We start from the raw sequence: 57,671 nt of genomic DNA on the forward strand, positions 1-57,671 counted from the left end.
ACCTCCCCAACCCCCGCGCATCAAATCCGTCCATGGCTGCTTGGGACAGCGTAATGTGCCTACGGGACGCGGAATCCACCCGGGCTAAGTCCACGGTTCGGTCGGACGCCTGGATGCCACTTTGCGACGCCGATCCGAGTGTCGGCGCGTCCAGGGCTACGTGTGACGGAGGACGGTGAAACGGGGGGCCGCGGAACGTGGGACGTGGGACCAGGGGACCGTGGGACCGCGGACCGTGGGACGGTGGGACCAGGGGACCGTGGGACCGTGGGACGGTGGGACCAGGGGACCGTGGGACCAGGGGACCGTGGGACCAGGGGACCGTGGGACCGCGGACCGTGGAACCGCGGACCGTGGGACCGTGGACGGGGGACCGTGGACCGTGGGAATGTGGGGCGTGGGACCGTGGACGGGGGACCGTGGATCGTGGGAATGTGGGATGGATGGATGGAAAGCCGAGGCGCCAGCGGGTCTTCGGGCGATGCCATGGCTAGAGCGGCCAATCCGATCAGAGGCTGGGACGGGGTGCGGTTGCAACCCTTCGCCGACCTCAGGCATCTCAATCAGTGTAAGGAAGGAATGAGCAAGAGGTGAAAGTGGCGTGGTGCAGGAAGTGAACGGTGCGGCGGTCCACATCGGGGCCGCGACCGTCTTCGACCGCGGGGCATTGGAGCGGAATGACGGAAGCGCAACTCGTCGCCGCGGCGCGCGCCGGAAACCGCGACGCGATCCGGCAGCTCTACGACCGCTACTCTCCGCGCGTCTTCGCGGTTGTCCGGCGCATAGCCGGCGATCCCGAGTTGGCGTGCGACTTCGCTCAGGAAGCATGGCTTCGCGCGATTCGCGCACTTCCCTCTTTTCGTGGGGACGCACGTTTTTCGACCTGGCTACATCGGATCGCGGTGAACGCCGCACTCGAAGCGGCGAGGAAGGCGGATGTGAGGGAAAAACGTGAAGTGACGGGTTCGGAACCACTCGGCATCGACGGGCCGTCCGGTGACCCGCTCCTGGCCCGCCGCCTGGAGGCCGCTTTGGCTCGCCTCCCGAGCGGAATGCGCGAGGTCCTCGTCCTCCACGACGTCGAACAGTACACACACGAGGAGATCGCCGACGTTCTCCACATCAACGCCGGGACGTCCAAGTCTCAGCTCTTCAAGGCGCGAGCGAAAATGCGAGAAGTCCTCGGAAACGGCATTCGGAGCGAGGGCATCCAGGACGCCGGCGTCGCCCGGGGTCCCCGCACGAGGGATGCAGATCGGCGGGGCCGCAACGAGGAGTCTCTGGGCCGCAACGAGGAGTCTCGGGCCCGCAACGATGAGCCTCGGGGCCAAAACGGGAAGTCTCTAAGCCAGAACGGCGAATTTTCGGGACGCGACGGGAAGCCTCTGGCACCCGACGGGGAACGATCGGACATGACTAAAGCGAAATCACGGGGCTTCGGACGGCCCAGCGACTGGAAACGCGAAGGAGCGGAAGCATGACGCACCTGACCACGGAGACGCTCGCGCGTCTCGTCGATGAAGCACCCTCTTTCGAGGAGGCCGGACACCTCGAGTCGTGCGCGACCTGCACGGCGGAGCTCGAGGCTCTCCGCGCCCAGACGGAAGCCCTTCTGGGTCTCCCGTCTCTCTCCCCGCCGGGCGGTTCCTGGTCCGCCCTCGAGGAGAAGCTTTGCGAGGAAGGGCTGATGCGCCGCGATGCGAGATATGCGCCGCGACCCGCCCTTCCCTGGATGCGCATGGCGGCGGCGCTCGTCCTCTTTCTCGGGGGCGCGGGTCTCGGGGCGGCGGCGGCGAGTTGGCGCGGCGGCACCGGGAACGCAGAAACCGCGGTCCCGACGGCAGTTTCGCTCGACCAGCTGACGCTCGAGGAACTAGACCAGCTCACGCTCGAGGAAGCGGAGGCGTTCGTGAGCCGGGCACAGGCCCGGCAGGTCGCCGCCCTTCTCGTCTATGCGGATGTCCTCGGCAGGACGGGAGGAACCGAAGCCTACGTGGATCCGTTCACGCGCCTCGTGCTTCTGGACATCATCGCGGCCGCCGCCGAAGCCGCGATCCACGAGGCACCGGCGGATCCATTCCTCAACGGCGTCTTCGTCAATACCGTGGCCGAACGCCAGCTCGCTCTCGACGGGCTGTCACTGGCCGCCGCCGACCTGCGGTAGAGACCGACACCTGGAGAGAACCGAAATCATGAGAAAGAGAATCCTGAGAAAGAGAATGAATTCCGGCGCCCGCGGCCCGAGTGTGAGACCGACCCTTCCGGGGGCCATGCGCCTCTTCGCGACGGCTCTGCTTTCCGCGCTTCTCCTGACCGCACCCGCACCCGCGGGTGCCCGTGCCCAGACGCCGCCGCAAGCCCCACCGCAGGTTCGGGCTCCTGCTGCGCCCCAGCTCGACTCGCTTCGTGCCCGCCTGTACACGCTGAACCGGGAGCAGATGGAAGAGGTCCAGCAAGTCTTACAGGCACGCCAGTCTGAATTCGAGGCGATCCGGGAAGCGATGCAGGAGGAGCTCGAACGGAACGCACAGCGCCTCGCGGAAGCGCGCCGCGAGTACGAGGAGGTCCGGCAGCAAAACGCGCAGGTTCGCCAGCAGGCGGAAGCGGCGCTTCAGGAAGCGCTCCGGGAGCGCCAGCGCATCGTGCGGGAACAGCTCGGCCAGGGCTTCCCCGCGCCGATGCTCGGCGACCCCGGGCTTCCCTTCACCACCGGGGGCGCGCAGGCGTATTTCTGGGCCGACTCGGCTCTCCGGGTCCTGAGGGGGGACTCGCTGAGCTACCGGCGGGACGAGGTGCCATGGACGGCCCAGGACGTGCCATGGGCGGTGGTTCCGGAGATTCTCGAACGCTTTAGTCAACAGAATGCACTAAGGCCGCCGGTCACCGTGGGAATCCCGGCCGTGACGGGCCAGCGCTTCGTGGCGGGCGTCGAACTCACCAACCTGAATCCTTCCCTGGCCCGTTACTTCGGAGTCGAGGCCGGAGTCCTCGTGACCGCGGTTACGGACCGGAGCCCCGGGGCCGCAGCCGGGATTCTCGCGGGAGACGTCATCGTGGAGGTCGGGGGTGAGGCGGTCACGACGGTCCAGGAAGTGCGCCAGGCGATGAACCGCCGAAGCGCGGCTCGCATCCTCGAGCCCGGCAGATTCGATCTCGAACTGCGCTCTCCCGCACCGATCACCCTCCGCGTGATCCGGGAAGGCGAGACGCTCGACCTCGAGATTCCGCGTTAGGGAAGGCCCCAAAGCGCATCAGGGAAGACCCGAAACCTGGATCTCCGCGACGGCGTGCGCCCCGTCATCGTCCGTCGTCACGCCGACCACGCGCGAGCCGCCGATCCACATGGGGACGAAGCGCCGGGGAAACTCCGCTTGCCCCTCCGGCCTCCCCTCGGACGAGAGGACGATCCAGCGGCTCCCATCCGCGTCGCCCCCGAGGCTTTCCATGGGAACTCCGACCTGGTGTGGGGGCTCGGCCCCGAGCCCTCCTTCCGCGGCCGTCGGCGTCATGCGAATCCAGATCCTTCCCTCCTGCGAAACGACCAACGCCTGATAAGGCCGGCGCACGGCCGGCACGTGCAGTGCCTCGCGGAATAGGGTGAGGATCTCTCCCTCCGGCTCCCTTCGGACCTCTGCCCAACCCGCGCCAAGGGCCTCCACCGCACGGGTGATCTCGCCCTCCGTGAGGGGATCCGGATCGAAGGCGATGTGCGTCGCGAAGGCGACCGATCCGTCCATCCCCCGGCGCTCCACGACGATGACCGGCTGGGGGTCGAGCTCGTGCCGGACCTCGACCAGCGTCGAATCAGACCAGACGAAGGCGCGGACCGGGCTTTCGGTGAAGGGCTGAGGAACGGGCGCAGTCCCGCCTCCCGCGGGCCAGAGGATTTCGAGCTCGTTCATCCCCGCCGCCTCCGTCCAGAGGGTGTCGAGGACCGGACCCCCGGGTTCCGCACGTACGACCGGATAAGAGAGGGTGGCACGCCCTCCCTCGACCCATTGAGGAATCAGGGGAAGCGCGATCGCCTTCCTTCCCGGGGTGACCCCGACCGCGATGAAGGGGAATTCCCAACCGGGCAGGTCGAAGCTGCCGAAGGTCACACTCTCCACGAGGCGGGCTTCGTCGAAGAAGTGCAGCTGATAGCGGGCGCGGTCGTAGACCCAGAGGAGATCTCCCTCCCACCCGATGTCCTGGGGCAGGCTCATCTGGAGGACACCATCCTCCCGCTCTCCGATCCGGCCGAGCACTTCTCCGGACCAGTCGAGGACCCGCACGGTTCGCTGGCCTTCCTCCACCAGATAGATCCGACTTTCGGCATCGAGGGTGAGATGCAGCACCGCGTCGCTCCCCAAGGCGACGACTCGGATCGCGGGCCGCACGTCCAGGACCGGGAGACTCTCGATGGCGGGCATGGTCCCCGCTTCGGCCCCGCATGCGGCTGCGAAGAAGGTCACCGCGACCCGGACGGCGCGCGACGCGCGCAGGCGATGGGCCTTGTAGGATGCCACGATCTCGACTCCCCGGGCGGAGGGCGAACGCATGAAAGAGGTCCGAACACCGATTCGGGACAATCTCGCCACGTTGCGGGTCCCCGAACCAGGGGGTGACGCCCAAAAGAGGAGTGAGTAGAGGGGATGGCGCGCGATCGGGGGGTCGGCCGGGGCGGACCCACGGGCCCGCCGGGCGGCCAGAAGCCAACGTGGCGTCTCTTCTGCCCCGTGCCTACCTTGGGCCCCGTCCTCGATGTGTCCCATCCCCATCCGCCGAGGCGGTCATGCGAACATCGTTCGACGAGTCCACGACCGGAAAACGAGCCCCCCTGCGGGCCTCGGCGAAGGTCGCGGTCCTCTTCCTCGCCGGAGCGCTCCTGTGGACCGGGTGCGTCGCGAACGTCGCGAGCGAAGGAGGAAGAATCACGGGTGTCGTGGACGGCCGGGACGGCCCCGAAGCGGGGGTCTGGGTCATCGCGGAAACGGACGACCTCGGGACCCGCTTCACGAAAATCGTCGTGACGGACGATCAGGGACGGTTCGTCCTCCCCGAGCTTCCCGCAGCGGCATACGAAGTGTGGGTCCGCGGATACGGGCTGCGCGATACCGAACCCGTTCCCGCACGACCGGGACACGAACTCGTACTCGCGGCCGCCTACCCCGACACCCCGCAGGAGGCCGCCCAGGTCTATCCCGCGAGTTATTGGTATTCCCTCATCGAGGTCCCGGCGCGAAGCGAGTTCCCCGGCGCCGGCCCGGAGGGGAACGGAATCCCCGCCGGGATGGCCACGCAGGAGGATTGGATCGACCAGATGAAGCAGGGGTGCCAGCTCTGCCATCAGCTCGGAAACGAGGTGACGCGCAGCGTGGCCCACATCGCGAACCGCTTCGAGACGACCGAAGACGCGTGGCGTGCCAGAGTCACCTTCGGCCAGCGCGCCGGGAGAATGAACGCGGCGATGAGCCAGTTCGGTCCGCGCGGCGTCGAGATGTTCGCGGACTGGACCGACCGGATCGCCGCCGGGGAGGTCCCGCCGGCCCCACCGCGCCCCGAAGGAGTCGAACGCAACATCGTCCTCACGATGTGGGATTGGGGGTTCCCCAATTCTTACGTCCACGACGAGGTCGCGACCGATAAGCGGAATCCAGCCGTGAATTCGAACGGGCCCGTATACGGGGTCTCCATGACGGATGACCGCCTCCTGATCGTGGATCCCATCACGCACGAGGCGCGCGACTTGAAGATCCCCGTCCGCGACGCCGACACGCCCTCGTACTTCCCCCTCGTTCCCGGGCCGGAGCCGTCTCCCTTCTGGGGCGACGAGTTGGTCATGAACGGACCCGCGAACGTCCACAATCCAATGATGGATCACCGGGGTCGAGTCTGGCTTACCTCGAACGTCCGAGCCCCCGCGACCACTCCGAACTGGTGCGCGGCGGGGTCCGGGAATCCCTATGCGGAGTACTTCCCGCTCGGTGGAGGCAACCGCCAGGCCTCGGTCTATGACCCCGCGACCGACAGCTTCGTGCTCGTGGACACCTGTTTTTCCACTCACCATCTCCAGTTCGCGGAGGACGAGGACCACACCCTCTACTTCAGCGGGGACGGGAGTGTCATCGGATGGCTGAACACGCGGCGATTCGACGAGACGGGGGACGCCGGCGCCTCGCAGGGGTGGTGTCCGACCGTGATAGACTCGAACGGGGACGGGCGAATCACTCGCCCCTGGAATCAGGGCCCGGGACCTCGCGACCCCGCGCTCGACACGCGGCTCGCCGGCTTCGCTTACGGAGTCATCGTGAACCCCGTGGACGGCTCGATCTGGATCGCGCGTACCGGGGGTGTCCCGGGAACCATCATCCGGCTCGATCCCGGCGACAGCCCACCCGAGTCCTGCCTTTCCGAGGCCTACGAGCCGCCCTTCGACAATCCGGAAGTGCCCCCGGGTGAATGGGGATACGCGCCGCGCGGCATGGACGTAACCCGCGACGGCGTCATCTGGACCGCTCTCTCTGGGAGCAGCCACCTCGCGAGCTTCGACCGGAGCAAGTGCCCGGTGCTGAGCGGTCCGGACGCGACCGGGCAGCACTGCGCCGAAGGGTGGACGCTGTACCCCGCGCCGGGCCCGCAGATGAAAAACGCAGGCCAGCCCGGCGGATCGGATTTCCACTACTACAACTGGGTGGACCAGTTCAACACGCTCGGTCTCGGCGAAAACATTCCGATCGCGAACGGAACGACCTCGGACGCCCTCCTCGCGCTCGATCCGGATTCGGGAGAGTGGGTCGTGATGCGCGTCCCTTACCCTCTCGGCTTCTATTCGCGGGGACTCGACGGGCGCATCGACGATCCCGATGCGGGGTGGAAGGGGCGCGCCGTGTGGGCCGACTTCGGCACCAACACGCCCTGGCACATCGAAGGGGGGAAAGGCGCCCTCTCCCGGATCGTGAAGTTCCAGATCCGCCCGGACCCGCTGGCGTACTGAGGGGGGCCCCCGCCTCGCGGATCCCTCCGCCTATTGAGAAGTGAGGCGGCCGGGTCCGTCCTGTTTTTTTAGCTCGAGCTTCGCCACGGACTCGAGGTGAACCTCATCCGGCCCGTCGGCGAGGCGCAGGGTGCGGATCGCGGCCCACGCGGCGGCGAGCCCGACATCGTCGCTCACTCCCGCCCCTCCGAATGCCTGGATCGCCCTGTCGAGGACGCGGAGCGCCATGCTCGGAGCCACGACCTTGATCATCGCGATCTCTGCGCGCGCCTCCTTGTTCCCTACCCGGTCCATCCGGTCCGCGGCGTGCAGGGTCAGGAGGCGTGCCTGGTCTATCTCGATCCGGGAGCGCGCGATGTCCTGACGGATGCTCCCCATCTCCGCGAGCTTCTTCCCGAAGGCTTCCCGCTCCGACACGCGCCGGCACATCGCCTCGAGCGCCCGCTCCGCGGCCCCGATCGTTCTCATGCAGTGATGGACACGCCCAGGTCCGAGCCGACCCTGCGCGATCTCGAATCCCCTTCCCTCCCCGAGAAGGAGGTTCGACGCCGGAACACGCACGTCCTCGAAGTCGATCTCAGCGTGTCCGTGAGGCGCATGGTCGTAACCAAAGACAGGGAGAGTCCGCAGAACTCTCACGCCCGGCGTGTCCATGGGCACGAGGATCATGGACTGCTGGAGGTGCCGGGCCGCCGCCGGATCGGTTTTCCCCATGAAGATGAGGATCTTGCAACGGGAGTCCCCCGCCCCGCTCGACCACCACTTGCGGCCGCGGATCACGTACTCGTCCCCATCGCGACGGATGCTCGCGCGGATGTTCGTGGCGTCGGAGGATGCGACGTCCGGCTCGGTCATGCAGAAGGCGGAGCGAATCTCGCCCGCGAGGAGCGGCTCGAGCCACCGGGCCTTTTGCTCCTCCGTCCCATATCGGACCAGGACTTCCATGTTTCCCGTGTCGGGCGCGCTGCAGTTGAAGGCTTCGGGTGCGAAGTGGACGCGCCCCATGACTTCGCAGAGCGCTCCGTACTCCAGATTCGAAAGCCCCGCGCCGTGCTCGCTCTCCGGAAGGAAGAGGTTCCAAAGCCCCGCCGCCTTCGCCTTCTCCTTCAGCTCCTCCATGAGGGGAACGACTCCCCACCGGTTCCCGTCCGCCACCTGGCGCCCGTACTCCGCCTCATTCGGATAGACGTGGTCCGACATGAAGCGCTCCAGACGGGACTTGAGATCCTGCGCCTTCGGAGACAGCTCGAACATCCCTCCTCCTCGGAGAAGCGGTCGGGTAGGCCGGTGTGGCTTTGCAGTCTATCACGCCGACGGGCTACAGGAAAACGTCTCGCGATCGAGGCGAAGGACTGGAGCCCTGGCGCAGTTGTTCCCGCCTCGGGACGGGCCTAACTTGCACCCTCGCCGTTGCGCCGCCGCGGCCCGAAATCCGCTCCAATGCGAGGAAGGCCCGCGATGTGGCGCCGAACCCTGATTCTCATGAAGGCGACCGCGGGGCTCCTCTGGCTTTCCGGATGCAGCGGCGACCCGACGACGCCGGCGCAGCAATGCCTGGGAGATACCGTTGTGGAGGCCGGATCCGTGATCGAAGGAATGCTGGAACCGGGAGACTTCACGGATTTCGAGGGCGACTTTGTTGACAGTTACGTCCTTCAGGTCCCCTCGCTCAGCACATGGCGCTTCACGATGCGTTCGACGGAGCTCGATTCGGTTCTCTGGCTCTATTCGGCCTTCACTACCCTCGACGCGGACGACAACGACGGCGGCGGCGTGAACGGACTCGATGCGGCGATCGCCAGGGTCCTCCCGGGCGGCTGCTACACCATCGAGGCGACCACCGAGGCGGTCGGCGCGGAAGGGGCTTACACGCTGACCGTGGAGCGCTTCTGAGACGCTGTGAGATGACGATGGGTCGCTCGACATGGCCAGATCCCGTAAGAGTGGCCCGCCGATGACGCCGACCGATGCGAGACGGGTTTCCCGCTCGGCGTTCGTCCTCGTGGGGCTGGCGATGGGCGTGGTCGGGTGCGCGGCCGGCGCGGTCCAGCCGCCCGGTTCCCCCGTGGTCCGCCCGGGCGCTCCGGGCCAGGAAACGAGGGTTCTGGATGGCACGCCCGTCACGGCGATCCTTCCCCACACGGCGGCGGACGTCGCCTTCATGCAAGGGATGATCCAGCACCACGCGCAGGCACTCGAGATGAGCGCGCTCATTCCCGGGCGTACGACGCGACGTGAGATCGTGCTTCTGGGCCAAAGGATCGTCATTTCCCAACGGGACGAGATCGCCCTGATGAGCCGCTGGCTGGAGGGCCGGGGACTCCCCCTTCCGGAGATGGCCGCGCATCACATGATGCCCGGCATGCTCTCCCCGATACAGATGGAAACTCTGCGGGGATCGAGCGACACCGACTTCGACCGCTTCTTCCTGGCCGGGATGATCCAACATCACGAGGGCGCGCTCGTCATGGTGGCGGAGCTCTTCGCGAGCCCGGGCGCCGCTCAGGAGGAGGAAGTCTTTCAGTTCGCCTCTCACGTGGAGGCGGATCAGCGCATCGAGATCGCTCGGATGGAGCGGTTGCTTCGCGAGCTCTTGACCGACGGAAACTGAACGACCTCTTTTTTCGAGGGAGATCCCCATGAACAAGGTGCTCTTCGCGCTTCTCGCGGCAGCGATGTTGGCCGTCCTACCGTCGGCTTCCTCCGCCCAGGCCGTGACCTCCGACTCCGCGGCGGCCCAGGGAAACTCCGCCGACGCCGAGCTTCCCCTCTGGGAGTGGGATCCAACGGATCCGAGAATCGGGCTCGCGCCCGGCCTCCACGACGGGGGGATGGCCGCCGGAAGCATGGAGCTGATCGCGAACCTTCCCCGCCCCGAGGGCTTTTCCACGAACTCGGACTTCGCCTTCTCGGGAAATTACGCCTTCATGGGGAACTACAACGGCTTCAACATCTACGACATCTCGGACCCGGCGAATCCGGCGCTCCACCTCTCCGTGCTCTGCCCGGGAAATCAGGGAGACCTCTCGGTTTATGGAAATCTCCTCTTCCACTCGGTGCAGGCCGCGAGCGGTCGTCTCGACTGCGGCGACCAGGGAATCGAGGACGAGGTGAGCTCGGAACGTTTCCGGGGCGTTCGGATCTTCGACCTCTCCGACATTGATAATCCGGTACAGGTCGCCGCGGTGCAGACCTGCCGTGGGTCGCACACGCACAGCCTCTCGAGCCGTCCCGGGGACGACGAAAACGTCTACATCTACGTGTCGGGGACGAGCGCGCCCCGGCCCGCGGAAGAGCTGGGTGGGTGCTCGGGTCCCGATTCTCAGGATGAACCCAATACGTCTTACTTCCAGATCGAAGTGATCCAGGTCCCGCTCGCGCGCCCGCAGGACGCGCGCATCGTGAACCAGCCTCGCGTATTCGCGGATCCGGTTACGGGGGACCTCGCGGGGCTCTGGCCGGGGGGAGATCACGGAGCCGGCACGCAGAGAACGTCCAGCACCTCCGCCTGTCACGACATCACGACCTATCCGGAAATCGGACTCGGCGGGGGGGCCTGCCAGGGGAACGGTATCCTGTACGACATCACCGACCCGACGAACCCGGTCCGGATCCACGACGTGGTGGATCCGAACTTCGCATATTGGCACTCGGCCACCTTCAACAACGACGGGACCAAGGTCGTCTTCACCGACGAGTGGGGCGGCGGCGGCTCACCGCGCTGCCGCGCGACGGATCCTCCCACCTGGGGCGCGGACGCCCTCTTCGACATCGTGGACGGCGAGCTCAGGCTCGCGGGGTACTACAAGCTCCCGGTCCCCCAGACCGAGTTCGAGAACTGCGTGGCGCACAACGGCTCGCTCGTTCCCGTCCCGGGGCGAGACATCAAGGTTCAGGCCTGGTATCAGGGCGGGATCTCGGTCTTCGACTTCACCGACACTGGGAAGCCCTTCGAGATCGCCTATTTCGACCGGGGCCCGGTGAGCGTGGAGGGGCGCGGGGGTGGCGGACAGTGGTCCGCATACTGGTACAACGGGTTCGTCTACGGATCCGAGATGGCGCGGGGACTCGACGTCTTGCGACTCCTCCCGAGCCAGCACCTTTCCCAGAACGAGATCGCCGCCGCTCTATCCGTGCGCTACGAGCAATTCAATGCGCAGCATCAGCCGAAGATCGTCTGGCCGGTGAGCTTCGCGGTTACACGGTCGTACCTGGATCAACTCGTGCGGGCGGACGCACTCGCCCCGGAGATGGTTGCGCGGCTCGCCACGGCGCTGGCGGCGGCGGAGGGACTTCCGGCGGGGAACGACCGGAGAGCCGCAGCCGACCGGCTCGTGGCGACCGCGGCCGAGCTCGACGCCGAGGCGCTCGCGGCGCTCACCGCCGGGCAGACGGGGAATCCCACGCGCGTGCGCGCCCTCCTCGCGGCGTCGCTGAGGGATCTGGCGGAGACGCTGCGGTAGGGGGGCCGGCGCGAGGGGGCGACCGGGGTCCGGCGCGCCCATCTGAAACTTCGCCCTGGTCGAACCGTACAGGTGAAAGAGCGCTCCCCTCCCTTCAGCCCGGACTCCCCTCATGCGCCCAGACGACCCGACTTCCGGCGAAACTCCTTCCGGCGGTCCTTCTTCCGGCGGCGCGAATGGCGATGGAACTCGTGCACGCCGCGTCCTCACTGGAATCTCTCCACGCGCATGGGAGCATCCGGCGGACCGGGCGGCGCTCCAAGCGTTACGCAGGATTCCCGTCTTCGACGACGTCCTCCGCAAGCTCTTCGGGTTCTTTGGCGAAAAGCCGATCCGACTCGCCTTCCAGGCCAACTCGGTGCGCGTCTCCGGGAACCAGTTCCCCCGCGTCCACAAGCTGTACCTCGAAGTTCTGAAGACGATGGACGCACCTTACGAATATCCTCTCTATATCTCCCAGACGCCCGTCGTGAACGCGGGCGCCTATGGGATGGACCAGCCTTTCGTCATCCTGAATTCGGGGATGATCCACCTCCTGGACGACGATGAGCTGCAATACGTGATGGCGCACGAGGTCGGTCACATCCTGAGCGGCCACGTCCTCTACCACACGATGCTCGTCATCCTCGTCCAGCTCGCGGAACGCGGGTTTCCCATCGTGGGGCTCGCCGCGCGGGCGATCCTCGTCGGGCTCCTCGAGTGGTACCGGAAGAGCGAGCTCTCCTCCGACCGCGCCGGGCTCCTCGGGGTGCAGGACCCCCGGATCGTGTACCGCGCCATGCTGGCGATGGCGGGCGGCGGCGGGACGCTTTATCACGCCATGCTCGCGTCCGGTCGCCCCGGGGCTCCGGAGGTCACAAGCGTCCCCGCGTTCCTGGAACAGGCGGAAGACTACCAGGAGAGCCAGGATGTGATGGAGGCGGTCTTCAAGGTCCTGAACCTCCTCGGCACGACCCACCCGTTTTACGTCCTGCGGGTGTCCGAGCTGAGGGCCTGGATCGAGACCGGGGCGTACGACGAAATCCTCAGGGGGAACTACGCGAGGCGCGGGGAGCCCGAGCCCGAATACATAAGCGACCTCTCGGCCGCCGCGTCCTCATACCGCGAGGGGGCCAAGGACTTCGTGGACGACCTGGCCACCTCGGCGAAGAAGATGCGCGACTCCCTCTTCGACACGCTGAGAGGGGCGGGGCGGCAGTAAAGCCTGCTCAGTTGTGGTCTTCGACCGCCCCTGTCGCCTGGATCTGGCGACGGCGGCGGTCTTCGGCCTCACGAGCGGCGGTCTCGATGTCCTCCGGGAGGGGATCGCCCACCACGATCCCACGCGGCGTGGCCGACGCGTAATAGATCCGGGCGTTGGCCATCTCGTTGAAGGTCTCGATCCCGTAACTCACGTCCACCGTGGGGTCCGGGTTGAACTCGTTTTCAGGCGAGTTATCGAACCACCAGGTCGCGTGGAGCGTCGAGCCCGCCGGGATGAAGCGCGGCTCATTGAACTGGTAGAGGAGCTGCCAGTTGAAGTCGTAGTCGGGAATCCAGAGGAGGACTTCCCGGTCACCATTCGGGTACTCGAGCTCGTACTGGAAGGACTTCCCGCGGTAATGCGCGTGAGGCCCCATCGAGAGGAGATACGTGTCCTCCTCGAAGGTGCGTCCCCACGTCACTTCGAAATTGGGATCCCCCGCCGGAATCAGGAGATCCCGGCCCGAGCTGTTGATGTCCGTCTCGACCACATGATCGATCACCGTTCCCGGCTCATAGAAGACGAACCCCCCCTGGGTTTCGTCCTCGACGGCGGTCCCCGGTCCTGGATCTTTGTAGTAGTGCATGTTGAATGTCACGACCGGATCCACCGGGAGGAGGACGCCCCACCCCTCCGGATAGACGAAGGGCCCGCGCCCCGGCGTGCCGACGCCGAGGTGGCTCGACACGATGTGGTGAACGTAAGCGCCGCCCGCCTTCAACTCCGACGCCTGGATCCACTGCGGTGCAGGATGGGCTTCCCTCGACACCGGGACGACGACCGTCGGCTGCCAGTCGGCCACCTCGTCCCCCACGAGGACCGGCTCCGGGAATTCGACGACGAGATCGGGCTGTCCGAGCCACCATCCGGTCTCCGTCGCCCCCGCCGCCACCGCGACGGCCGCCGGCGCCTGGGACGGATCCCCTTCCGGAGCCCCCTGCTCCGCCCAGGCGATCAGTGTCTCGCGATCCTCTTCCGACAGGTACCGCTCGCCGACAAAGGTGCCCCTGTGGCGCTCGTCCGCGCCCCAGGGAGGCATCCGGCGCTCGCGTACCGCCTCGGCGATCAGGGGTGCCCAGGGCCGCGCCTGCTCGTAGGTCTCGAGCGCCATGGGAGCCAGCATCCCCCCCGCGCTGAGCGCGGCCTCGCGATGGCACGCCTGGCAGTTCTCCCGGAGAATCGGGAGGACGTCGGCGTAGAAGGTCGGCTCGTCGTCAGAGGCGCGAATGGGGGCCGCCCACGGAAGCACCGCGAGGGCGGCCGTGGGAAGCACGAGGGCGAATCGGTGAAGGAACGACGGGAAGTGCGGAAGCACGGCTCACTCCGTCCGGGGGTGGGGACCGCCTTACGACCGCTCGGTGGAGTTTACGCGCGGAAGTGACCCCCTGTCAACGAGCACCTCCGTCCAGTCAGTTCAGTTCCGCGAGCTCCATGCTGAGCGTCCTGAGCTGCATTCGGGCGTCCCGGTCGTAGGCCTGGGCGTTCGCCTGGGCGGGGCGCAGCTGATTGAAGTACTGGCCGCTCTGGAGCCCCGGAGCGGTGATGAGGTTCCAAACGGCGTCCGCACCCTCGTCCACCGTGCTGAGGGGCGTCCTTCCCGAAGCCCGGACCATCTGGGTGTCCATGTACGTCGCCGGATGGAGCGCGTTCACGATCACCCCTCGGCCGTCGAGCTCCTCCGCGAGGTCGAAGGTGAAGTGGATCTGCGCGAGCTTGCTCTGCCCATAGGCGCGCGCTCCCGTGTACCCCCGTTCCATCATCACGTCGGCGAAGTCGATCGGATTTTGCGCGGCCGAGGCGACGTTCACGATCCGGGCCGGGGCGCTCTCCATGAGGAGGGGGAGGAGCATCCGGGTGAGGAGAAAGCCGGAGAGGTAGTTGACCTGGAAACGAAGCTCGTGACCGTCCTGGCTGAGCTCCCGCTCGGGGGAGGACGAGCCGATCCCGGCGTTGTTCACGAGAAGGTCGAGGCGGTCGTACTCCTCGAGGATTTCACTAGCCAGCCCCCGCACCTGCTCGAGCGAGGCGAAGTCGGCCTGGAAGAAGCGCGCGCTTCCCTGCCCCCCGCGCTCGATCTCCGCCACGACCTCCGCGCCTCGTTCAGCGTTTCGGCCATGGACGATCACATGCGCGCCCATCGCACCGAGGCGGAGGGCGACCTCCCGTCCCAATCCATCCGTCGAGCCGGTCACGAGGACCACCTGTTGACCCTCCCGTGCCTCGGGGATCTGGGCGGCGGCTTGAATCGCGGCGATCTGGATTCCCATCGCCGCACCGGCAGCCGCGAGCATACCGATTCTCACCTTCATGATACCCTCCCCTACAGGCTCTCCTACTGGGGCCGCAACCTGGAACTCGCTCGTCGCACTCTAGCGGGTTCGACGGCGAAGGGCCACGCCGAAGACCGCTGTGGGGCTCGATGGGGCCCCTTCGCCGGCCGGCTGGAGGCTTCGTCAGGAGGTCCAGGCTTGGAAGAGGTCGTGTGGACGTCGCCCGAGGACATCCAGGAATGAGATCTCGTGAGGCGGGATCCCGGCGTCGGGGCGGTCCGCGAGCGAGATGCAGGTCACCGCTGTGAACACCGGAATCCAACCGGCGTCCAGCTCCAGCCGCCTAGCTTACTCGCGAAGCACTTTCCGGCCGGTTTCCGCCAGGCTTCCCGGCTCGGGGGCGGCGAAGCCGCGTCCCAACTTCTCCACCACGAGCTCGCCCCGCTCCAGGGACTACCGGTTCACATCGGTGATCTCGAGCCCCCACCTCGCTCCATCTTCGAGGAGCCATTCGAAACTGGGCCGGTCCCAAGGCGTGGTGATCAACAGGAAACGCCGAGTGCCAGCCAGCATGAGGGTCGTGCACGGGCAGTAGATCATCGGAGCATCCCCAGCCGCTCGCCCCGATACGCGCCACTACGAATCGGACCCCACCAGTCCTCACGCGAGACGTACCATGCCACGGTCGTGCGGAGGTGCTCTTCAAAGGTCCCCTCGGGAGACCAGCCCAGCTCTTCCCGCGTGTCGGTTGCGTCGATCGCGTAGCGCTCATCGTGGCCCGGCCGATCCGCCACGAACCTGATCCGTTCCCGATGACCGCGGCCGTCTGGAGCGGGGGACATCCCATCCAGCAACTCACAGATCGCCCGAACCACGTCGAGATTCCGTCTCTGGGCGTCGCCTCCGAAGAGGTAGGCCATCCCCGGGCGGCCCGCTTCGAGGGCGCGAACAAGCCCGCGCACGTGATCCTCGACGAAAATCCAATCGCGGACGTTCGCTCCTTTGCCGTAGACGGGGAGATCGCGCCCCTCGATCGCACACAGGATCATGTGGGGAATGAGTTTCTCCGGGAACTGATAGGGACCGAAGTTATTCGAGCAGTTGGTGACGATGACAGGGAACCCATACGTGTGATACCAAGCGCGGGCGAGGTGGTCGGCCCCGGCCTTGGAGGCGGCATACGGAGAGTTCGGCCGGTAGGGGCTGTCGGCTGTGAAGGCGCCGGTCTCGCCCAGGCTGCCGAACACTTCATCGGTGGAAACGTGAATGAACCGGAAGGGATGTGCGGCGTTTTTATTCTGGAGCCGAGCATGTCCGGCGTCGGCCGACCAAGCTTCGCGGGCGGCCTGGAGAAGATTGAACGTTCCGACCAGGTTCGTGTCCACGAAGGCAGCCGGACCATCGATCGACCGGTCCACATGGGATTCGGCCGCAAGGTGGAAGACCGCATTCGGGCCATGTCGGTCGAACACGTCCTTGAGGGCTGGCCGGTCCCGGATGTCCACGCGTTCCCACACGTATCGTGGTGAATCCACCACGTCAGCCAGGGACCCGAGAGTGCCGGCGTATGTTAAGCTGTCTACATTCACTACACGGGCAGACGTGTGGCGGATGAGGTGGCGCACGAGCGCCGAACCGATGAAGCCCGCGCCGCCAGTGACCAAAATGGTACGGTTCATGCGCCGACCGTCACTCAACTCTCGATGAATGGAAGCCCGCGAACCCGTGAAGTGACGACAATGGCAGGTATCACGCCAATAGAGAAGGTGGGGTGCCCCGATGGAGGTGACGGTGGCAGAAGGCAACCCCGGGCAAGCAACCGCCCCACATCGGATGTGATTACGCTCGTTCGAGCCTCATCCAGTTGGGGGCTGCCCAACCTCCGAGAGCTATGGGATCACCGAGAGCTGCTCGAGGTCGGTCTGGAAGAAGCGCGTGCTTCCCTGCCCCCCGCGCTCGATCTCGTCGCCCCGTGCGGCGTTTCGGTCGTGGACGATCACGTGCGCCCCCATCGCGCCGAGGCGGAGCGTGACTTCCCGACCGAGCCCGTCCGTCGATCCGGTGACCAGGACGACCTGCTGCCCCTCGTTCGCTTTGGGGGATCTGCGCCGCGGCTTCGCTCGTCGCGATCTGGGTTCCGAAGGGGGTGGCCGCCACCGTGCCCGTTCTCCATTTCGATTTCATGATGCCTCGCCTCCTTCGCGGAGGCCTGGGGAGAGGTTCGCCGTTCAGACTAGAGGATCAGGCGAATCGGAGCCAACCGAGGAAAAGAAGGCCGACGGCCCAGCAGTACCAGGCGAAGGCCGGGAACGATCGATCCCGAAGCATCCGGACGAAGACCCGGATGGCCAGGACGCCGACGACGGATGCCGCCAGGAAGCCGAGGAGGAGCGGCCCGGCCGGGATCGCGGCACCACCCTCCGCGAGGTCGGGAAGCTGGAGGACGGCCGCGCCGCCGATGGCCGGGATCGACATCAGGAAGGAAAAGGCCGCCGCCTCCACCGGAGGCACGCCGAGCCAGAGCGCCGCGACGACCGTCGAACCCGACCGTGACACCCCCGGCACGAGCGCCACACACTGCGCGAGCCCGATCAGGACGGCCATCACGAACGTGATCTCCTTCGAGGACTTTCGCGCGAGCGCCCATCGGGACGAATAGAGCATCGCCCCCGTGAAGAGGAGCGCCACGGCGACGATCGCCGGGCTCTCGAAGGCGGCCTCGACGGCGTCGCCGAAGAGCACTCCGACGACCGCGGCCGGCGCGGTCGCGAGTGCCAGAAGGAGGACGTAACGCCAGGACTCGGGATCGCGGAGGACGAGGGCCCCGCGGGCCAGATCCATCAGCCGCGCCCGGTACACGACCGTCACGGAGAGGAGGGTCGCCACGTGCACGACCACCTCGAAGGTGATTCCCGGAAGGGAGACCCCCATCACCTTCTGGGCCAGGGCCAGGTGCCCCGACGAGGAGACCGGAAGGAACTCCGTGGCCCCCTGGACGATGCCGAGGACGAGGGCTTCGAGAACGGTCATGGACCGGAAGATAGCGAAAGGGCTCGGCCGCCACGTGGGCCCCGCCACGTTTCCGTGCCCGCTCCACGGCGGTCAGCGATCGGGGACCCCCGATGGTCGTCAACCGGACGATCGGTTTCGCCGACGGGTGTGTCGGTGCAGAGCCGGGCCGGCGCCGGTCTCGCGAACCGCGCCCGCAGAGCCATCCGTCCCGCGCATGCGACGGTTCTCGGCGACATAGAGCCTGCGAGGACTCCCCTTCTCATCCCGCGCGAGAACAGGGAATCGAAGCATGGCGCGAGCGAGCGCCTTGGCCACCCGGGGCGAGCGCCGCTCCTGGAAGCGGCCGTACCGGATGATCCGTACGTCCGCGAATGCGTCCCGAAGCCTTTGTTCGATCTCCACGAAGTAGGGGAGGCTGTAATGACCCACGTTGAAGATCAGACGCCCGTGGACGCGCGTCGCGTCGATCAGCTTGTCGACGCAAACCAGCGTATTGGCGGTCTCGAAACCCTGATTGATCCCGATACACTGGAGGCAGAGGACCAGGTCGCCGTCCACTTCCGGATCCAGGTCCTCGATTCGCGAGCAGATCCCAACGGCGCGGGGATTGTCCCTGAGGCCCCGTTCCACTAGCTCCGGGCTCGCGTCCACGCCGATGTATCGGTGGCTCGGAATCGAGGGCGCGAGCGCCATCCGGCCGCAAGCGAGGTCCACGACCGTATCGTACCTGGCCACGCGGCCGATCTCCCGCTCGACCACACGATACATGAACTCCTTCTCGGCACGGATTCCCTGCGGCAGCTGAGGATTGGGCGCGTTCATCGGGTCTCGGGGAGGCGTTTCGACATGGGTCGCTCGCGCCCCACGCCACCTCCACCATGGGCGCACGGGCCGAAAGCGACCAGTTCCGGACCGGGATTGAGGAAGCGAAACAGGGGAAAAGCAAGGTGGGAGTGGGGAGATCCTGGCATCACGGCGTAGCGCGGAAACCACGGTTTCGTTGCGGCGGTGCCCCAGTCGCCGCACTTCCGCGCTACGATCGAACCCAGGGGCATACGGCGACCCATTTCGTAATGCGGCGCAACGGGAAACATCCGTGGCATCGGCACCACAGACGAGGATCGGCTCGTCGTGTCAGAATTTGGAGGATCCGCAGGCGCGGCGGCGGCGAGAGATTGCCGGTGGGTCACAAGGATCCCATATCGTGGAGAGTCGCGGACCGCAATATCGCCTCGACCCGGGCCACGTCCTCGGGGTAGTCCACCCCGATCGAACCGGGAGGGATCGGGCCGCAGGCGATCGGATCCCCGTACTCGAGGAACCTGAGCAACTCGATGCTCTCCGCCGCCTCCACGGGTCCACGCGCACGGCCAGCGAACCGGGCGAGCGCCGCGCGTCCGAACGCGTAGAGCCCCACGTGGACCGCCCTACGATAGGGCGCCTTGAACGCGGACGGAATCGGAAGACGCGAGAGCGCCATGACCCGCCCATCGATCGTGGGGACGAGCTGAACGGAGGCGGAACTGCGCTCCTGCTCCTCGCTCGCTCCCTCCACGTAGACGGTCGCCACGTCGATGCCGCGGCCGAGTCCGCCCATCAGGCAGTCCACGCAGATATCGATCGCGTCCGGATCGATGAGCGGCTCGTCTCCTTGCACGTTGACGTAGAAGTCCCCGAGGCCCCGCTCGGCTACCTCCGCGATGCGGTCAGTGCCTGTGGCGTGCGCGTCCGAGGTCATCTCCACGTCGATGCCCAGGCTTCGGCAGAGCTCGCCGATACGCGGATCGTCCGTCGCCACCACCACGCGGTCGAGACGCCGGGCTCGGGTCGCCCGCTCCCAGACGTGCTGGACCATGGGCTTCCCCGCGATCACCGCGAGCGGCTTGCCCGGGAATCGCGTCGACGCGTAGCGCGCCGGAATGACCCCGACGACGGTCATGCTCCGAGGAGCGCCCTCACGGCGGGGTGGAGGTGGAGAAGTCCCGTGAGCACGCCCTTCTCGTCCACGACCGGAAGATCCCAGACGCCGCGCTCCTCCATCGTTTCCACGGCTTCACGCAGCGAAGCGTCGGCACGGGTCGTGACGGGGCGAAGAACGGCATGCGCGATGACGTCGTCCGCGAAGAGCGCCGCGAGGGGCTTCTGGAACCGGAGGAGCATGCGCCTCATGTCACCGTCCGTGAAGATCCCGACGAGCCGTCCCCCGTCGCCGACGATGCAGGCCACACCGAGCCCACGCTCCGTCATCGCCTCGATCGCCTCCTTGAGGAGAGTCCGTGGCGAGACGATCGGTAGCTCGTCGATCGGCAACATCACGTCGCCGACGTGAATCTCAGTCGTCGATGTGGACACGGTCTTCGCCCCACTCGTCGAGAAGCTCGAGGCGGAGCTCGTGCGCCGCCTTGGCCTGCGCCAGGACACGTTCCAGATACCGAAGATCCAGGACCGTGTTCGAATCGGACAGGGCCCGTGCCGGATCGTCGTGGACCTCCATGAAGAGGGCGTTGATGCCGCAGGTGCTCGCGGCCCGCACCAGATAGGGGATAAACTCCCTCTGCCCCCCGGACACGTTCCCCATCGACGTCGGCAGCTGCATGGAATGCGTCGCGTCGAAGCACACGGGGTACCCGGTCTCCATCATGATCGGGAAATTTCGGAAGTCGTTCACCAGCATGTTGTAGCCGAAGAACGTCCCCCGGTCGCTCAGGAGGATGTTCTCGTTTCCCGTGGCCTCAACCTTGCGGACGGAGTTCTTCATGTTCCAGGGACTCATGAATTGCCCCTTCTTCAGATGAACGGGCTTGCCCGTGGCTCCGGCGGCACGAAGGATGGTCGTCTGTCGGCAGAGGTATGCCGGAACTTGGACGAGATCGACGACTTCGCCGGTCGCGGGCGCCCAAGAGGCCTCCGAAAAATCCGACGTCACCGGAACGCCCTTCGCGTCGCGCACGTCGGCGAGGATCTCGAGCCCCTCGTCGATTCCGACGCCGTGAAAGGACTGGGGCGAGGACCGACAATCCTTGTCGTACGAGGACTTGTACACCCACGGAATGTCCAGCCTCGAGCAGACGTCGTCGATGCCCTCGCAGACGGACAGTGCATGGTCCCGCGACTCGATGGCGCAGGGCCCGCCGATGAAGGCGAGAGGCTCCGTGCCGCCGATCCGCACGGTGCGGACCGAGTCGTCCCCGATGTCGATCGTCTTCGGAATCATCTCACGGTGCGAACCCGGAGGTGGCGTGTGGGATCCCTTGCCCCGTACCTGGAAACTCGCATCCCTTCAAGGGCCATGCCAATGACGTGGGACGAGCCCAGATGAAGGATTCCGAGCGCTACGACCCGCAGGAACTCGCGTCGCTGTCGCCGACGGTCCGCTACGATCGCCTGCTGGAGGCCGTATTTCCACACCTGAACGCCGTCCACGGCATCGACCGCAGTCGCCGGTACTGGGCCATCGTGCTCCACCGGTACCTGCGCAAGTGTCTCATGGCGGGCGACGTGGGCCTGGACCCCGAGCGCCCTGCGCTTCCACCGACGCACGACAACGACATCCTCGGCGCATACGTCGGAGGCGGCGGAAAGCAGACGAACCTGGCATCCCGGCCTTCCATGCTGCGTCGCGTGAAGAAGCGTCTCCCGGCGATCCACCCCTCTCCCGCGGGCGTCCGGACCTGGCTTCGGCTGCGTCAGCTGCGTACCACGTTGGTCGATCGGAGCCCGTCGATCCTTTTCGGATTCCATTACTTCCACGTCGTCGCCGACCTCGTCGAGCAGCCTTCGGCCATGCTGCAGCTTCCGCGGCAGGCGATTCCGGCCAGTCCTGCCTGGGATGCCAGGCGCGAGGCGCTGGCGGACGCGGAGTCGGACGTCGTATGGCCGCTCGCCCGCCTCGCCCTGCGCTGGCTTCCGACGTGGTACGTCGAGGAGTTCGACGCGAGGGATGCCTCCGTCCCGGTCCGAGACCCCACCGAACGAGAGTTCCACGCCTCGTTCCTCTGGAGTCCCGAGGGTCGGTTCTTCATCGCGCGACATGTGGAGGAGGGCTCCGCGCTCACGATGTACCAACACGCCGGGACGTACGGAGAGCTCGCAGAAGACGTGGCCCATCACAGCGAGGCGGTCATCTCCGACCGGTTCCGGACCTGGGGATGGGAGCTGCTCCCGGGTGACTCGCCCCTCCTGGCCCTTCGTCTCCTCAAGCCGCCCGGCCAGACCATCCGGCGGCTGCGCCCCGTCCCCCGTTGGCTCTACATCCACATCCGGGACCCCTATCCCTGGTTCATCGGAGAGACCGTCGAAACCCAGGACCGGTTCTTCGCCGAGCTTCAGGTGGCGAAGGCCGCCAAGGTGTTGCTTCGGCCACGGGCGGTGCCCGGGGGCTCGTCGGACCCACAGATCGGACCGCGCGCCCGGAGCGTCGTCGCCGGAATCGACGGGGGCACGCTTTCGTGGGCGAAGGTCGGGAACCGGTCCGAGATCGTCATCCTCGACGCGTTCCCGACGACGCTCTTTCTCGAGTGCCTCCACGCGGGAATCCCCGTCGTGGCGATCGTCCCGGAGACGGTGTGTTTCACGGAAGTCGCCGCTCCGTTCTATGAAGAGTTCGCGCGGGCCGGCATCCTGCACGCGAATCCGGAGTCGGCCGCCCGTTTTCTGAATTCGCTCGATATTCCGCGATGGTGGTCGGAGGTCGAGAGCAGCACCTGGTTTCAGGAGTACATGCGGACCTTCTGCCGAACCGAACTGTGATCCGAAGTTGAGGGCCTTGTGAGCGGGACGTGCCGTGTCCCAGCGGATGGATTCGCAGGGGCGGCGCGCCCCCCATCTCCGTCGACCATGGGCCGCCAGGAATGCGGCGGCTCCAGGACCCCATCGCAGTGAACCGGCGTGCGTCAGACCCGGGCCATCGCGCGAAAGGTCGGTGACGTCTCGACGAGATCGTGGTACGTTCCCGTGGCCACGACGCGGCCCTCCTCCATCAGGTGGATGACGTCGCACTCCTCGACCGTCGTCAGTCGATGTGCGATCAGCAGGATCGTTCGGTGGCGCGACAGGTCCCGAATCGCCTGCATGACCACGTCTTCCGTGACATTGTCCAGAGCGCTGGTCGCCTCGTCCATCACGAGAAGCGCGGGATCGTGATAGAGGGCCCTCGCGATGCCGATGCGCTGGCGCTGTCCGCCGCCTATAGATGTCGGCATAAGTAATGCAACAGAGGGCTCAAAAAAGGGGGAGCTCTGTGCGGTGGATGCATGAGCGGAGCCTCGACGAGGAGTGGCCGAGCTGCTGCAGTGTGTCGTCCAGATGAGCGTCGAGCTCGTCGATGCTGTCGGGCCGGCCGTTGGCGAGGGTCGCCTTGGCAAGGCTCCAGACGCCTTCGTCGGCATTGAGCTCGGGGGCGTAGGGAGGCAGCGCGACCAAGTGCAGGCGACGGTAGCGTCTGCACAGCTCTCGCACGGGGGCTCCTCGATGGATGGAGGCGTTGTCCCAGATGACGATGACGTGGCCGCGCAGGTGACGGAGCAGGTGACGCAGGAAATCGCACACGCCGTGGCCGTCGATGTTGTGGCGATGGAAGCGGTAGTAGAGTCCCACAGGCGCCGCACCGGGCTGATCGAGAGCCCGGAGATCACCGAGATGCGGTCGCGCCGGTAGCGATGCCTCACCACCGGTGTGTGCCCCCTCGGCGCCCAGGTCTTGAGCAGCGAGGGGTTCAGCTGGAAGCCGCTTTCGTCCGCGAAGACGATGTGGGCACCCAGCCGCCCGGCGTTTTTTTTACCTCCGGCCAGCTCTCGCGCTTCCAGCGCTCGAGCGCGCGCCGCTCCGGCTTCTGGCAGCTCCAGCCGAGTCGCCTCATCAGGCGACCCACATGATCGCGATGATACCGCACTCCGAACTGGGCCTCGATGACCTCGGCGATCCTCTGCGTCGTCCACAGCTCCGTGCGGTAGCCTTGCGCCACCGCCCCCTCCAACAACCGCTCTCGGAGCCGCCCCGCCTGCGCCTCGCTCAGCTTCGGCGGTCGCCCCGATGCTTTGCGCACCTTGAGTCCTTGGGCGCCCTCTCGCTCACGCGCGTCGCGCCACCGCATCACAGAGCTCGCATGACAGCCCACCAACTCGGCGACCTCGCCCAGCGAGCGACCTTGGTCCAGCAGTCGCATCGCCCGGTGCCGTCGTCGCTCCAGCTGCTTCGCAGAACCTTCCGGTCGTGCCATGGCCGGTCGCCTCCTCATCAAGGGGTACCAGCCAATATATTGCATTAGTTATACAGATGTCCATAAGCGAATCCCTCTCTCCCCGACGACCGTCTCGTACCCCTCGTCCAGCGTCGAGACGAACGCGTGGAGATGGGCGGCCCGCGCCGCACGTACCACCGCCGCCGAGTCCACCCGATCTGGAGGAATGCCGAACGCGATGTTCTCGGCGATTGACGCGTCGCACAGGAAGTTGGATTGCGGCACGTAGCCCACCGTATTTTGCCAGGCCGGAAGGAGGTCGTCGTCGAGGACCCGGTCCCCCGCGAGAATCCTCCCCTCCGTCGGCTCGAACAAACCCAGCAGGAGATCGACCAGGGTCGTCTTCCCCGACCCCGTGGCTCCGACCAGCGCCGAAGTCCGATTGATGGGAAGATCGAGATCGATCCCCTTGAGGGCGTCCTGCTTCGCGAACGGATAGCGGAACCACAAGCCTTCTACCCGAATGGACTCGCCCTCGTGGAGCGCGAGTTTCTCTGTCGTCAGTGAGCGATCCGACGCGCGCACGCTTCGCGTTGACAACACTCCCTCCATAGTCCTGCCCGTAACGTCCGCGTGGAGCTCGTCCACGGTCGCCATCTGGAGTCGCATGACGGTCATGGCGTTGAAGATCTCCTGGACCCCCGGAATCAGCTGGTTGGCTCCAAAGGCGTAGACCGCGAGCAGCGGAAAGATCTGATCCAGGCTCTCGCGGGTCTGAAGGAGATAGAGAATCACAACCACGATCCCGCCGTACGCGAAGGTCTCCAACACGAATCGTGGAAGCAGCCCGACGAAAGCATTGGCCTTGTTCGCGTGGGCATACCGGATCGAAGGCTTCAGGAAGCGACTCAGAAAGTGCCCCTTCCTTCCGAGCACCTTCATCTCCTTGATCCCTCCGAAAGCCTCGTTCGCGACCTGGTAGCGCTCGGTGTTCGCCTGGAGGACGGTGGCCCCCAGCTCTCCCTGTTTCTTTCGGACGAGGACATACACACCGGTATAGAAGCCGCCGATCGTGAGCGATACGACGCCGGCCAAAAGGGGATCGACCGCAACGAGCAACGCCACGATGAAGAGGGATGAGATCCCGCGGGAGAGGATGGTCGACGCCGGAATGATGAGACCCCGGGTGACCTGCGTGACCTGGTTGAGGAGAGAAGCCCCGAGACGCGCGGAATTCTGATTCAGGTGATATGCGAAGGACGCATGAAGGTAGACATCGAGGAGGCGGTGGGAGAGTCTTTCGTGCGTTCGCCATTGAAACCGCAGGACCAACCAGGCCGTGAGCGTGTTGAAGCCGTTCGCCAAGACCATCAGCACTATGAAGAGGATGCCGAGAGCGATCAGATAGGCGTTCCCACTCGAGAATTCCAAGGTCTGGAAGCCCCACGCGAGATACTCGTTCTCCTCGATCGCCGCCGGATTCGACACGATGGCCAGGAAGGGCATGATCGAGGCGATGCCAACGGTTTGAAAGAGCCCGGTGACGACCATGGCCCCCAGGAGCCCCGCGAGCCGCCAGTGCTCACTGGGTTCGAAAAGGTCCAGGATCTTCCTCGCGACGTCGCGCATGCCCCCTGGTTGTCCGCTCGGCTGGGTTCTGTTTGCATCAGGATTACCGGCTGACGGCAATTTTCAAGAACCGGGCCCTGCGGGAAACCTCACGAGGTAGCTTCAAAGGGTGTGGAAACGAACAGAAGGCGGTGACACCTTTCGGGTGAGCGATCACCCACGGGCCTCGTGCCCGCAACGAAAGGAGCCACCGCCGTGCCGAAAGAAACCCCGCGCTCGCGGAGATCTGGCCCGAGTGCGACGAGCAGCGCTGCTGGAATCACAAGATGATGAATGTCCTGGACCAAGTCCCGCGCAAGAAGTAGGCGGCCGTTCGAGAGCACCTCAGGGCCATGATGTACGCCGAGACCAAGGCCGAGTGTGAGCGGGCCCGAGACCAGTTCGCAAAGCAGTTCGAGCGGCTCTATCCGAAAGCTGTGGCCGCGCTCACTCGAGACTGGGAACGGATGGTCACCTTTTTCAACTACCCGAAGGAGCACTGGACCCACCTGCGCACGACGAACATCGTCGAGTCGCCCTTCGCGTCCGTGCGGCTCCGCACCAGCGCCGGAAAGCGCTACAAGCGAGTCGAGAACGCGACCGCCCTGATCTGGAAGTTGCTGCGCGTAGCCGAAAAAACGTGCCGCAAACTCAACGCTTCGCATTTGCTCGCGGCGGTCGCGGCCGGAGCAAGGTACGTGGACGGAGTCGCGGTTACACCTCGCTCCGAGAGGATCGCCGCCTGATGCCGTTTACACACCTATTGACGTGACCTCAACCTCACCGTCGCCGCATCATCCTCCCTTGACCCGGAAACTGGAGCCGCCTGGGATGGTCTGCGATTCACGCTTACGGGAGGAAGACCGTCCGGGAGGGGCCGACGCGTCCATCACGGAGAGTGGTCTGCGTGGTCGACACTTCTCGAGCGGGCGGCGGGCCCGCCTGTTCTCACTCAACGACGGGCTCATTATGCCAAATGTTGGTCCGCTCTTCGATCCCTTCTCGCAGAGTCAGACTCGGGGGACGCGCCGATTCGAGCCTATCGGGATCGAAACGCATTTTCTCGCAGCAGGGCAGACGGTTCGGGCACGATCCGCGGGAAGGTCACTCACGTCTGGTAGACGCCGCCGCCCTTGCTTCACCGGGCGAGCCTTTCTAGCGTCCGTGCGATCTCGCGCCCGGCATTCGCGCACCCATCGCACCCACAGGACGCCGTCGCGGCCATCGCCCTTGAGCCCGATCCAGAGGCCCGCTTCCGTCCCGGATCCGAAGGACGTCTCGCCCTCCCGCCCCACGGTTTCGGCCGTCGCCTTCAACTTTAACGGCGACGAGCGCATCCTCTCCACGGTGGCCGCGCTCCGGAGGCAGAGTCATCCTATCGAGGCCATCGTCGTCGTGGACAACGCCTCGACCGACGGCTCGCCCGAAGCGATCCGGGAGCGGTTCCCCGACGTGCAGGTCGTGGACCTCGGGGAGAATCTGGGGATTTCCACGGCTCGGAATCGAGGCCTTGCGACCGTCTCGAGCGACCTGGCATTCATGGTCGACGGCGATGTCTATGCGGACGACGACTGCCTGGCCGAGATGGTCCAGGCCTGGCTTCGGAACGGGAAACCCGCCGTCATCTGTCCTCGGGTCGTGTTGATTCCAGAGGAGGACACGGTGCAGGCGGACGGCGCGGGCATCCACTTCACCGGGGCGATGATCCTGCGGCATGCCTACCAGCCGGTGGCCTCCGTGTCCCACGAGGAGACGGTGGTAGGGGGGTGTATCGGCGCCTGCTACCTCATGGACCGGCGGGTCGCGATCAACGCCGGCGGATTCGACGAGACCTTCTTCCACTACCACGAGGACCTTGAGTTCTGCGTCCGGATGCGTGCGTATGGGCACACCTTTCTCTTCACGCCGGCGATCGTCCGGCACGACCGCGGCGAAGGCACCGTGGGGCTGTCGTTCCGCGGCCACGAGGGCGCGTATCCGAGGCGGCGCGCGTACTACTCGATCCGGCACCACGCGCTCCTCCTTCTGATCCACTACCGCTTTCGCACCCTGTTCCTCCTGTCTCCCGTGCTCCTGCTCTACGAAGCCGCGTCCCTGGGCGCCGGACTCTTCGGCGGCTTCGGCCGTGAGTGGTTCCGCGCCTGGTGGTGGATTGTGACAAACCCGGCCACGATTCGGGAGAAGCGGGGGCGCATCCAGGCTCGCCGCGTGGCCCGGGACCGTGACCTCCTCGAGGGAGGGCCGATCCCCCTGGCACCCGGCTTTCTGCGAAGCGGCCTCGCCTCACTGGCCGCGGCGACCGTCTCCGGCGCCTCCCGGCTGTGGTGGTCCCTTGTTCGGCCCCTGATCGGATGACCGTCTCCGGCGAAGCGGCGTCCTCGCCCAATGCGAAGATCACGGCGATCATCCCCTGCAAGGGCAGCGCCGAGCCGCTCAGGGCCTGCCTCGAGGGCCTCGCGGTCCAGGACCTCCATGAGCCCTATCAGGTGATCGTGATCGACGGCTGGATGGATCAGGAGGTCGCCGACGTCGCCGGAGCCTTCCCCTTCGTGACGTGTGTCCGCAGCGCGGATAACCTGGTGCAGTCGCGGGCGAGGAACATCGGCGCTCGCGTCGCGGCGAGCGAGTACCTCGCGTTCATCGACGCGGATTGCATCCCGGACGCCGGTTGGTTGAGAGGAGCCGTCTCGGCTCTCGACGCCGGTGTGCGCCTCGTGGGTGGGCCCGTTCTCGACGCCCTCCCCGACAATCCCTTCGCGGTCGTCGACAACTTCCTCCAGTTCGCGGAGATGCCCGCGGGACGCCCTGAGGGCCCGCAGCCGTTCTTTCCGGCGTGCAATCTGGCCGTGCGCAGGGACGAGTTTCTCGAGCTGGGGGGCTTTCCCCACACCGAGGTTCCGGCGGGAGAGGATACGCTCTTCTGCGTGGCTCTGGCACGTCGCCACCCACCGGAGGCGTCGCGCTTCCGACCGGATGTGATCGTGCGCCACCGCGGCCGCGAGACGCGCGCGGCGCTCTATGCGCACCAGCGCTTCTTCGGATGGGTCCGCGCGTCCTTCGCGATCAACCTCGATCCCTGGAAGTACCGCATGGGACGCTGGAGCTTCATGATGCCAATCGTCATGGCCGCGCGGCTCGGCTACATGGTCGCCTGCACGATCCGGTGGTCTCCCGAGCGGCTTGGGATGGTCGTCCGCAACCTCCCCCTGATCACGGTGGCGTTGAGTCACTGGGCCGTCGGGTTCCGGGACGGGTGTCGGGAGAGCCGGGAGGCGACCACGGACGTCCTGACCGAACCGACCCCGTGAGTGACGACCCGACCATCAGCGTGCTCGTCGCGACCCGAAACCGGGCCGCGTCGCTGGTCGGCCTCTTGGAGGCCATCGAGTCCCAGGCGGATGCGCCGACCTTCGAGGTGATCGTCTGCGACAATGGAAGCACCGACGAGACGCCCCGCCTGTTGGAGACGTGGGCAGCCCGCATTTCCTTGCACAGCCTCCGGGTCGACGCGACCGGGAAGGGGCGCGCGCTCAACGCCGGAATCGGCGCCGCACGAGGGGAGCTCCTCGTTTTCACCGACGACGACGCGCGTCCCCGTGCGGACTGGCTGCGTGAGATCGAGGCCGGGGCGCGCCGTCACCCCGACGTCTCGATCTTCGGCGGGACAATCGAGGTGGATCCCGACTCCGTGCCTCGGTGGATACGCGAATCCTCCAGCCTGATGGGGCTGCTCACCTCGGAACATGACTGGACGCAGGAAGATGCGCCCTATCCGTTCGGCGCCTATCCGTTCGGGCCCAACATGGCGGTGCGGCGGACGCTGATCGCGTCGGCGGCCGATCCCTACCCGACGGACATGGGCCCGGGCACCTCCCTTCCCGTGGGGGACGAGAGCGCCTTCCTCCGCAGATTCAGCGACCCGGTGGCGCGGGACCGCTTCTGCCTGCCCCGTGCGCGTGTACGGCACGACGTCGAAGCGGAGAACGTCACGCTCGGATCGGCGCTCCGACGATCCTTCCAGGCCGGTCGCGCGAATCGATGGAACCGGATTCCGATGTACGAAGTGGGATCCGGTACCGGACCCCGCCTCACCCTCTGGGGCCGCGTCCGGCGTCGGATCTCCGCGTCGCGGAGCGTGCGCGAATTCGCGTGCCTCTGCGCCCGCTACTTGGGATATCTGACGGGGTCCTCCGATCGATCCGGGTGACCCGCCCCCGGACGCGGAAGGGCTACCAGTGGTAGAGCTCGAGCGGACAGTTGTTGCGGAGGTTGAGGAGGGCGTCGAACGGGTTCAGGCTCCAGCGTTCCGAGGCGCGGCTGAGGGATACGTACGGAACCAGTTGGCCCCGCGATCCGACGGCCAGGAGCCACCCCAGGACGCTGAACTCGGAGTTGAAGGCTCCGATGAACGCGTGGCACTCCCGGAAGAAGGCGAGATCCAGGATCGCGGACTCGGCGAGCGGACGGGCCCGCTCGGGGTGGTCCAGGACGAGGTCTTCGATGAATTGGCTCGATTTCGAGATGTTCGGAAAGAGCGACCGGTCGTAGTCCATCCAGAGAAAGCGGTACTGGGGGCGCATCTCGCGGGCGCGCTCGATTTCGGAGGGGGACTCCGTCGCCAGAAAGATGTGTCGGATCCCGTAGCGCTTGCAGATTCGGTCCGCCGTCTCTAGGTAGGTGGCCAGCGGGAAGGACTTCCGGGTCGCGAGCTTCGGACCCTCCGCGTTCGCGTCGGTCGAGGCCGCGTCGCCTCGGCGCACGTGAATGCCCAGCACCGCCTCGGACTCCGGCCAATCGGCAGCCCGCTTCATCGCTTCGATCCGTTCACCGATAGATTCCACGGGCGTGAAGATGTATCGGGTCGAAACGGCGAGCTCGAGCACGGTCCTCAGGAACCGCGGCTCGAAGTTCGGGATCCCGGAAGGTACAGGTGGGAGTTCCGGCAGGGGACGACAGGCATCTCCGGCGGCGTACGCGGTGGGATTTCGGAAGAGAAGATTCCATGCGTGCGCCGCGTCCCGAGGCGCTGCTTCGTCGTGCATGCCGTCGCGGATCCAGACCCATGGGTCCCACGCGTAGCCCCGGCGGGCGAGATTCCGAACTTCCGATGGAGTGCCCCCGGGGTCGATCGCCACTCTGCGTCCGCGGCGGACGTCGTCCCGGATCGCGGTGCCGACGAGGCGCAGGTTCTTCCCGAGCGGCCGGTAGGTGAGATGGACTCGTTCTGCCGGCACAGCCGATGCCTGGACGGCCTCGATTCGAGCTCCGAAGGCCTCGCAGAAGGCCTGCTGCATGGACGCAGAGGAGTCTGGATTCGCGGAGTCGGGCGACTCCAACGGAAGGTGCTCACCCGGGATGTCGCGATTACGGAAGTACGCCCGATAGTGCTTGAGGAGGAGGAAGCGACGGTGCCGGTCCCACTCGGAACCCCAGATGTCCCGAAGCCAGAACTTGGCCACCTTGGCTGCGCTTCGTAATGGATTGTGCGACATACGGATCAGCGCGCTTCCCTGAGGAATTGAATCAGTGCGGTGACATCTCCCGGATCCGTGAGCCCAGTCGACGGCATGGGGGTCCCGGACGCGACCTCGTTCGGATTTCGGAGGAAGCGGCTGAGCCGTTCCTCCGTCCAAGCGCCACTCACCTGTCGCAGGGCATTCGAATACTCGAAGCCCTCGGCCGATGCGATGGGCCGTCCGACGATGCCGAACAGGTCGGGACCGGCTCGATGTTCGAGCCCGCTGCCGATAAGGTGGCATTCCCCACACCGCTCGAAAACGATCTCCCCGCGCGCCAGACCCGAGGCCTGCGGATCCGGCTCGGACGGAAGGATGCGATCGAGCCATCCGACCCCACCGTCATCCAAGAGCATGAAAATCCGACCGTCCGGTCCCTCGGTGAGGTCTCGGATGCGACTACGGACCGGAATCGGTTCCACGTACTCAACGGCATCGCCGTCCAGGCGGATCCGGTACAGGGTGTTCGCCCAGAGGGACGCGACGAGAAGATCACCCTTCCAGAGCGCGAATCGGTCGGCTTCCACCCGGATCAGATTGGACACGCCGATCGAAGGAATCCAGGCGAACACTGGATCCTCGAAGCCCGCCTGACGGCCCGGCGACGGGCTTCCCGGCCACTCGTAACTTCCGTAGGCCGTACCGAAGCTGACGACCGGCCACCCGTAGTTCGCGCCGGATCGAATCAGATTGAGCTCGTCGCCACCCTGCGGCCCGTGCTCGGTCTCCCAGATCCGCCCGAGTGCGTCTCGGAGAAGGCCTTGAGGATTGCGGTGCCCGGAGGTATGCATCCCCCCCTCGCCGGTGCGCAGATCGATGCGAAGCGTCTTGCCGTAGTCAGAGGTGGGGCTCTGGACATCCTCGACCGCCCACATGCGCTGATCGCCCACGGCCAGAAGCAACGTATCGTCGGAGAGGAAGGCCATGCGCCCGCCGGCCTGCTCGAAGTTCGTGGACTCATCCAGCGAGAGGCAGGGCTGCGTTTCGTAGAGGGTCGTCCACTCTAGTTCGGCGAGGAGATCTCGAGAGAGCTCCGTCACGGACACCCTCACCGTAAAGCAGCGTGCCTCTTCGTTCCAATGATGGTGCGAGACGTAGATGCGCCAGCTCTCAGTCCGCTCGGCCGCCGCCACGTCCATCGCACGAAAGTTGCGAAGCTCCTGCTCCTCCAACGCGCCCGAGGAGAGGATCCCGAGGTCGATCCGCATCAAGACCTCTGCGACGTATCCTTCGGTGTTCATCGGAACCCGGCCCGGCAGGACGGTCGCACGGAGAACGCCGCCCGGGACCTCTTCCACGGCCCGCAGGAGAGCCCCGTCACCGGAGAGAATGAGCAGTCCGTCGGAGACCGGCTCGAGCCCGCCCCCGGACGCTCTCGAGGGCACCAACGCGTATTGCACCGTGACGCGAACAGGGTAATAGGCTGTGGCGGCGATTCGGACCCCGACGCTGTCGTCCTGCGGGTCGAGTGCGGGATAGAGCTCGGACATGGCGGCCGCGATGCGTTCGTCCCTGACGGAGGAGCCGCGGCCGGACACCATGGGGCCCAAAAGCACGAAGGCGATGACGATCGCACTGGCACCGGCGGTCGGCATGGCGCCACGCCGCGCGATCGCTCGACGCGGGATGGAGAGCACGACCGCCGAGGCGACTCCGCCAAGCACGAGCAGCGGACCTGAATAGTACGGCCACTCGAGGAGGAGGATACCTCCGGCGACGCCCCCGAAGCACAGGGCTGATCTCAGCACCGCCCGTGACACGCGCCCAAGGGAGCCATCGGTATCGCGGGAGAATGCGGTCCACCCTACCGCCCCCAGGTGCGCCGCCGCGATCCCCAGCAGGAAGACTCCCCGCTCCATCGGAAGTGCCCAGACCCTCGATCCCAGCCAGAGCTCGCCCGCGCCGACCACGAGCGCACAAGCGAAGAGGACATGAAACGCCCACCAGCTCCACGGAGGCATGGGGGTACGGTTGGAGGTCGGCCCCGCCTCCCGACTCTCGAGCAGACACATGGAACGCCTCCCCTAGATGTATGCCCACCGGATCCAGGCTTCGGTCCGGGTCATCCCCTCGGTGAAATCCACGGACGGAGCGTACCCAAGAAGGCGCCTGGCTTTTTCGACGGAGAAGGTCACGTGCTCGAAGACCGACAGGGTCTCCACCTCCCCGGGGCTCAGGTGGCGTGCCGGAGCATCTCCTCGCTCCGGAGCCGGAGCCCCGGCGCCCTTCGCCTCTGCGATGGCCGCGCGGACGCGGGCGCTCGCCCTGGCCGGGAGTCGCTTCAACGCAGCCTCGGCGGCGCCCGAGGCCCACCGCATTCCGGGCACCGAATAGAACCCCTGCTTGAACGCGGGATCCCGAAGGAGTCGGATGGGATTGCCGGCCGTGGTCGTGAAAAGGCGCCGGAGAGCTGCGCGACGGAGGCGCCGCCATTCGCTCCTCAGCTCTTCCCGGGACATGGCCGGCAGGGACGCGAAGTCCGGGCCCAGGGCCCATGCATGGCGCTCGAGGTACTCCCTCCACGTGACGGGCCTCCCGTCCGAGATCGTGAAGATCTGGCCGACGGCCTCCTCGCGAACGGCAGCGAGAAGGACGGCCTGTACGAGATTGTCCACGTACAGACAGTTGCAGACGCCCTCTCCGCCATCGATCAGGACCAGCCGCCGCTCTCTCGCCAGGCTTGCCGGCATCCGGCTGTAGGACCCGAACGGACCGTAGACGACCGTGGGCCGAAGGATCGTGATCGGCAGGCCGTGTCTGCGTCCGAACTCGAGAGCGACCCGCTCCGCCGCGATCTTGCCGTCCGAATAAGCCTGACCGGTGCGGCGGACCGAAGCCTCCTCGGAGATCTGGGCATCGGGTCGGGGGCTCAGGCCGAAGACGGCGGCGCTGCTGAGGTGGACCACGCGCGAGACGCCGGCCCCTAGCGCGGCCTCGAGGACGTTCTTCGTGCCCCCCACGCTCGACCGCTCGTGCGCTCGTCCCGAAGCCCGGAAGTCGACAGCACAATGCAGGACGGTGTCGCACCCCTCGAAGGCGGCTCGAAGCGACGCCGGATCGCGGACGTCACCGCCCACCATTCGCACCGGAAGCCGGGCGAGCCGCGACGCGCCCCCCCATCGACGCACGACGCAGACGACCTGCGCACCCCTCTCCACCAGGACCTCCGCGAGCCGACCGCCGATGAACCCGGTCGCCCCCGTCAGCGCGACCTTCCTCACGCCCCGACCTCTGCGGCGTCCGGCATCCCCACGGGCCGATCCCAGGGCTCTTCGAGGCGGCCACGACAGCGGTAGCAGCGCTCGATCAGCTCGAGGCTCGGGAGGACGCTCTCCCCAGGCACGAGAGACGGCGGGCCGGTCCCGACCGCGTCCACGAAGGACTCGAGCTGTCGGACGAAGAGGTCCTCGAAGGTCTGCCCATCGTGCTCGGTCCATGAGAACCGGGGCGGCGCGCCGTCCTTCCAATCTGTCGGCAAGATCCGCACAGCGTCGGCCGTCATATGATCCCATTCGACGGTGAGCCGCTCGCCTCGGATGCGAACCACGTTCGACAGCGTGCGAAGCCGGCTGAATCGGACCTCTCCAGGAACGGTCCCGACGTCCCCCCGCATCGTCAGCTCCAGCTCGCAGTCTGCCTCGACGCCTCCGCGGTTGTCGTCGGCGTAGCGCACGACGCTCGGGAACCCGAGCCACCAGCAGAGCAGGTCGAGGAGATGGCTTCCGAAGTCCACGAGGACGCCCCCTCCCGCCTCGTCGGGGCTCATGCTCGACCCGGACGCGAGCGGCCAGCCGAAGTCCTCCCCCCACTCCACCGTGAAGTCTGTAAGCGTCCCGAGCCGCCCGGCGTCCAGGAGATCCTTCACCAGCCGAGCACCGTGCGCGAAGCGCTTCATCTGGGCGACCTGGAGAACGGCGTTCCCCTCGCCGGCCGCCTCCACCATCGCGCGCCCCTCGGCGGACGAGAGGGCCATCGGCTTCTCCACCAGGACTGCCACGCCCCTCCGGAGGAAGTCGATGGACACGGGCGCGTGCAGACGATTGGGGAGCGCCACGAGAACGGCGTCCACGCGGGTGTCGCCGAGCTCGAGACCCGTCCGCGCATCGGGAACGCGGTAGCGCTCCGCGACGCGGCGCGCCCGGACCAGGTCCCGATCGACGAGCGAGACCACCTCGAGCCCGGGGACGCGCGCGGCGGCCGGAAGGTGTAGGAGCTCGGTCACCGCTCCGCACCCGAGGACGGCCAATCGCACGACCCCCTGCCCAGAACGTCCCGCCATGGCTTCGCTCGTTTCAGGCCCTCAGGAACCGGTCGGCTGCGTCGCGGACTTCCCGATGCGGTGGGTGAGGAGGGCCTGTTCGTCGGCCACGAGGCGCCGTACGTCGTCCGGATCCTTCGTCGCCACGTACCAGTCGTACGTGCGCTTCAGACCCTCTTCGAAGGAGACCTGCGGAATCCGGCCGAGGAGGTTCGCGGCGAGCGAGGTGTCGGCGGCTCGGTTGAGAACGCCGGACGGCATGTCCAGCAGGCGCTCGATCTCGGCGTCGTAGCCGGCCAGGCGGATGACCTGCTCAGCGCAGTCGAGAACCCGGATGCGCTCGTCCGTGCCCAGGTTTACGGCCGCCCCGTCCTCGATTTTCTCGGCGGCCAGGATGAAGCCCTGGACGATGTCGTCCACGAAGGTCCAGTTCCGGACCTGCTCGCCGTTGCCCCACACGACGAAGGGATTCTGCCGCGCGAACGCGCGCGCGATCATGGCCATCACCGCGTGACTCTCGCCGCAACGGGGTCCGTAGACCGTGAAGAACCGGCAGCTCGCCGTCTTCATTCCGTACTGCGTGTGGTAGGCCTTGAGCGTCATCTCGGCCATCAGCTTCGCCCACCCGTAGATGTCGTCGGCTTCGTAAGGCGGGCCGACCATGTCCTCCGAGAGGTAGATCTCCTCGGTGGGATCCATCTGGCGAGAAGTTGGATAGACGCACCCAGACGAAGCGAAGACCACGTGCTCGACGCCCTCCTGGTGACAGGCGCGGAAGACGGTCCCGTCCAGGATCAGGTTCGTGGAGCACTCCACGGGGTGAGTCGCGATGTACCCACGGCCCCCGTGATCCGCGGCCAGGTGGAAGCAGACCTCCCTCCCCCGCACGGCCGTCCTCGCGACCTTCGGGTCGAGGAGATCGGCCTCGATGAATTCGATGTGCCCCGCGTCGAGATGCCCCTGGATGTTCTCCAGGAGCCCCGTGCTGAGGTTGTCGACGACGCGCACGTTGGCACCCCACTCCACGAGCGCGTCCACGAGGTGCGATCCGATGAAGGAGGCTCCTCCGGTGACGAGGACCTCTCGTCCGCTCCAGCTCTTGTGCACGCCGTTCTCCAGTGCTCGATTCGAAATGATGGGTGCGTCGGTGCGAAGCGCACCCCCCCTCGTCAGGCCGCTTCCTCCGACCGGTCCTGGGTGGCTCTCGCCCGGTGGTGGTCACGGAAGAGCTGCGGCCATTCCGTCAACGCGTGCCCTCGCACCAGATCGCGATAGCTCGTGACGGGCTCCTTGAGCCCGGGCGCCAACCTCAGGAGGAGCCGCACCGGTGCGGCCGCCACGCGAAGGAGGGCGAGCCCGATCCGGTCGAGGGTCCAAGGTAGCGCGAAGGCCGCGATCCGGTACAGCAGCTCGAACGGATGGGCGCCATACACGCTCGCGGCGGCCCGCTCAGCCTCTCCCGCCGCAGGAGTGCATGGAATGAGCTCCAGCGCCTCGTTCGCGAGGCCCCAGTCCGAGGAGTTCGGAAAGGTCTCCTCCGGCGGATGGTCGTGGTCCCGATACGGATTCTCCTTCCGAACGCGTCCCTTGGCACCCCAGTAGTGGAAGGGGTGCACGTGGTCCAGATGATAGATGTCGTGGTCGATGAGCCGGCCGAGATTCACGAAGGGATACTTCGGCTCGAGCCGGAGGATCATGTCCACCTCCATCCAGTTGATGTAGATGAAGGACTCGTCGTAGCCGCCGATCTCGAACCATAGGTCTCGGTGGACCAACCAGATCCCGACGTAGCTCTGGTAGTAGAGGTGATCGGGAAGCGGCTTTGCCTGCGGAAGCGTCGACCCGAACGCCCGCACGAACCGGTCGATCACCCAGGGAGACGGACAGGCATCCGCCACCCGGAACGGCACGCCTCGGCGGTTGGACAGGAGCTGGCACTTGTCGAGGGGGGCGCCGACGGACGCGTCTCCTCGATGGAACTCGAAGAAGCGCCGAAAAAAGTCGCGCCCGAGGATCGTGTCCTGGTCGATCCGACCGATGTACGCGCCCCGAGTCCTGCGGGCGGCCGCGTTCAGCGCGTGCACCTCGGAGAACGGGGCATCCCGTTGGTAGCGCTCCGCGATCGGTCGAGGGACTTCGAGGATTCGCAGGAGAGACGCAGCATCCCGGGTGAGGGTCAGCGCCTTCCGGATCGGCTCGCGACTTCCCCAGTCCGTGAGGACGATCTCGACCGAATCCTGGAGGCCGAGCTCGAAGACGTTCTTCGCGGTGAGGTTGAGCCCCGTCTGGAGCCGCCACATCGCGTTTCCCTGGAAGTTGTCGTTTCGCGAGCAACAGATGAGGGAAAGAACCGGGGCGGCCTCTTCCTGCTCGCCTCCTCCCATTGTTGCTCTGATTCTTGGGCCCGCTTCCTTCATCGCCCCCGCCAGCCTTATCCCATGTTCATCGTCGAGCCCTGATCGACCGCCTCGAAGACTGTCTTCCTGTGCAAGTTTCGGTCCTGCCCTGTGGCCGCCCAGGACCCGCGACCCGGAGGGCGGCTCGGACGGCTCCTCGGTTCTCCCAGCCGAACGATTGCACGCCGGCGGCCGTGGGCTCGCCCCCTCCAACAGAGCCGTGCGACGCCGGCCAATCGTCGCGCAACCGCCACAGCCATGGGATCTCCACGACAGCGAAGGGCGTCGACCCTCTCACCCCGCCCCAAGCCGCCGCACGCGTTCCCCTACCGCGACGAGCGTGGCGCCGACGACGTAGGGGACCATCCTGAGCGCTCCCACGCGATCGTACGCTTCCAGAATCCGCCAAAGCCTCGTGCCAGGATTCACCCGCACGCGGGCGGGAAGTCCCGCGAGGAGTTCCTCTCCCAGCCGATCCAACTCCTCCTCCGTTCCGGGAAGGGGCCCCTTCTCAACCAGTTCCAGGTCTTCGAGCGCGCGAGCCGCCCGCTCGGCATGCAGAAGCGCATCGATCCGTGTCCGACCGTCGCCGGCGAATCCGTCCAGGTAGCCTCGCATGCATACTGCGAAATCGGGATCGTTTTCCGCAGCCGCCCTCCAGGCGGGAAGCTTCTCTGTGAGCCACAGCGGAAACTTCCGGCCTTGGACAAACGACTTTCGGTAGATATCCCGAAGGTACTGCTCGTGGTCGTGCACGCCGAACACGACGTGGGAAGTTTTGGAAGGATGGCCGACCTCCGCGAGCCGAGCCAAGGCCATGCTCTCCGGTCGGATCTCGGTTCCGGGCAAAGCCAGTGCCTCGGCCACCCTCGGCAGCAGGTTGGTGCGGTAGACCCGGTTGCCGGCGTACCGAAAGGTCCCCGCGAGCTTGTCCAGGACCAGACCCTCGACCTGGACGAACGAGTCGGGCATTCTCGTGGCCTCCTCCACGAGGTCGCGCAGCCCCCCGGGGCGCACGAGAATGTCTGCGTCGACCGTCACCATCCAGGGGACTCCGCTCTCGGACCCAATCCGATAGCAATGCCGCAGGGCGCCCTCGAACGGCCTCTCTTCCACGACGCGGATCTCAGCGCCCTCGGCCTCGCGGGCAAGGAGGGTGGCGCATGCGTCACGCGTACGTTCCCCGGCCGCTCTCACGACTACGACGAAGGCCGGAGGGGCGGTCATTAGAAGGGCAGCGCGTCGAGCGGATACCAGCCCGACCCCTGAGCAAACGGATGACGGTTCGGACTCTCGGACCGCTGGAATGAGAGCGCGTGAAGCATTCGATCCTCTTCGCGAAGCGCCTGGAAGACCTGGGACGCATCGCCGGACAAGCCGGCCCGGGCGAACACGTCCTGGAGCGCCTCGACGAACCGAGCGCGATGCTCAGCCATCCGCTTCAGGCACTCGTCCCGAATCCGCCGACCATCGATCGCTCCGCCGCTTCTACGTTCTTTCCAGACCTCGACAGCCCTCGCTACGGCCTCGGGCGTGGAATCGCACACGATAGCATTGTCCTCCGTGAACCAGATGTCGCGACCCCCGATTGAGGGCGTCGAGACGACCGGAAGGCCGCTCAGGAGATATTCGACCGTCGCGTTGTTCTGTCCCTCGCAGCTAGAGAGCGTCAATCCGCATCCGGACTGCGCGAAGATCTCGCTCCGTTCCCATTCGTCCAGGTAGTGGTCGTTCATGTAGGCGGGTTGAAACGACTCCTCGGGCCAGAGGAGCCGGCCCTCCTCGTCACGCGAATAGGTGATGTAGGCGAGCGACTTCACGTCGCGGGCCAGGTAGTGCCGCTTCCACCGCCCCGCGTTCGCGCAGAGGACCGCGTCGTATCGAGGCTCCCCGTTCGACAGGACGAGCCCGAGCCGCAACTCGTTGATGAAGCAGTTCGCGTTGACGAACGTGCTTCGACATTTCTGGCCGGCGGCCGCCCTCACCTCGGCCGGCGAGTTTCCGAGCCAAGTCGCCCGGTCGACACGATCCCACGGATCCTCGAGCACCCGTACCACCCGATGCCAGAGAAACGAAACGCTGAACTTGGCCCAGGATGCGCTCACGAGAAAGTGTACGTGGCGGCCAGCCGTCAGATAAAGATGGGGGAATTGGAGGCACTTCGTATGCACGATCGTGGCGTCCTCGTCCTTCCACAGGACGCCGACGACGACCAGGGGAATGCTGGACTTCACCATGCGCGGAAGGACGGTGCGGCGGGTCTCGAGCAGGGCCTCCCGGAATCGCGCGCGATCACGCACCGCCAGGCGGGCGATCCCGCGCAGGATCGTCGCGGCCACCAGGCAGAGGTACGCCGCGGCGAGCTCCCCGCCAGACTCCTTCGTCCGGTGCCGGTGCTGCTCGGAGAGCTGGGCCACGATGAGCGAGAAGAGCACCGTCGTCCGGAGGAGGGTCCCCTCGACGGGCCCTCCCCCGTACGAACGGGACGCCTCCCGCACCATGCGGCGCAATGCCATCACACGGCGCATTTTTGCGGCGAGCGAAGAAGCCATGTCTTTTCATCCTCCGTCGGGGACCGTGCGGCAGAGCGCCGCCTCCGTGCGCTCGCCAGAGACGAGAGGGGTCACGAGCCAGGCATCCGGTCCCGAGACGCTTACACGATAACGTGCGCGGCCGGAAGGATCGATCGGGCGAGGAACGTTCCAGAGGGCTCGCGACACGAAAGGGTTCCGTCCGGCCACTCCGAAGGCTGCGATCGCCGAAACGGAAGCGGCGTGGTTTCGGCGTCGTAATGTTTTCCATCGGGCGCACTTCTTGCAATTCCCAGGTCAGAATTTCTCGCCACGCCGACTGGACCGCTTATGACCGGACGACAGAGATGATCGAGCTAAATCGAGACCTTCCCACGGTTCTGCTATCGATCGAGACGGCAAGCCGCGAGCTCGACAGCAAGCTCTTGCTCGGGACCGCTCTCGCAGGTCGGGGCCTTCGGGCGATCGTCGGCCATAAGGAGGCCGTCAAGGACATCGCCTGTGCTTCCCGGCGCGTCGTGTGGCTGGGAAAATCCATTCTGAACGTTGAAGACTCGGGGACGTCCGTCGCCCAGGATCTGGCACGAAACGAATCGCTCGTGATCTGGCACCACGACGAAGGGGGAATCTATCCCGAGCAGGTGTGGGAAACGTACTTCCTCCGCTCCCACCCGCCCCACCTGATCGCCCGACAGAATTGCGTTCGTGTGTGCGTCTGGGGCGAGCGTCAGAAGCGCGTTCTCGAGCGGGAGGCCCCCGAGTTGAACGGCTCGGTCGTCGCCACTGGGAGCCCGCGGTTCGATCTCTGCGCTCCAGCTTTTGAGTGGGTCGAGGCCACCGCCGGTGTCGAAGATCGCGTCGAGCGCACGCCCTACATCCTCGTCAACACGCGGTTCGTGATGGCCGCCCCGTACCAGGGACAGGATTGGCTGTTTCGGGAGCCTCCTCGGATGGAGGACTGGCCCGAGGGAACCACCCCAGAGCGGGTCCGGGACCTTACCTTCTCCAACTGGCGGCAAGTGGTGCACGACTTCGCCGAGTTCGTCTCCCTAGTCAAGGAGCTGGCACTCGCGCACGGCGACCATACGCTCGTGCTGCGGCCCCACCCAAGCGAGAACCTGAACTTCTATCGAGAAGTGTTTCGACCGTTCCCGAACGTGCATGTCACTCGAGATCACAACGTCACGTATTGGATCCGTGGCGCCCGCATGGTCGTGCACTGCAAGTGCACAACCGGCATCGAAGCCGCCCTGGCAGGTCGACCCGTGCTGCACTTCTGGCCGAATCCCGAGAACGACCTGAATGGGGGGGAAGAGGTCGCTCGGGAAGCGGGGTGGCTCGCGACGTCCATCCCCGACGCCCTCCAGAGGTCCTCTCGGATTCTCGACGGACACGTCGAAACCCAGAAATGGTCCCCTTCCGCACGGGAACTTCTCCAGAACCTGAGCGGTCCCGCGATTCCCAGGATCGTCGACGAGACTATCGCCGTCCTCGACGCACACGGAATCAACGGGTCGGACGTCGTCTTTCCCCCTGGCGAGCGGCGCAAGCCTCTTGCCAATCTTCGAAGACGCTTCGGCCGGAGCCGGCTCGACTATGTGACCTCGAAGCGTGGACGCCTGGAACCAACGCAGGTGGAGCGAATCGTCGCGGGGTGTGGCGAGCATGGCTTCGGGCGTGTGGAGATTCGCCGGATCACCCGAAGGTTCGTGGTTCTCGAACCATCTGAGCATGCCGGTTGATCGACATCCCGCGCTCCGGGGGCCGGGAGGGACCCGACCGATGAAGGTTCGAGCCGTGACGTTTTCTCCGCAACGCCACTGGTTCGTGGGCGAGATCGCTCACGTGCGCGACGGAAGCTTCTTCCCGGCGTACGCGATGATCGACGCCATCGACGAAGCCGGCGCGGACGCGGCGAAACTCAAGGTTCATATCGCGGCCGTAGCGAGCACGCGGGAAGAGCCGTGGAACGTTTCGTTCGCGAGGCAGCACGCGATACGGTGCAACGATTTGCGACGGAGGGAGTTTGGTCGGGAGCCGTGGCAAGGGCTCCGGGACCATGCGGAGAAGAGAGACCTCAACTTCGTAGCGGACCGAAGGATCGGCTCTCGCGACATCGCTCGACTCGACGCGGAACACGATTTCGCATACTTCGGGGGCCATCCGAGGAGAATTCCGTTCTCCTACGGCACGCACTGGGAGGCCCGCCGGATTCCCGAAGAGCTCTTCGGGTTGCGAAGGCGCGCGGAAGAGGCGCGCGATCGCCTTCCGGCCGCTTCCCGCAAAGGTCCCCGGATGCCCACCCCGGATATACACGGGGTCCTGCGGTTTCTCCCCTTTCTGGACTGGGGCGACGAAGGGCTGCGTCCTTGACCCGCAGACCACTCTTCAGGGTCCTCGTTCCGACGTACGGCCGCGCCAAGTTGCTGAACCGCGCTTTGGCGTCGATCCGGATGCAGACCGTCGAGGATTGGGAGTGCATCGTCGCCGTGGACGGAGGCGACGCGCCGCTGGTGCCCTCGGATCCGAGGATCCGGGCTTTCACGAATACGTTCCCGGGGGCCCGTTCGGCAACTTCCGCAATGCGATCGGTCCCCGTTTCATGGGAATCCTCCGTCGTCGTCACGGAGCGCAACACGGCGGGGGCGAGAACGTTGGAGGCGAAGAGAGCGGCAAGGGGTTTCTCATCGCGAGTGAGCATCCGTCTCGTTTCGCCGTCAGCGAAGATTCCGAGAAGGCGGCAGCATGCGCGTGGACCGTCGATCGTCATTCGGGGTCCTAGATCCACTTGAATTCCAAGACGACTCCGTTTCGAGGGCCATGCCAAACCGGGAAGAAGGCGCCGCGATGACGAAGTCGGACCATTCTGGCAATCCCGACGCGCTCCCTCCCACCGCGAGGTTCGATCGTCTCCTGGACGAGATCTATCCCCGCCTGAACGCCCTCCACGGGATCGATCGATCCCGCCGATTTTGGGCCATCCTAATCCACCGTTACTTGCGGAAGTGCCTAATGGCGGGCGAGGTCGGCCTCGATCCCGATCGCCCGCTTCCTCCTGCGACGCACGATAACGCAGTGCTTGGGCCCTTCGTGGGCGCGGGGGAGACGGCGCCGGTCCCCGAAGCCGGAGTCGTTTCATCGGCCCGCGCCCGACTCCGGGGGCGTTGGGATTCGTTTCCCCGCACGCCCAGGACCGCCCAGGCCTGGCTCCGCCTGAGGCGTCTCAACCGCACTCCGATGGACGGGAGTCGCTCGGTGCTCTTCGGATTTCACTATTTTCACGTCATCGCCGGCCTCGTGGATCCCCCTGCCGCGCCGCTGAATCTACCCTCCGTCGGCGCCACCACTTCAGCAGACCCCTCGAAGCGGAACGCTTTCAGGGAGCTCGAAGCGTCGGCAGACTGGCGGCTGGTCCGATTGGCGCTCCGCTGGCTTCCGACTTGGTACGTTGAAGAGTTCGAGCACCGAGATGACGCGGTTCGCCTTCAGAGGCCAATCGAGCAGGCGTTTCACGCCTCCTTTCTTCCCACGCCCGAAGGTCGATTCCATATCGCACGCCACGTGGAGGAAGGGGCGGCGTTCACGATGTACCAGCACGCGGGCACCTACGGTGAAATGAAGGAGGACGTCGCACACCACATCGAGGCATGGTTCGCGGATCGTTACCGGACATGGGGATGGGAGCTCCTCCCCAAGGACTCGCCCTTCTTAGCGCTTCGCCTGCTCAAGCCTCCGGGAGAGGAAGTAGTGCGGCGAACGCCCCTCCCCCGGTGGCTCTACATCAATATCCGGGACCCGTATCCGTGGTTCATCCCGGAAACGATCGACACGCAGGAGAGATTTTTTTTCGCGACTCGACTCCCGCTGGGCCCGGCAGGTTCTTCTTCGCCCACGCATGATGAAGGGAGGCGCGTCGGCTCCACAGATCAGCGCCCGCGCCCGCGTCTCCGCGCAGGGGATCGACCAGTGTCTCGTCCCTTGGTCGCAGTTAGGAGGCCGCGCCGAAATCGTGATCCTGGATTCCTTTCCCACCACCTTGCTCCTCGAATGCGTTCAGGGGCGGATCCCCGTGATGGCCATCGTTCCCGACGGAGTCGAGTTTTCGGAGGCTGCCCGGCCCTACTACGACGAATTCGTTCGGTCGGGCATCCTTCATCGGACGCCCGAAGCCGCCGCAGAATTCCTAAACGACCTAAACATTTCAGCGTGGTGGAGTGAGATTCAGGGACATCCATGGTTCGAATCGTATCTCACCACATTCTGCCGTACGGAGGTCGCGATCGAACGATCGGGCGGGTAGTCGTCGGTGCCTAGTACCATGTAACTCTTGATGATTCGTATTGGACAACGCATGATCATGGCAGACCCTTACGGAGGGAGCTGCCATGAAGCCACGGTATCGGGTGACGTTGAGTCCGGAAGAGCGGAGTGACCTGGAGGCGGTGACTCGGGACGGCAAGACCAGAGCGAAGCGGTTCCTCTATGCACGGGCATTGCTCCTGTGCGATGCGGGGCCAGAGGGGCCGGCATGGACGGTGGCCGCCGCGGCGGAGGCGCTGGGCGTGACGCCCCGAACGATCGAACACCTGAAGAAGCGATTCGTCGAGGAGGGACTCGAAGCGGCGCTGACTCGCAAGCGGGCGGAGAAGCCGCCACGAGAGGTGATTTTCGGGGGTGAGTTCGAGGCACACCTGATCGCGCTGGCCTGTTCCGATCCGCCCGAGGGGCGAGAGCGCTGGACGGTGCGGTTGCTGGCGGAAAAGGCGGTGGAACTGGATCTGGCGCCGAGCGTGTCGCACATGACCGTCCAGAGGGCTCTAAAAAAAACGAACTTCGCCCTCACCGCCGGGCGTATTGGAAGATCCCGCCCAAGGAGAACGCGGCGTTCGTAGCGGCGATGGAGGATGTGCTCGCGGTGTATGCGTTGCCGTACGATCCCCTCTACCCGGTGGTCTGCATGGACGAATCGTCCAGGCAGCTCATCGGCGAGGTTCACGATCCGATCCCGGCGGCGCCGGGCCGCCCCGTGCGCATGGACCACGAATACATGCGCAACGGCGTGGCTCAGCTCTTCCTCGAGGTCGAGCCACTGGCGGGCCGGAGGCATGTGAACGTCACCGAGCGCAGAACCGCGCAGGATTGGGCCCTATGGATCAAGGGCATGCTGGACGACCGCTATCCGGACGCCATCAAGGTGCGACTCGTGCTCGACAACCTGAACACGCATACGACGGCGTCCCTCTATCAGACGTTCGCACCTCAGGAAGCGCGGCGGCTTGTCGAACGCCTCGAGTTCCACCACACACCCAAGCACGGCAGTTGGTTGAACGTGGCGGAGATCGAACTCAGCGTGCTTCAGCAGCAGTGTCTCGACCGACGTATCCCGGACCGGGATATCATGCGGTCCGAGATCCTCGCGTGGGAGGGCGACCGCAACAACCGACCGTCGAAGATCGATTGGCAGTTCCGGACTTCCGACGCCCGCATCAAGCTGAAGCACCTTTACCCGAAACTTTAGGTGTTACTAGGTACTAGGTGCGTTGTGGACGTGCAGCATGGTCCGACTCGGCCGAGTGGAATAGCTTGCTTTCGGCCAACCGTCTCATGCACTTACTTGCCGAGGAACCACTTGCTTTGGACCCCGTGCCCCTCTTCAGCGTCGTCATCCCCACCTATGGGCGCGCAACCTTTCTCAACGCCGCGCTGGAATCGGTGCTGGCGCAAACGATCAACGATTGGGAATGCCTGGTCGCCGTGGATGGAGGTGAGGTTCCGTCGACACCCTCGGATCCGCGCATCAAGGTCATCAGGCGAGTTGAGAACGGCGGGCCTGCCGCAGCCCGCAACTCCGCTCTCGATCACGCCATCGGCAAGTACATCGCATTCCTCGACGACGATGACACGTGGCTTCCCGACCGACTCGAGATCGCCGCTTCCGGCCTGATTCGGGCTCCAGTCGCGACGTGTTTCGGCATTAGCCACGGAAGACTTTCGTGGCAGGGAGAGTGGGAGGGTGACGTGTCAGATACGTTGCTCGAAGGAAAGGTCCCGTCCCTAAACTGCGTCGCTGTTCGCCGGGAGGTTGCCGTAAGGTTCGATGAGCGATTTCGAGGTGGCGAAGACGTCGACTGGCTATTTCGAGTGGCGCAGATCGCAGAGTTCACAACGGTGCCGCGGCCCGGCTTCGTGCTCGGAAACGCCGGCACCTATCGTGCGGACGCCCCTCAGCGATTAGAGGGATTGCTGCTCTTCATGGAGGTACATGCGGAGTACCTGGCATCACACCCACGTGCCGCTGCCCGCCGATGGTCATTGTACGGAAACGCTGCTTTCCGCGGGGGACGCAGGTGGGACGGCCGGCGCGCACATTTCCAGGCGCTTCGACATGATCCATGCTGGAAAAACCTCCAGGCATGGCTGTGCGCCTGCTTGCGCTGAAGACTCAACCGCGCGGATGCGCCCTCGCTGCAGCGACTGACCCTGCGCATCATCCTCGCGGTGTGGCACCTTCTGAGTTGGGCATCCGGCGCAACCGGCGCATCACTGGGAGTTCGCTGGCATAGATCGACTTCTTACCATCGCCGAGTGCCCTCTCCACGACTCGAATGTATTTCACCAGCCGAGCAAATCCCTCCGGCTCGACAGACGCTGCATGGTCACTTCCCCACATGCTGCGATCCAAGGTGATGTGGCGCTCGACAAAGGACGCCCCGAGCACAACGGCGGCGGCGGTCGTGACCAGACCAACTTCGTGCCCCGAGTATCCGATGGGGCAGGAGAACCGATCACGCAACGTAGAGATCATGCGAAGGTTCAATTCCGCCGGGTCACACGGGTAGGTGCTGGTGCTGTGGGTCAACACCAATCGGACCAAGTCGAATGTGTCCACCGCGGCATCGATCTGCTCCAGGGTGGACATCCCTGTGGACAAGACGACGGGTCGCTCCTTCGCCCGTGTATGCTCGAGGAGGTCGCGATCCGTAAGCGTTGCGGAGGCCACTTTGTAAGCAGGTGGAACGAACTGTTCCATGAAGTCCACCGATTCCGTGTCCCAACAGGAGGCAAACCAGGTGATGCCTTTGGCCTTACAGTGCTTGTCGATGGCGAGGTATTCGTCGAAGCCGAACTCCACCCTCTCTCGGTACTCCATGTAGGTGATGTAACCCCAAGGGGTCTCCCGCATGAGTTTGCGCTGTGCTTCGGGAACGCAGAGCTCGGGCGTCCGCTTCTGAAACTTGACCGCATCGCATCCCGCAGCGACGGCGGCATCGATTAGCGCCTTGGCGATCTCGACATCGCCGTTGTGGTTGATGCCGATTTCGGCCACCACATAAACGGGATGTCGATCTCCCAGCCAACGATTTCCGATCTGAATCGCCCTATCCATCGTCGGGGTTCCCGGGGTTGGACTTTGCGAGGAGCATCTCAGCGAGCTCTCTTATTGCTCCGCGGCCACCGTTTCTTTCAAGCACGATCCGTGCCACCGCTTTGGCGCTGGGATGGGCATCACCCACGGCCACGCCACATCCTGCCAGGCTGAGGCACTCCACGTCGTTGATGTCATTGCCGACGAACACCACGTCGGCCAGAGAGATACCCAGGCTGCTCACGAGCTCCCCGAGGAAGGCGGACTTGTCGTCGATCCCTTGATGACAAGGCAGTTGGAGCTTCTCGCATCGACGTGCGACGACCGGATTCTTCTCTTTGGAGAGGACCACCACGCGATAACCCGCCGCCTTCAGTTTCTCGAGCCCTAGTCCGTCGCGGCGGCTGCAAACCACCGACTCAATGCCATCTTGATCGATCCAGACGCGGTCATCCGTGAAGACCCCATCAAAATCCAGCGCGATCAGGGCCACTTCACGTGGGAGCGGGCTCCACACCATGCTCGCCGGCGGCCTGACGACGTCGATCCGACCGTCGCGCAAGAGCCACGATGCGAGATCCAGATCGTGCTGCGAGTCGATGTCCACGCAATATGCACTGTCGAACAGGAGAGGCAGGACGTGTTCCCCGGTCAGGGATCCTTTCTCCAGGATCGAACTCGTCCGAACGGCGTCTACGTGACCGGTTTGCCAGTACGTAGCGGGAAGGGCCTGCCTCGGCATGTTGTACGGTTCCGGAAACTCAGTGGCCAGAAGCGGCGTCAGGAATCCATCAACCCCCGCCTTCCACATCTTGAACGGATTTTGCATCGAGGGAGTGACGCCGCGGACGCAATCCGCCCCCGAAGACGCCAGGAGCATTCTTACGGCTTCCTCCACCTTCCTTCGCGGGCGAAGAGGTGAAGTGGGGCGCAATTGGACGACGATGTCGGGCCGATAGCCTTCGGAGTCTTCGAGCCACTGGAGAGCATGCTGAAAGACGGGCAAATCCGGAGTCGAGTCCTCCGCAAGCTTCGCAGGTCTCAAGAAAGGCACCTCCGCTCCGTATCGACGTCCGACGTCCGCGATCTCCTCGTCATCGGTCGATACGATCAGGCGAGAGATCGTGGGAGCCTCTGTTGCCGCAGCGATGGCATACGCGATGAGCGGATGACCGTCGAGGAGGCGGAGGTTTTTGCGGGGAAGGGACTTGGATCCCCCACGCGCGGGCACGACCGCGAGCACCTCTGGACTCCCCCCCACTACCACGAGGTCCACCCTCCATCCACGACGAGGTTCGCTCCCGTCATGTAAGAGGACGCGTCCGACGCCAGGAACAACAGAGCCTCCCCGTACTCACCTCGATCCGCCATTCGGCCGAGCGGTACGCGCGCACTGTAGCGCGCGGTGAACTCAGGATCGTGGTCGTTGAAGACGCCGCCCAGTGTGAACGAATTCACGCGAATGTTCCTGCCGGCCCAGTAGGCAGCCAAGTATCGGGTAAGCCCCAGGAGGGCGCTCTTTGACACGGAATAGTCGACCGGCTTGAAGGTGCGCTCATCTTGTGATTCTTTCTCATAGATGCGCTGGTCGGGCCCTACCATTCCGTAGATGGAGGACACGTTGATGATCACGCCTCGGCCTTGATCCAGCATGGGAAGGGCGACTGCCTGAGCACACAGAAACGCACCCGCAACATTCACCGCTAGACTTCGATTGAAGAGCTCGAGCGGGTAGTCCTCGAAGGCCGTCACATGACGCCCCTCGTTCCCCGGATCGAACTTGGGATCGATGGCGGCATTGTTCACAAGAACGTCGAGGCGACCGTACTCCGTAAGCACTTCTCCAACCATCCGCTGCACAGATTCCTTCTCGGACACGTCGACCTGGACACCTTTGGCGCGAACCCCGGTCTCCCGGGAGACCGACATGGCAAGTCGCGCGGCCGCTTCACCATCGACGTCGGCCACGACCGGATGCGCACCCGCCTTACCTAGGACGCGGCAGTACTCGGTGCCGAGCATACCGGCGCCTCCCGTGACGACGACAACCCGTTCCTTCATAGGTTCCTCTTGTGAGGCCGTCGAGATTCAGACTTCCGATATCCTGACGGCTTGATTCGTTCGTGCGGACTCCTTGAGGGCGAGAGCAATGCCCAGCGCTCGGCTTCCGTCTGCCAGGGTAACTTCGGGTTCCTCCATTCCCTCCATGCACGCGAGGAAATGCCTCATTTCATCGAGGAACATGGTGTTGCGTTCGAAGCCAGCGGGAACGGGAATCACGTCCCAAGTTGTTGAGTCCTCACGCCAGATGCGAACGGCACCGTCCGAGTTGTCCCAGGTGAGGGTGCCATCTGATCCCACGACCTTCAAGTCGTGACATGGTGGCCGCTGAACGTAGTCGAGATGTACGGTACCCGTGACGCCCGAATCAAAAGTCAGCAGTGCATGAGCCGTATCCTCGACGCCGAGGTCGAACCCGCGGGAACCCACGATGCACATGACAGTCTGCACGGGACCCAACAGCCAGGTAAGGTAGTCGAAGGGGTGACACAGGGTCAGAAGGACACCCCCGCCGAGGTCGGACCGCGCGCTGTACCCGCGTCTGAAGTCTTCCCCCGGATGCCAGTTCGGGAGGTACTCCCCCCAACGGACGTGGGCGGACACGACCCGGCCGATCGCACTCGCATCGAGAAGACGTTTGACATCCTTCAGGCCGGGATGGAATCGAAATTGGAATCCGACCAGGACCTTCAGGCCGTTCTCTTTTGCAACGCGCTCTAGTTCCACCAGCCCGTCGGGCGTGTGCGAGACGGGCTTCTCCAAAAAGAGATGGCAGCCCGCCTCGGCGGCGGGTCCGGCCACTTCCAGCCGGAGAGCCGTTGGATTGGAAACGATCGCGGCCACGGGACGGCGACTGAGCGCCGCGGCAAGGTCCGTCTCGGCGGGCATGTCGTCGAACTCCGGGCTCGAGGACGGTCCCTTCCCGCTGCGTACCAAAACGAAACGGGTCCAACCAAGGGTTCGTAGGTTTCGTACATGACGACGGCCAACCGAGCCGAGGCCGGCGACCAGAATCTCCCGATCTCCGGATGCTTCGAGGTCAGGCGGGTTCGACAATGGCGTATCTGTCCGTAACGGCTTTCAGCCGAGCACCTCGATAGAATTCCTGGCACCCTCGCACGACGCCCGCGATCCGCGTTGGATCCATGCGGCCACGCTTGGACTCCACGTAACTGGGCTGGCGCGGCCGAAGCTTCCGTCGCAGGAATCCCATGGGACGAAACCGCCTGGGCCTCGGAGGAACTCGCACGTCCGAGGAATCGATCGCCCGCTCATTCATCACGTTCAGGGTTTCTTCGACCAGGAGTGGGGTCGCAGGACGTACGAGATTGTTAAGCATCTCGAGAGCCGGCGGTGACCAGGTTTGGGGATGGAGGACTCCGTTCAAGAGCCCCGCCGCCTTCTCGAGCGCTTCCCCGATCGTGCCAACTGTGACGCCAGCTTCCCGTGCAACCGTTTCGCCGCGTCCGGTGTCTCGCTCCCGATCCGGCCAGAAGTGCAGGACAGGACGACCCGCGATGGCCGCCTCAACTCCCGTTGTGCACTTGCAATGCACCACGAGCGACGCGCTTCGTATCCAGGATACGACGCTTCCATCCTGAATGACGACCACATTCTCCAAGGGCCCAAGTGCGACCTCATAAAACTCGACGCTCTCGCTCGGATGGGGACGCACGACGATCGTGAATTTCGGATTCGCGACGGCCAGTTCCTTGATGAGAACCAAAAAGCTGGCGAGGTCGCGGGCGTCTTGACTCCACTTCGAGTACCAGAGATCGCGGACTTCGTGGGGCGACATCCAACTCGGCCACGCGACAGGCAACATTTCGTGAAGGAAACCGAAAGTTGGACCCTCGGCATGCATGACAGCGGGAAAACGCGTGTTGACCAAAATGTAGGGGAGATACCGACTCCGCGACTGGGACTCATAGGTCGAGTCGATCCAGGCAAACTTGGGAGCGCACACGTCGAATCGGGGACTTCCCGTGACTGTGAACGTCCCGTTCAATGTCGGGACTCGCGCGGACAGCAGGGCGGCCTGCTTCTTTCCCCACGTGCAAACCTTGGCGTACGACCCCTGGGCAAAGAGCTCAGGTGGATGTGAGCGAAGAACGCAGGTTTCCCAGATTTTTTCCGGGTAGATCCCACCCTCGTCGTGGTGGTAGATCAGTGGCGATTCGTTGCGGATGAGATCGAGAACCAGAGAAGTGCGTTCGTGCTTACGGTTGAAGACGGATTTGCCGAGCCATATGACACGACGTGAATGACGCGCGATCTCGTGAGCGGACTCCTTGTGCGCGACGATTGCTCGGCAGCCGCGGTCGGCGAGTGCCGCGGCGAGCACGAGCTTGCTGTCGAGCTCCCGGGTCGCCGTCTCGATGGACATGAGAACGGTCGGAAGGTCACGCTCCAGGCGCTTCATCCCTATCCCACCTCCCCGACGGCCATGAAGGAGCGTCCTCGGTCGTCAAATGCGAGCCATGGCTCGAAAGGCCGACGAAGACTCGACAAGCTCGTCGTACCTGCCCGAGGCAATGACGTGCCCCTCTTCCATGACGTGAATCACATCGCACTCCGCTACGGTCGTCAGCCGGTGGGCAATCAAGAGGATCGTACGCTGCCTGGAGAGGTCTCGGATCGCCTGCATGACCACGTCCTCGGTGACGTTGTCGAGAGCGCTCGTGGCCTCATCCATGACGAGGACCGCTGGATCATGATAGAGGGCCCGCGCGATTCCGATCCGTTGCCGCTGACCGCCGCTGAGGCGAATCCCCCGCTCACCCACGATCGTGGCGTATCCGCCGTCGAGGGTGGCCACGAAGTCGTGAAGATGCGCAGCGATGGAGGCGCGCCGTACGGCCTCCAAATCGACCTTTTCAGGCGGAATTCCGAACGCGATGTTCTCGCCGATCGAGGCGTCGCAGAGGAAGATGGACTGTGGAACGTACCCCACGGCTTGCTGCCACGCCGGGAGAAGTTGATCGTCCAGGACCCGGTCGCCCACGAGGATCCTTCCTTCCATTGGTTCGAATAAGCCGAGAAGGAGGTCGATCAGCGTCGTCTTTCCTGAGCCGGTCGCGCCCACGATCCCGGAGGTGTAGTTGAACGGAAACTCCAGGCTGACGTGATCGAGGGCCGGTCGGTTCGCACCCGGGTACCTGAAAGTGACGGCGTCGAAGCGGATCGACTCGCCGGCACGAGGTGATACGGGCGCCGGCTCCTCCTGAATCCCTTTCTCCGGCTGGGAAGACCAGCTGCGTGCGCTGCTCGCTTTCCACCCCTCGCGGTAAAGGTCGGCGTGGAGCTCCTCCACCGCCGGTGCCTGGAACCTGATCTTCGTGAAAGCGGCGAAGAGTTCCTGCACAGCGGGAATCAACCGATTCGCACCGAACGCGTAGACGGCGAGGAGGGGAAAGATCTGATCCAGAGATTCGCGCGTTTGGAGGAGGTAGAGTGTGACCACGACGATCCCCCCGTAAGCCAGCGTCTCGAGCGCGAAGCGCGGCAGCAATCCCACCAGGTTATGCGAAGCGATCGCTCGCGCGTACCGAATCGAAGGACCGCGGAACCGCTCGAGAAAGTGCTCCTCCCTTCCAAGGACTTTCAACTCCTTGATTCCGCCAAACGCCTCGTTCACGACCTGGAAACGCTCCGTCTGCGCGGCGACGCCTACGGCGCCGAGTCGACCCTGCTTTTTTCGTACGAGGCCGTACACAGCGGCATAAAATCCCCCGATGGTCAGGGAGACGAGCACGGCCAGCAGCGGATCGACGGCAACCAGAAGAACGACGATAAAGAGCGAGGAAATTCCTCGTGAGACAATGTTTGCGGCCGAAACGAAAAGTCCGCCGGTGACCTGAGAAACCTGGTTGAGCAGTGTGCTCCCGAGCCGGGCGGAGTTCTGGTTCAGGTGGTATGCATAGGGGGAACGGAGATAGACCTGGAGGAGACGATCCGAGAGCTTTCGATGGGCACGCCACTGAAAGCGTACGAGGATCCAGCTGGTCATGGTATTGAGCCCGTTCGAGGCCACCATGGTGATCACGAAAATGATCCCGAGCGTGATGATGAACGAGTTCGTGCTGGCAAATCCGAAGGACTCATACGCCCAGGAGAGATACTGGTTCTCCGAGATCACCGTGGGATTGGAGACGACGGCGAGGAACGGCATGATCGAGGCGATACCCACCGACTGCAGAAGCCCGGTGATCACCATGGCGACCACGATCCCCGCGAGACGCCAGTGGTCGCTGGGGTCGAAGAGCTCCAGCATCTTTCTCGCGATCACCAGCGTTCCTTCCTTCGGTCGTTCCATTCGTGACAGACTTCTTCCGGGCCAAGGGGCTCGCCTGAAGGAAATCTGCAAGAACCGCGCCCTCCTGGAAACCTTGTCCGCCGGAAGGGCTCCGGCTCGACCGACAGCGCCGGACGGCATAGGATAGGCTGCTCCCTCGGCCCGCAGGCGGATCGAGCACCGGAGCGCGAGGGCTCCCCCGTCAAGGATGTACTGGGATGTTCGACGTTGCGGTCTACGGGTCCGGATTCGCCGGATTCGCCCTTGCCACCCGGCTTGTGGAGCGTGGCAAGTCGGTCCTCGTCGTGGAGCGAGGTCCTCGCAACGACCTCCGAACTTCGGCAGAGCTCGCGAGAATCCGTTTCCCCTGGGAGCCCGTCGAGTCGGGTGGATTCGACTTCGGAGTCGAGGCACTGGAAGCCTTCGCGAACGTGCCGCGTTTCCAGGGGGTCGGAGGAACCTCCATGCTTTGGTCGGGCAAGTGGCGCACGCTCGATTCTGTTGACTTCGCACGGAGAATGGGCGAACGCGGCTGGCCTTTCGATCGGGCCTCCCTGGAGCCCCACGACGAGGCAGTGGCCCGCAGGTTCGGATTTTCCCTCGAAGAAGAACCCGAGTTCGAGGGCCTGCGGCACCGGGTCCTGTCGGCCGGGCTGCGGCTCGTGCGGATCGCACTTCCGAAGAGTCCAGTTCGCCTTGCAGGCAAGTGGTTGGCCCTCGAGGAGACCGCGGCGCTCCGCCTTCAAACCGACGCCCGAGAGATTGAGTTCGCGATGAAGTCCGGTCGAATCCTCTCGGCGAGGTGCCGGGGGGCAGAAGGACACCCATGGTTCGAAATCGAGGCCAACACCCACGTCGTGGCGGCGGGAGGGATCGCATCGACGGCACTGGTCGCCCACCTCGTCGCCCAAGCGGGCACGGGCAACAGGCCCTTCATGGGAGGATACATGGACCACCCCAAGGGGGAGGTCGGGCAGATGAGGCCCCGTCATCACCTGGACGATCTGGAGCTACTCTTGCAAGCCGACGAGTCCCAGAGGCTCTACGCCGTCACCCTCCCCGAGGAGGAGATCATCGCCGAGGGAATGGGGAATCACACGATCTTCCTTTGGAGCCAACGGTCAGGGGCATCCGGCGCGCGCCGGCCATCCCGGAGCCGCCGGGTGCAGATGGTCATCAATGCGGAGCAGTTCCCGGAACCATGGAATGGCGTCAGCTGCCCCGATGGGAACACGGTGAGGTGGAGAATCTCGGGCGAGACCCGGCGCGATGTGGACCGATTCCTATCGCTCATACTCCCCCGCCTCGAGGCCTACTTCGGGCCCGTCACCCGTGCGAGGTGGATCCCGCTCCGCGGGGCCAGCCACCCGGCTGGTTGCACCCCATACTCCACCTCTCCTGCCCCCGGCGAACTGCACCCGGATGGACGGATCGAGGGGATCGACAATGCCTTCTGCGCCTCGTCTTCCGGGTTTCCTTTCGCCGGCTCGGCGAACCCCACTCTGACGGTCGCCGCACTCGCTGATCGACTGGCCTCGCGCCTCTCCTCCCCTTGAGACCAACCGCGAACGTCCTTGTCGCCGGCGCAGGATGGCGCGTCACCGCTTTCGTCGTTCCGGCTCTCCGGGCGCTGGGGATCGCACCCGATGAGATTCACGTCCTCCGACGTAAAGACGCTCCGCTCGGAGGCCCGCTCTCGGGTGCGCGTCGCGTCGATTGGGGAGGGTTGGCACCCTCGTACGAGCTGACGATCAACTGCGTTTCACAGGAGGCATTAGTGAGAGTGCAATCCCGGCTGGTGGACCGGTTCCCGTCGGCGATCCACTTCTGCGATACCCCAATTGTCGCCCGCGCCTCCGAGATCCCACACGCCTGGAGGTTGGCTCGCCGCGCCCGCCTCTATTCATTGGAGGACTGGCCTTCCATGCCGAACCTCCAGCCCCTTCTCGGCCTTTTCGCGGGGGGTCGGTCGCCGGCTACGCTCCGCTTCGAGCACATCGGCATCGACACGCACTTCCTGTCCGTCGCCCGCACTGCGCGGGCCATGGGAATGGGGCAACAGCTACGCGTGGCGATCAGACGTCGCGGAAATGTCACGGTTCGGTCGCTCGACGGCGCCGTGTCCGCCACGCGCACCGGCGCCAAAGACTACGGGCGCGCGAAGATTCTCGCATGGAACGGCAATACGATCCTGGAGGACTTCTTGGGCGTAGACCAGAGGGAGGATGGCATGACGCCGTCGGACCACCCCGAAGTCGTCTCCAGAGAGCTGGCCGGCGATCGACTGCGCTACCTCCGAGGAGGCGTCCCCTTTGCCGAGGTCGTCATTTCGCGGGAGATGACGAGTTCGATCTTGGAAGAGCCGGGAAGGAAGGGAGTACACGAACTCGACAAGTGTGTGGCGCTGATGCGTCTCTTTCGGTCGGCGCTCGAAGGAAGACCGGAAGGATACGGATACATCGACTCGATTGCCGATACCTGCGTGGCCTGGTGGATTGGACGGGGAAAGATCACACCCGCCTGGTAGTCGCCCTTCCTCACATCCCATGCGGGGAGCCGCCCGCTCGGTCAGTTCCGCGATCGACCTGGACACTGCTCCGAGCCCCTTTTCGACGTCCCCACAGCGGCGCGAGCGGGTCTCCTTGCGTGTCCGTCAATCTCTCTCTGCGAACCTTCGCACTCGCTCCCCCACGGCAGACATCGTGGCACTGATGAGATAGGGGATCATCCGGAACCCGCCGATTCGACGGTAGGCTTCCCCTATCCGCCACAGCCTGGTTCCAGGGTCCACCCGGAGCCGCCTGGGCAGCGGTCTGAGCAGCGCGGCCTCCAATCGATCGAAGTCGTCTCCCACGCATTGGAGTGGGGATTTCTCACGCAGACCGGACTCTTCGAGAACGCGCCGGGCACGCTCCACATACTCGAGAGCATCGACCCGCGCGAGCTCCGAGCTGCCATATCCATCAAAGAAACCGCGCGTCGCAATCGCGAATTCAGGGTCCTGTGCCCCGGATGCTTTCCATTGGGGGACCTTTTCCACGAGCCATTCCGGAAACTTCTGTCCCTGCACGAACGTCTTCCGAAAGATGTCGCGGTAGTACTGCTCGTAATCGTGGACCCCAGACACAACCCGTGATGCCAGGGAAGGAGCCCCTCGCATCGCCAATCGTGCAAGTGCCGCACTCTCCGGCCGCAGCTCAACGCCGGGAGGGCCGAGCGCATCCAGGGCTACATCGAGAAGACGCGTCCGGTACACACGATTCCCTGCATGTCGATACGTTCCCGCAAACTTGTCGAGGACAAGACCCTCAGCCTGCACGAAGGAGTCCGGCATTCCCGCCGCCACAGCCAAGAGGTCCCGTAGCGCCCCTTCTCGAACGAGCACGTCGGCATCGACGGTGACCATCCATTCGGCCCCGCTCTCCAGTCCGATCTGATAACAGCGCCGAAGAGCACGCTCGAAGGGCTGTTCGTTTACGACGTGGCAAATCGCTCCGTC

49 protein-coding genes and 3 pseudogenes (1 of these 52 running past the window's edge) are annotated in these 57,671 nt (G+C 65.3%); 21 read left to right on the forward strand and 31 right to left on the reverse strand.

Annotated elements, in window-relative coordinates:
- Nucleotides 1-677 precede the first annotated feature (677 nt).
- From WEG36_06025 to WEG36_06035, 3 genes are read left to right on the forward strand one after another with little or no spacing between them, the layout of a single operon-like run.
- Nucleotides 678-1,481 carry an RNA polymerase sigma factor gene (locus WEG36_06025; protein MEX1257158.1) on the forward strand — a complete coding sequence of 268 codons (804 nt, stop codon included), beginning with the start codon at nt 678-680 and terminating at the stop codon, nt 1,479-1,481.
- Nucleotides 1,478-2,164: a hypothetical protein gene (locus WEG36_06030; protein ID MEX1257159.1), complete on the forward strand. Its 687-nt coding sequence runs from the start codon at nt 1,478-1,480 to the stop codon at nt 2,162-2,164. The genes WEG36_06025 and WEG36_06030 overlap by 4 nt, the downstream gene beginning before the upstream one ends.
- A 28-nt stretch (nt 2,165-2,192) precedes the next feature.
- Entirely contained in the window at nt 2,193-3,233 is a 1,041-nt protein-coding gene (locus WEG36_06035) for a PDZ domain-containing protein (protein MEX1257160.1), read from the forward strand.
- 18 nt (nt 3,234-3,251) lie between these two features.
- Here WEG36_06035 and WEG36_06040 read toward each other — a convergent pair whose 3' ends face one another.
- Nucleotides 3,252-4,508: a hypothetical protein gene (locus tag WEG36_06040; protein ID MEX1257161.1), complete on the reverse strand. Its 1,257-nt coding sequence runs from the start codon at nt 4,506-4,508 to the stop codon at nt 3,252-3,254.
- A gap of 266 nt (nt 4,509-4,774) precedes the next feature.
- Between WEG36_06040 and WEG36_06045 the strand changes: the two genes are divergently transcribed.
- Nucleotides 4,775-6,976, forward strand: a complete 2,202-nt coding sequence (locus WEG36_06045) for a carboxypeptidase-like regulatory domain-containing protein (GenBank protein ID MEX1257162.1) — start codon at nt 4,775-4,777, stop codon at nt 6,974-6,976.
- 30 nt (nt 6,977-7,006) lie between these two features.
- On the opposite strand, the gene WEG36_06050 is transcribed toward WEG36_06045, so the two are convergent.
- Entirely contained in the window at nt 7,007-8,230 is a 1,224-nt protein-coding gene (locus WEG36_06050; protein ID MEX1257163.1) for an acyl-CoA dehydrogenase family protein, read from the reverse strand.
- A gap of 204 nt (nt 8,231-8,434) precedes the next feature.
- On the opposite strand from WEG36_06050, the gene WEG36_06055 reads away from it, so the two are divergent.
- The 4 genes from WEG36_06055 to WEG36_06070 all read left to right on the forward strand — a co-directional run bounded on the left by WEG36_06055 (nt 8,435) and on the right by WEG36_06070 (nt 12,640).
- A complete protein-coding gene (locus WEG36_06055; GenBank protein ID MEX1257164.1) occupies nt 8,435-8,869 on the forward strand; it encodes a hypothetical protein in 435 nt (144 codons plus the stop codon).
- A gap of 61 nt (nt 8,870-8,930) precedes the next feature.
- A complete protein-coding gene (locus WEG36_06060; GenBank protein MEX1257165.1) occupies nt 8,931-9,587 on the forward strand; it encodes a DUF305 domain-containing protein in 657 nt (218 codons plus the stop codon).
- 28 nt (nt 9,588-9,615) lie between these two features.
- On the forward strand, nt 9,616-11,439 hold the full coding sequence (locus WEG36_06065; GenBank protein MEX1257166.1) for a hypothetical protein: 1,824 nt from the start codon (nt 9,616-9,618) through the stop codon (nt 11,437-11,439).
- Nucleotides 11,440-11,551: 112 nt separating this feature from the next.
- Nucleotides 11,552-12,640, forward strand: a complete 1,089-nt coding sequence (locus tag WEG36_06070; protein ID MEX1257167.1) for a M48 family metallopeptidase — start codon at nt 11,552-11,554, stop codon at nt 12,638-12,640.
- 7 nt (nt 12,641-12,647) lie between these two features.
- Here WEG36_06070 and WEG36_06075 read toward each other — a convergent pair whose 3' ends face one another.
- The 10 genes and pseudogenes from WEG36_06075 to kdsA form a co-directional block, all read right to left on the reverse strand.
- A complete protein-coding gene (locus WEG36_06075; GenBank protein MEX1257168.1) occupies nt 12,648-13,997 on the reverse strand; it encodes a cytochrome c in 1,350 nt (449 codons plus the stop codon).
- A 94-nt stretch (nt 13,998-14,091) separates the two neighbouring features.
- Nucleotides 14,092-14,991: an SDR family NAD(P)-dependent oxidoreductase gene (locus WEG36_06080; protein MEX1257169.1), complete on the reverse strand. Its 900-nt coding sequence runs from the start codon at nt 14,989-14,991 to the stop codon at nt 14,092-14,094.
- A gap of 429 nt (nt 14,992-15,420) precedes the next feature.
- Nucleotides 15,421-15,561: pseudogene (locus WEG36_06085) on the reverse strand (sugar phosphate nucleotidyltransferase).
- Nucleotides 15,549-16,631, reverse strand: coding sequence for a dTDP-glucose 4,6-dehydratase (rfbB, locus tag WEG36_06090; protein MEX1257170.1), 1,083 nt, complete (start codon nt 16,629-16,631; stop codon nt 15,549-15,551). Before rfbB ends, WEG36_06085 begins: the two are co-directional and overlap by 13 nt.
- Before the next feature lie 210 nt (nt 16,632-16,841).
- Nucleotides 16,842-17,021 (reverse strand): SDR family NAD(P)-dependent oxidoreductase, encoded by a 180-nt coding sequence (locus tag WEG36_06095; protein MEX1257171.1) that lies wholly within the window; start codon nt 17,019-17,021, stop codon nt 16,842-16,844.
- A gap of 172 nt (nt 17,022-17,193) precedes the next feature.
- Nucleotides 17,194-17,982, reverse strand: coding sequence for an undecaprenyl-diphosphate phosphatase (locus WEG36_06100; protein ID MEX1257172.1), 789 nt, complete (start codon nt 17,980-17,982; stop codon nt 17,194-17,196).
- Between the two features lie 99 nt (nt 17,983-18,081).
- Nucleotides 18,082-18,786, reverse strand: coding sequence for a class I SAM-dependent methyltransferase (locus tag WEG36_06105; GenBank protein MEX1257173.1), 705 nt, complete (start codon nt 18,784-18,786; stop codon nt 18,082-18,084).
- Between the two features lie 364 nt (nt 18,787-19,150).
- The gene (locus WEG36_06110; protein ID MEX1257174.1) at nt 19,151-19,903 is read right to left on the reverse strand and encodes a 3-deoxy-manno-octulosonate cytidylyltransferase; all 753 of its coding nucleotides are present in this window, start codon (nt 19,901-19,903) and stop codon (nt 19,151-19,153) included.
- Complete coding sequence (locus WEG36_06115; GenBank protein MEX1257175.1) at nt 19,900-20,316, reverse strand: CBS domain-containing protein; 417 nt, start codon at nt 20,314-20,316, stop codon at nt 19,900-19,902. The genes WEG36_06110 and WEG36_06115 overlap by 4 nt, the downstream gene beginning before the upstream one ends.
- Nucleotides 20,297-21,178 carry a 3-deoxy-8-phosphooctulonate synthase gene (gene kdsA / locus WEG36_06120; protein ID MEX1257176.1) on the reverse strand — a complete coding sequence of 294 codons (882 nt, stop codon included), beginning with the start codon at nt 21,176-21,178 and terminating at the stop codon, nt 20,297-20,299. The genes WEG36_06115 and kdsA overlap by 20 nt, the downstream gene beginning before the upstream one ends.
- Before the next feature lie 101 nt (nt 21,179-21,279).
- On the opposite strand from kdsA, the gene WEG36_06125 reads away from it, so the two are divergent.
- Complete coding sequence (locus tag WEG36_06125; protein MEX1257177.1) at nt 21,280-22,713, forward strand: hypothetical protein; 1,434 nt, start codon at nt 21,280-21,282, stop codon at nt 22,711-22,713.
- Nucleotides 22,714-22,856: 143 nt separating this feature from the next.
- Here the strand turns inward: WEG36_06125 and WEG36_06130 are convergent.
- Nucleotides 22,857-23,153, reverse strand: a pseudogene (locus WEG36_06130) (ATP-binding cassette domain-containing protein).
- Nucleotides 23,154-23,238: 85 nt separating this feature from the next.
- Here WEG36_06130 and WEG36_06135 point away from each other — a divergent pair.
- Complete coding sequence (locus WEG36_06135) at nt 23,239-23,619, forward strand: hypothetical protein (protein ID MEX1257178.1); 381 nt, start codon at nt 23,239-23,241, stop codon at nt 23,617-23,619.
- A gap of 58 nt (nt 23,620-23,677) precedes the next feature.
- Here WEG36_06135 and WEG36_06140 read toward each other — a convergent pair whose 3' ends face one another.
- Both WEG36_06140 and WEG36_06145 read right to left on the reverse strand, forming a co-directional pair.
- Nucleotides 23,678-24,181 (reverse strand): winged helix-turn-helix domain-containing protein, encoded by a 504-nt coding sequence (locus WEG36_06140; protein ID MEX1257179.1) that lies wholly within the window; start codon nt 24,179-24,181, stop codon nt 23,678-23,680.
- Nucleotides 24,182-24,229: 48 nt separating this feature from the next.
- Nucleotides 24,230-25,771: an ABC transporter ATP-binding protein gene (locus WEG36_06145; GenBank protein MEX1257180.1), complete on the reverse strand. Its 1,542-nt coding sequence runs from the start codon at nt 25,769-25,771 to the stop codon at nt 24,230-24,232.
- A gap of 320 nt (nt 25,772-26,091) precedes the next feature.
- Here WEG36_06145 and WEG36_06150 point away from each other — a divergent pair.
- From WEG36_06150 to WEG36_06165, 4 genes and pseudogenes are all read left to right on the forward strand, one after another.
- Nucleotides 26,092-26,496: pseudogene (locus tag WEG36_06150) on the forward strand (transposase).
- Between the two features lie 484 nt (nt 26,497-26,980).
- Nucleotides 26,981-28,105 (forward strand): glycosyltransferase family 2 protein, encoded by a 1,125-nt coding sequence (locus tag WEG36_06155; GenBank protein MEX1257181.1) that lies wholly within the window; start codon nt 26,981-26,983, stop codon nt 28,103-28,105.
- Nucleotides 28,102-29,058, forward strand: coding sequence for a glycosyltransferase (locus WEG36_06160; protein MEX1257182.1), 957 nt, complete (start codon nt 28,102-28,104; stop codon nt 29,056-29,058). Before WEG36_06155 ends, WEG36_06160 begins: the two co-directional genes overlap by 4 nt.
- Nucleotides 29,055-29,957, forward strand: coding sequence for a glycosyltransferase family 2 protein (locus WEG36_06165; GenBank protein MEX1257183.1), 903 nt, complete (start codon nt 29,055-29,057; stop codon nt 29,955-29,957). Before WEG36_06160 ends, WEG36_06165 begins: the two co-directional genes overlap by 4 nt.
- Nucleotides 29,958-29,979: 22 nt before the next feature.
- On the opposite strand, the gene WEG36_06170 is transcribed toward WEG36_06165, so the two are convergent.
- The 9 genes from WEG36_06170 to WEG36_06210 form a co-directional block, all read right to left on the reverse strand.
- Nucleotides 29,980-31,209, reverse strand: a complete 1,230-nt coding sequence (locus WEG36_06170) for a hypothetical protein (protein ID MEX1257184.1) — start codon at nt 31,207-31,209, stop codon at nt 29,980-29,982.
- A 38-nt stretch (nt 31,210-31,247) separates the two neighbouring features.
- Nucleotides 31,248-33,278, reverse strand: coding sequence for a PQQ-dependent sugar dehydrogenase (locus tag WEG36_06175; protein ID MEX1257185.1), 2,031 nt, complete (start codon nt 33,276-33,278; stop codon nt 31,248-31,250).
- 12 nt (nt 33,279-33,290) lie between these two features.
- Nucleotides 33,291-34,487, reverse strand: coding sequence for an NAD-dependent epimerase/dehydratase family protein (locus WEG36_06180; protein MEX1257186.1), 1,197 nt, complete (start codon nt 34,485-34,487; stop codon nt 33,291-33,293).
- A complete protein-coding gene (locus WEG36_06185) occupies nt 34,484-35,545 on the reverse strand; it encodes a Gfo/Idh/MocA family oxidoreductase (protein MEX1257187.1) in 1,062 nt (353 codons plus the stop codon). Before WEG36_06185 ends, WEG36_06180 begins: the two co-directional genes overlap by 4 nt.
- A 21-nt stretch (nt 35,546-35,566) precedes the next feature.
- Nucleotides 35,567-36,631 (reverse strand): NAD-dependent epimerase/dehydratase family protein, encoded by a 1,065-nt coding sequence (locus tag WEG36_06190; protein ID MEX1257188.1) that lies wholly within the window; start codon nt 36,629-36,631, stop codon nt 35,567-35,569.
- Nucleotides 36,632-36,693: 62 nt separating this feature from the next.
- A complete protein-coding gene (locus WEG36_06195) occupies nt 36,694-37,908 on the reverse strand; it encodes a hypothetical protein (GenBank protein ID MEX1257189.1) in 1,215 nt (404 codons plus the stop codon).
- Between the two features lie 306 nt (nt 37,909-38,214).
- Nucleotides 38,215-38,964 carry a hypothetical protein gene (locus tag WEG36_06200; GenBank protein ID MEX1257190.1) on the reverse strand — a complete coding sequence of 250 codons (750 nt, stop codon included), beginning with the start codon at nt 38,962-38,964 and terminating at the stop codon, nt 38,215-38,217.
- Between the two features lie 182 nt (nt 38,965-39,146).
- Nucleotides 39,147-40,472, reverse strand: a complete 1,326-nt coding sequence (locus WEG36_06205; protein ID MEX1257191.1) for a hypothetical protein — start codon at nt 40,470-40,472, stop codon at nt 39,147-39,149.
- Nucleotides 40,473-40,478: 6 nt separating this feature from the next.
- Nucleotides 40,479-40,640, reverse strand: coding sequence for a hypothetical protein (locus WEG36_06210; protein MEX1257192.1), 162 nt, complete (start codon nt 40,638-40,640; stop codon nt 40,479-40,481).
- Between the two features lie 158 nt (nt 40,641-40,798).
- Between WEG36_06210 and WEG36_06215 the strand changes: the two genes are divergently transcribed.
- From WEG36_06215 to WEG36_06235, 5 genes are all read left to right on the forward strand, one after another.
- Nucleotides 40,799-42,193, forward strand: coding sequence for a surface carbohydrate biosynthesis protein (locus WEG36_06215; protein MEX1257193.1), 1,395 nt, complete (start codon nt 40,799-40,801; stop codon nt 42,191-42,193).
- 40 nt (nt 42,194-42,233) lie between these two features.
- On the forward strand, nt 42,234-42,824 hold the full coding sequence (locus WEG36_06220) for a hypothetical protein (GenBank protein MEX1257194.1): 591 nt from the start codon (nt 42,234-42,236) through the stop codon (nt 42,822-42,824).
- A 1,522-nt stretch (nt 42,825-44,346) separates the two neighbouring features.
- Nucleotides 44,347-44,751 (forward strand): hypothetical protein, encoded by a 405-nt coding sequence (locus WEG36_06225; protein MEX1257195.1) that lies wholly within the window; start codon nt 44,347-44,349, stop codon nt 44,749-44,751.
- A gap of 85 nt (nt 44,752-44,836) precedes the next feature.
- Nucleotides 44,837-45,969, forward strand: a protein-coding gene (locus tag WEG36_06230) for an IS630 family transposase (protein ID MEX1257196.1) whose coding sequence is annotated in 2 segments (ribosomal slippage) — nt 44,837-45,269 and nt 45,269-45,969 — 1,134 coding nt in all. Because the reading frame shifts where the segments join, the coding sequence is not laid out codon by codon here.
- Between the two features lie 65 nt (nt 45,970-46,034).
- Complete coding sequence (locus tag WEG36_06235) at nt 46,035-46,889, forward strand: glycosyltransferase family 2 protein (GenBank protein MEX1257197.1); 855 nt, start codon at nt 46,035-46,037, stop codon at nt 46,887-46,889.
- A gap of 49 nt (nt 46,890-46,938) precedes the next feature.
- On the opposite strand, the gene WEG36_06240 is transcribed toward WEG36_06235, so the two are convergent.
- The 6 genes from WEG36_06240 to WEG36_06265 are packed head-to-tail and all read right to left on the reverse strand — an operon-like array spanning nt 46,939 to nt 54,193.
- Nucleotides 46,939-47,838 (reverse strand): N-acetylneuraminate synthase family protein, encoded by a 900-nt coding sequence (locus WEG36_06240; protein MEX1257198.1) that lies wholly within the window; start codon nt 47,836-47,838, stop codon nt 46,939-46,941.
- Nucleotides 47,831-49,093 carry an acylneuraminate cytidylyltransferase gene (locus WEG36_06245; GenBank protein MEX1257199.1) on the reverse strand — a complete coding sequence of 421 codons (1,263 nt, stop codon included), beginning with the start codon at nt 49,091-49,093 and terminating at the stop codon, nt 47,831-47,833. Before WEG36_06245 ends, WEG36_06240 begins: the two co-directional genes overlap by 8 nt.
- The gene (locus WEG36_06250; protein MEX1257200.1) at nt 49,078-49,878 is read right to left on the reverse strand and encodes an SDR family oxidoreductase; all 801 of its coding nucleotides are present in this window, start codon (nt 49,876-49,878) and stop codon (nt 49,078-49,080) included. Before WEG36_06250 ends, WEG36_06245 begins: the two co-directional genes overlap by 16 nt.
- A 27-nt stretch (nt 49,879-49,905) precedes the next feature.
- Nucleotides 49,906-50,934, reverse strand: a complete 1,029-nt coding sequence (locus tag WEG36_06255; protein MEX1257201.1) for a Gfo/Idh/MocA family oxidoreductase — start codon at nt 50,932-50,934, stop codon at nt 49,906-49,908.
- Nucleotides 50,918-52,300: a surface carbohydrate biosynthesis protein gene (locus WEG36_06260; GenBank protein ID MEX1257202.1), complete on the reverse strand. Its 1,383-nt coding sequence runs from the start codon at nt 52,298-52,300 to the stop codon at nt 50,918-50,920. The genes WEG36_06255 and WEG36_06260 overlap by 17 nt, the downstream gene beginning before the upstream one ends.
- A gap of 45 nt (nt 52,301-52,345) precedes the next feature.
- Nucleotides 52,346-54,193: an ABC transporter ATP-binding protein gene (locus tag WEG36_06265; protein MEX1257203.1), complete on the reverse strand. Its 1,848-nt coding sequence runs from the start codon at nt 54,191-54,193 to the stop codon at nt 52,346-52,348.
- Between the two features lie 197 nt (nt 54,194-54,390).
- On the opposite strand from WEG36_06265, the gene WEG36_06270 reads away from it, so the two are divergent.
- Together WEG36_06270 and WEG36_06275 are read left to right on the forward strand one after the other, a co-directional pair.
- Entirely contained in the window at nt 54,391-55,728 is a 1,338-nt protein-coding gene (locus WEG36_06270) for a GMC oxidoreductase (GenBank protein MEX1257204.1), read from the forward strand.
- Between the two features lie 227 nt (nt 55,729-55,955).
- The gene (locus WEG36_06275; GenBank protein MEX1257205.1) at nt 55,956-56,699 is read left to right on the forward strand and encodes a hypothetical protein; all 744 of its coding nucleotides are present in this window, start codon (nt 55,956-55,958) and stop codon (nt 56,697-56,699) included.
- A 126-nt stretch (nt 56,700-56,825) separates the two neighbouring features.
- Here WEG36_06275 and WEG36_06280 read toward each other — a convergent pair whose 3' ends face one another.
- Nucleotides 56,826-57,671 carry the 3' portion of a hypothetical protein gene (locus tag WEG36_06280; GenBank protein ID MEX1257206.1) on the reverse strand. It continues 99 nt past the right edge of the window, so the window shows 846 of its 945 coding nt (coding positions 100-945); the start codon falls outside the window, past its right edge; the stop codon is at nt 56,826-56,828.

Source organism: Gemmatimonadota bacterium (genome assembly GCA_040882465.1).
In the GTDB taxonomy this organism is placed as follows: domain Bacteria; phylum Gemmatimonadota; class Gemmatimonadetes; order Longimicrobiales; family Gaopeijiaceae; genus JBBEBG01.

Excerpts from the sequence above, each read along its gene's own strand:
- WEG36_06045 (MEX1257162.1), top strand. The coding sequence starts at position 4,775 with ATGCGAACATCGTTCGACGAGTCCACGACCGGAAAACGAGCCCCCCTG.
- WEG36_06070 (MEX1257167.1), top strand. The coding sequence starts at position 11,552 with ATGCGCCCAGACGACCCGACTTCCGGCGAAACTCCTTCCGGCGGTCCT.
- WEG36_06200 (MEX1257190.1), bottom strand. The coding sequence starts at position 38,964 with ATGGTGACGGTCGACGCAGACATTCTCGTGCGCCCCGGGGGGCTGCGC.
- WEG36_06110 (MEX1257174.1), bottom strand. The coding sequence starts at position 19,903 with ATGACCGTCGTCGGGGTCATTCCGGCGCGCTACGCGTCGACGCGATTC.
- WEG36_06055 (MEX1257164.1), top strand. The coding sequence starts at position 8,435 with ATGTGGCGCCGAACCCTGATTCTCATGAAGGCGACCGCGGGGCTCCTC.
- WEG36_06195 (MEX1257189.1), bottom strand. The coding sequence starts at position 37,908 with ATGGGAGGAGGCGAGCAGGAAGAGGCCGCCCCGGTTCTTTCCCTCATC.
- WEG36_06270 (MEX1257204.1), top strand. The coding sequence starts at position 54,391 with ATGTTCGACGTTGCGGTCTACGGGTCCGGATTCGCCGGATTCGCCCTT.
- WEG36_06060 (MEX1257165.1), top strand. The coding sequence starts at position 8,931 with ATGACGCCGACCGATGCGAGACGGGTTTCCCGCTCGGCGTTCGTCCTC.
- WEG36_06220 (MEX1257194.1), top strand. The coding sequence starts at position 42,234 with ATGAAGGTTCGAGCCGTGACGTTTTCTCCGCAACGCCACTGGTTCGTG.
- WEG36_06080 (MEX1257169.1), bottom strand. The coding sequence starts at position 14,991 with ATGAAGGTGAGAATCGGTATGCTCGCGGCTGCCGGTGCGGCGATGGGA.
- WEG36_06050 (MEX1257163.1), bottom strand. The coding sequence starts at position 8,230 with ATGTTCGAGCTGTCTCCGAAGGCGCAGGATCTCAAGTCCCGTCTGGAG.
- WEG36_06215 (MEX1257193.1), top strand. The coding sequence starts at position 40,799 with ATGATCGAGCTAAATCGAGACCTTCCCACGGTTCTGCTATCGATCGAG.
- WEG36_06265 (MEX1257203.1), bottom strand. The coding sequence starts at position 54,193 with ATGGAACGACCGAAGGAAGGAACGCTGGTGATCGCGAGAAAGATGCTG.
- WEG36_06205 (MEX1257191.1), bottom strand. The coding sequence starts at position 40,472 with ATGGCTTCTTCGCTCGCCGCAAAAATGCGCCGTGTGATGGCATTGCGC.
- WEG36_06240 (MEX1257198.1), bottom strand. The coding sequence starts at position 47,838 with ATGGATAGGGCGATTCAGATCGGAAATCGTTGGCTGGGAGATCGACAT.
- WEG36_06225 (MEX1257195.1), top strand. The coding sequence starts at position 44,347 with ATGATGAAGGGAGGCGCGTCGGCTCCACAGATCAGCGCCCGCGCCCGC.
- WEG36_06160 (MEX1257182.1), top strand. The coding sequence starts at position 28,102 with ATGACCGTCTCCGGCGAAGCGGCGTCCTCGCCCAATGCGAAGATCACG.
- WEG36_06025 (MEX1257158.1), top strand. The coding sequence starts at position 678 with ATGACGGAAGCGCAACTCGTCGCCGCGGCGCGCGCCGGAAACCGCGAC.
- WEG36_06030 (MEX1257159.1), top strand. The coding sequence starts at position 1,478 with ATGACGCACCTGACCACGGAGACGCTCGCGCGTCTCGTCGATGAAGCA.
- WEG36_06145 (MEX1257180.1), bottom strand. The coding sequence starts at position 25,771 with ATGCGCGACGTCGCGAGGAAGATCCTGGACCTTTTCGAACCCAGTGAG.
- WEG36_06260 (MEX1257202.1), bottom strand. The coding sequence starts at position 52,300 with ATGAAGCGCCTGGAGCGTGACCTTCCGACCGTTCTCATGTCCATCGAG.
- WEG36_06175 (MEX1257185.1), bottom strand. The coding sequence starts at position 33,278 with ATGTGTCTGCTCGAGAGTCGGGAGGCGGGGCCGACCTCCAACCGTACC.
- kdsA (MEX1257176.1), bottom strand. The coding sequence starts at position 21,178 with ATGATTCCGAAGACGATCGACATCGGGGACGACTCGGTCCGCACCGTG.
- WEG36_06185 (MEX1257187.1), bottom strand. The coding sequence starts at position 35,545 with ATGGCGGGACGTTCTGGGCAGGGGGTCGTGCGATTGGCCGTCCTCGGG.
- WEG36_06140 (MEX1257179.1), bottom strand. The coding sequence starts at position 24,181 with ATGGCACGACCGGAAGGTTCTGCGAAGCAGCTGGAGCGACGACGGCAC.
- rfbB (MEX1257170.1), bottom strand. The coding sequence starts at position 16,631 with ATGAACCGTACCATTTTGGTCACTGGCGGCGCGGGCTTCATCGGTTCG.
- WEG36_06125 (MEX1257177.1), top strand. The coding sequence starts at position 21,280 with ATGAAGGATTCCGAGCGCTACGACCCGCAGGAACTCGCGTCGCTGTCG.
- WEG36_06065 (MEX1257166.1), top strand. The coding sequence starts at position 9,616 with ATGAACAAGGTGCTCTTCGCGCTTCTCGCGGCAGCGATGTTGGCCGTC.
- WEG36_06100 (MEX1257172.1), bottom strand. The coding sequence starts at position 17,982 with ATGACCGTTCTCGAAGCCCTCGTCCTCGGCATCGTCCAGGGGGCCACG.
- WEG36_06105 (MEX1257173.1), bottom strand. The coding sequence starts at position 18,786 with ATGAACGCGCCCAATCCTCAGCTGCCGCAGGGAATCCGTGCCGAGAAG.
- WEG36_06035 (MEX1257160.1), top strand. The coding sequence starts at position 2,193 with ATGAGAAAGAGAATCCTGAGAAAGAGAATGAATTCCGGCGCCCGCGGC.
- WEG36_06250 (MEX1257200.1), bottom strand. The coding sequence starts at position 49,878 with ATGAAGGAACGGGTTGTCGTCGTCACGGGAGGCGCCGGTATGCTCGGC.